The 57,671-nt window shown below is 47.9% G+C and carries 46 protein-coding genes (1 of these 46 running past the window's edge); 26 read left to right on the forward strand and 20 right to left on the reverse strand.

Annotated elements, in window-relative coordinates; genetic code table 11:
• Positions 1 to 148 precede the first annotated feature (148 nt).
• From OXH00_09875 to OXH00_09900, 6 genes are all read left to right on the forward strand, one after another.
• Positions 149 to 1,030 carry a hypothetical protein gene (locus tag OXH00_09875; protein MCY3741314.1) on the forward strand — a complete coding sequence of 294 codons (882 nt, stop codon included), beginning with the start codon at positions 149 to 151 and terminating at the stop codon, positions 1,028 to 1,030.
• 160 nt (positions 1,031 to 1,190) lie between these two features.
• Entirely contained in the window at positions 1,191 to 2,168 is a 978-nt protein-coding gene (locus OXH00_09880; protein ID MCY3741315.1) for a hypothetical protein, read from the forward strand.
• Positions 2,169 to 2,353: 185 nt separating this feature from the next.
• Positions 2,354 to 3,298 (forward strand): ribokinase, encoded by a 945-nt coding sequence (gene rbsK, locus OXH00_09885; protein MCY3741316.1) that lies wholly within the window; start codon positions 2,354 to 2,356, stop codon positions 3,296 to 3,298.
• 243 nt (positions 3,299 to 3,541) lie between these two features.
• Positions 3,542 to 6,529, forward strand: coding sequence for a tetratricopeptide repeat protein (locus OXH00_09890; protein MCY3741317.1), 2,988 nt, complete (start codon positions 3,542 to 3,544; stop codon positions 6,527 to 6,529).
• Between the two features lie 5 nt (positions 6,530 to 6,534).
• Positions 6,535 to 7,191: a biotin--[acetyl-CoA-carboxylase] ligase gene (locus OXH00_09895; GenBank protein MCY3741318.1), complete on the forward strand. Its 657-nt coding sequence runs from the start codon at positions 6,535 to 6,537 to the stop codon at positions 7,189 to 7,191.
• Complete coding sequence (locus tag OXH00_09900; GenBank protein ID MCY3741319.1) at positions 7,188 to 7,625, forward strand: DUF523 domain-containing protein; 438 nt, start codon at positions 7,188 to 7,190, stop codon at positions 7,623 to 7,625. Before OXH00_09895 ends, OXH00_09900 begins: the two co-directional genes overlap by 4 nt.
• Positions 7,626 to 7,807: 182 nt before the next feature.
• On the opposite strand, the gene trpC is transcribed toward OXH00_09900, so the two are convergent.
• From trpC to OXH00_09915, 3 genes are all read right to left on the reverse strand, one after another.
• Positions 7,808 to 8,659 (reverse strand): indole-3-glycerol phosphate synthase TrpC, encoded by an 852-nt coding sequence (gene trpC, locus OXH00_09905; protein ID MCY3741320.1) that lies wholly within the window; start codon positions 8,657 to 8,659, stop codon positions 7,808 to 7,810.
• 43 nt (positions 8,660 to 8,702) lie between these two features.
• The gene (gene trpD, locus OXH00_09910) at positions 8,703 to 9,716 is read right to left on the reverse strand and encodes an anthranilate phosphoribosyltransferase (protein ID MCY3741321.1); all 1,014 of its coding nucleotides are present in this window, start codon (positions 9,714 to 9,716) and stop codon (positions 8,703 to 8,705) included.
• Between the two features lie 251 nt (positions 9,717 to 9,967).
• Positions 9,968 to 11,914: a hypothetical protein gene (locus tag OXH00_09915; protein MCY3741322.1), complete on the reverse strand. Its 1,947-nt coding sequence runs from the start codon at positions 11,912 to 11,914 to the stop codon at positions 9,968 to 9,970.
• Between the two features lie 216 nt (positions 11,915 to 12,130).
• On the opposite strand from OXH00_09915, the gene OXH00_09920 reads away from it, so the two are divergent.
• Positions 12,131 to 12,967: a phytanoyl-CoA dioxygenase family protein gene (locus OXH00_09920; protein MCY3741323.1), complete on the forward strand. Its 837-nt coding sequence runs from the start codon at positions 12,131 to 12,133 to the stop codon at positions 12,965 to 12,967.
• Between the two features lie 39 nt (positions 12,968 to 13,006).
• Here the strand turns inward: OXH00_09920 and OXH00_09925 are convergent, their stop codons facing one another.
• The gene (locus OXH00_09925; protein MCY3741324.1) at positions 13,007 to 13,912 is read right to left on the reverse strand and encodes a hypothetical protein; all 906 of its coding nucleotides are present in this window, start codon (positions 13,910 to 13,912) and stop codon (positions 13,007 to 13,009) included.
• A gap of 183 nt (positions 13,913 to 14,095) precedes the next feature.
• On the opposite strand from OXH00_09925, the gene OXH00_09930 reads away from it, so the two are divergent.
• Both OXH00_09930 and OXH00_09935 read left to right on the forward strand, forming a co-directional pair.
• Positions 14,096 to 14,761, forward strand: a complete 666-nt coding sequence (locus OXH00_09930; GenBank protein MCY3741325.1) for a DUF1080 domain-containing protein — start codon at positions 14,096 to 14,098, stop codon at positions 14,759 to 14,761.
• A gap of 115 nt (positions 14,762 to 14,876) precedes the next feature.
• Positions 14,877 to 15,965, forward strand: a complete 1,089-nt coding sequence (locus tag OXH00_09935; GenBank protein MCY3741326.1) for a Gfo/Idh/MocA family oxidoreductase — start codon at positions 14,877 to 14,879, stop codon at positions 15,963 to 15,965.
• Between the two features lie 105 nt (positions 15,966 to 16,070).
• On the opposite strand, the gene OXH00_09940 is transcribed toward OXH00_09935, so the two are convergent.
• From OXH00_09940 to OXH00_10005, 14 genes are all read right to left on the reverse strand, one after another.
• On the reverse strand, positions 16,071 to 16,520 hold the full coding sequence (locus OXH00_09940; GenBank protein MCY3741327.1) for a DUF5069 domain-containing protein: 450 nt from the start codon (positions 16,518 to 16,520) through the stop codon (positions 16,071 to 16,073).
• A gap of 144 nt (positions 16,521 to 16,664) precedes the next feature.
• On the reverse strand, positions 16,665 to 16,952 hold the full coding sequence (locus OXH00_09945) for a septum formation initiator family protein (GenBank protein ID MCY3741328.1): 288 nt from the start codon (positions 16,950 to 16,952) through the stop codon (positions 16,665 to 16,667).
• 65 nt (positions 16,953 to 17,017) lie between these two features.
• On the reverse strand, positions 17,018 to 18,319 hold the full coding sequence (gene eno / locus OXH00_09950) for a phosphopyruvate hydratase (GenBank protein MCY3741329.1): 1,302 nt from the start codon (positions 18,317 to 18,319) through the stop codon (positions 17,018 to 17,020).
• A gap of 119 nt (positions 18,320 to 18,438) precedes the next feature.
• Positions 18,439 to 19,137, reverse strand: a complete 699-nt coding sequence (locus OXH00_09955; protein MCY3741330.1) for a heme exporter protein CcmB — start codon at positions 19,135 to 19,137, stop codon at positions 18,439 to 18,441.
• 87 nt (positions 19,138 to 19,224) lie between these two features.
• The gene (locus OXH00_09960; GenBank protein ID MCY3741331.1) at positions 19,225 to 19,938 is read right to left on the reverse strand and encodes an ABC transporter ATP-binding protein; all 714 of its coding nucleotides are present in this window, start codon (positions 19,936 to 19,938) and stop codon (positions 19,225 to 19,227) included.
• A gap of 126 nt (positions 19,939 to 20,064) precedes the next feature.
• Entirely contained in the window at positions 20,065 to 20,979 is a 915-nt protein-coding gene (locus OXH00_09965; GenBank protein MCY3741332.1) for a thiamine pyrophosphate-dependent enzyme, read from the reverse strand.
• Between the two features lie 18 nt (positions 20,980 to 20,997).
• Entirely contained in the window at positions 20,998 to 22,782 is a 1,785-nt protein-coding gene (locus tag OXH00_09970) for a 2-oxoacid:acceptor oxidoreductase subunit alpha (protein ID MCY3741333.1), read from the reverse strand.
• Positions 22,783 to 23,185: 403 nt separating this feature from the next.
• Complete coding sequence (locus OXH00_09975; protein MCY3741334.1) at positions 23,186 to 23,800, reverse strand: HEAT repeat domain-containing protein; 615 nt, start codon at positions 23,798 to 23,800, stop codon at positions 23,186 to 23,188.
• On the reverse strand, positions 23,801 to 24,196 hold the full coding sequence (locus OXH00_09980) for a hypothetical protein (protein MCY3741335.1): 396 nt from the start codon (positions 24,194 to 24,196) through the stop codon (positions 23,801 to 23,803). It lies immediately after the preceding gene.
• The gene (locus tag OXH00_09985) at positions 24,189 to 25,595 is read right to left on the reverse strand and encodes a carboxypeptidase-like regulatory domain-containing protein (GenBank protein ID MCY3741336.1); all 1,407 of its coding nucleotides are present in this window, start codon (positions 25,593 to 25,595) and stop codon (positions 24,189 to 24,191) included. Before OXH00_09985 ends, OXH00_09980 begins: the two co-directional genes overlap by 8 nt.
• 1 nt (position 25,596) lies before the next feature.
• Entirely contained in the window at positions 25,597 to 25,947 is a 351-nt protein-coding gene (locus OXH00_09990; protein MCY3741337.1) for a hypothetical protein, read from the reverse strand.
• A 58-nt stretch (positions 25,948 to 26,005) separates the two neighbouring features.
• Positions 26,006 to 26,587 carry a cytochrome c-type biogenesis protein CcmH gene (locus tag OXH00_09995; protein ID MCY3741338.1) on the reverse strand — a complete coding sequence of 194 codons (582 nt, stop codon included), beginning with the start codon at positions 26,585 to 26,587 and terminating at the stop codon, positions 26,006 to 26,008.
• A gap of 15 nt (positions 26,588 to 26,602) precedes the next feature.
• A complete protein-coding gene (locus tag OXH00_10000; GenBank protein ID MCY3741339.1) occupies positions 26,603 to 28,621 on the reverse strand; it encodes a heme lyase CcmF/NrfE family subunit in 2,019 nt (672 codons plus the stop codon).
• Positions 28,622 to 28,682: 61 nt separating this feature from the next.
• On the reverse strand, positions 28,683 to 29,129 hold the full coding sequence (locus OXH00_10005; protein ID MCY3741340.1) for a cytochrome c maturation protein CcmE: 447 nt from the start codon (positions 29,127 to 29,129) through the stop codon (positions 28,683 to 28,685).
• A gap of 244 nt (positions 29,130 to 29,373) precedes the next feature.
• Here OXH00_10005 and OXH00_10010 point away from each other — a divergent pair, with 244 nt between their 5' ends.
• The 8 genes from OXH00_10010 to OXH00_10045 all read left to right on the forward strand — a co-directional run bounded on the left by OXH00_10010 (position 29,374) and on the right by OXH00_10045 (position 39,459).
• The gene (locus OXH00_10010; protein MCY3741341.1) at positions 29,374 to 30,321 is read left to right on the forward strand and encodes a dihydrodipicolinate synthase family protein; all 948 of its coding nucleotides are present in this window, start codon (positions 29,374 to 29,376) and stop codon (positions 30,319 to 30,321) included.
• Positions 30,322 to 30,522: 201 nt separating this feature from the next.
• Positions 30,523 to 31,737 carry a Gfo/Idh/MocA family oxidoreductase gene (locus tag OXH00_10015; GenBank protein MCY3741342.1) on the forward strand — a complete coding sequence of 405 codons (1,215 nt, stop codon included), beginning with the start codon at positions 30,523 to 30,525 and terminating at the stop codon, positions 31,735 to 31,737.
• Between the two features lie 30 nt (positions 31,738 to 31,767).
• Positions 31,768 to 32,739 (forward strand): Gfo/Idh/MocA family oxidoreductase, encoded by a 972-nt coding sequence (locus OXH00_10020; GenBank protein MCY3741343.1) that lies wholly within the window; start codon positions 31,768 to 31,770, stop codon positions 32,737 to 32,739.
• Positions 32,740 to 32,788: 49 nt separating this feature from the next.
• Positions 32,789 to 33,772, forward strand: coding sequence for a Gfo/Idh/MocA family oxidoreductase (locus OXH00_10025; protein MCY3741344.1), 984 nt, complete (start codon positions 32,789 to 32,791; stop codon positions 33,770 to 33,772).
• Between the two features lie 187 nt (positions 33,773 to 33,959).
• Positions 33,960 to 36,359, forward strand: coding sequence for a hypothetical protein (locus tag OXH00_10030; protein ID MCY3741345.1), 2,400 nt, complete (start codon positions 33,960 to 33,962; stop codon positions 36,357 to 36,359).
• 23 nt (positions 36,360 to 36,382) lie between these two features.
• Positions 36,383 to 36,949 carry a Uma2 family endonuclease gene (locus tag OXH00_10035; protein MCY3741346.1) on the forward strand — a complete coding sequence of 189 codons (567 nt, stop codon included), beginning with the start codon at positions 36,383 to 36,385 and terminating at the stop codon, positions 36,947 to 36,949.
• Positions 36,950 to 36,972: 23 nt separating this feature from the next.
• On the forward strand, positions 36,973 to 38,331 hold the full coding sequence (locus OXH00_10040) for a sulfatase (GenBank protein ID MCY3741347.1): 1,359 nt from the start codon (positions 36,973 to 36,975) through the stop codon (positions 38,329 to 38,331).
• 135 nt (positions 38,332 to 38,466) lie between these two features.
• Positions 38,467 to 39,459 (forward strand): AAA family ATPase, encoded by a 993-nt coding sequence (locus tag OXH00_10045; protein ID MCY3741348.1) that lies wholly within the window; start codon positions 38,467 to 38,469, stop codon positions 39,457 to 39,459.
• A 4-nt stretch (positions 39,460 to 39,463) separates the two neighbouring features.
• Here the strand turns inward: OXH00_10045 and argG are convergent, their stop codons facing one another.
• Complete coding sequence (argG, locus tag OXH00_10050; protein MCY3741349.1) at positions 39,464 to 40,702, reverse strand: argininosuccinate synthase; 1,239 nt, start codon at positions 40,700 to 40,702, stop codon at positions 39,464 to 39,466.
• Between the two features lie 464 nt (positions 40,703 to 41,166).
• Between argG and OXH00_10055 the strand changes: the two genes are divergently transcribed.
• The 8 genes from OXH00_10055 to OXH00_10090 all read left to right on the forward strand — a co-directional run bounded on the left by OXH00_10055 (position 41,167) and on the right by OXH00_10090 (position 55,325).
• Positions 41,167 to 44,187 carry a hypothetical protein gene (locus tag OXH00_10055; protein MCY3741350.1) on the forward strand — a complete coding sequence of 1,007 codons (3,021 nt, stop codon included), beginning with the start codon at positions 41,167 to 41,169 and terminating at the stop codon, positions 44,185 to 44,187.
• Between the two features lie 551 nt (positions 44,188 to 44,738).
• The gene (locus tag OXH00_10060; GenBank protein ID MCY3741351.1) at positions 44,739 to 45,371 is read left to right on the forward strand and encodes a hypothetical protein; all 633 of its coding nucleotides are present in this window, start codon (positions 44,739 to 44,741) and stop codon (positions 45,369 to 45,371) included.
• The gene (locus tag OXH00_10065; GenBank protein MCY3741352.1) at positions 45,320 to 46,156 is read left to right on the forward strand and encodes a biotin/lipoate A/B protein ligase family protein; all 837 of its coding nucleotides are present in this window, start codon (positions 45,320 to 45,322) and stop codon (positions 46,154 to 46,156) included. Before OXH00_10060 ends, OXH00_10065 begins: the two co-directional genes overlap by 52 nt.
• Before the next feature lie 156 nt (positions 46,157 to 46,312).
• Complete coding sequence (locus tag OXH00_10070) at positions 46,313 to 47,356, forward strand: formylglycine-generating enzyme family protein (protein ID MCY3741353.1); 1,044 nt, start codon at positions 46,313 to 46,315, stop codon at positions 47,354 to 47,356.
• 150 nt (positions 47,357 to 47,506) lie between these two features.
• Positions 47,507 to 48,355 carry a phytanoyl-CoA dioxygenase family protein gene (locus tag OXH00_10075; GenBank protein ID MCY3741354.1) on the forward strand — a complete coding sequence of 283 codons (849 nt, stop codon included), beginning with the start codon at positions 47,507 to 47,509 and terminating at the stop codon, positions 48,353 to 48,355.
• A 194-nt stretch (positions 48,356 to 48,549) separates the two neighbouring features.
• The gene (locus OXH00_10080) at positions 48,550 to 50,772 is read left to right on the forward strand and encodes a carboxypeptidase-like regulatory domain-containing protein (protein MCY3741355.1); all 2,223 of its coding nucleotides are present in this window, start codon (positions 48,550 to 48,552) and stop codon (positions 50,770 to 50,772) included.
• Between the two features lie 55 nt (positions 50,773 to 50,827).
• Complete coding sequence (locus OXH00_10085) at positions 50,828 to 52,969, forward strand: TonB-dependent receptor plug domain-containing protein (protein ID MCY3741356.1); 2,142 nt, start codon at positions 50,828 to 50,830, stop codon at positions 52,967 to 52,969.
• A 94-nt stretch (positions 52,970 to 53,063) separates the two neighbouring features.
• Positions 53,064 to 55,325, forward strand: a complete 2,262-nt coding sequence (locus OXH00_10090; GenBank protein MCY3741357.1) for a DUF5916 domain-containing protein — start codon at positions 53,064 to 53,066, stop codon at positions 55,323 to 55,325.
• A 307-nt stretch (positions 55,326 to 55,632) separates the two neighbouring features.
• Here OXH00_10090 and OXH00_10095 read toward each other — a convergent pair whose 3' ends face one another.
• Complete coding sequence (locus tag OXH00_10095) at positions 55,633 to 56,844, reverse strand: RNA-guided endonuclease TnpB family protein (GenBank protein ID MCY3741358.1); 1,212 nt, start codon at positions 56,842 to 56,844, stop codon at positions 55,633 to 55,635.
• Between the two features lie 443 nt (positions 56,845 to 57,287).
• Here OXH00_10095 and OXH00_10100 point away from each other — a divergent pair, with 443 nt between their 5' ends.
• Positions 57,288 to 57,671, forward strand: partial view of a TonB family protein gene (locus OXH00_10100; GenBank protein MCY3741359.1) — the start only. 564 nt of this gene lie beyond the right edge of the window; the window shows 384 of its 948 coding nt (coding positions 1–384); its start codon is at positions 57,288 to 57,290; its stop codon lies off the right edge, out of view.

A 57,671-nucleotide genomic window follows, 5' to 3' on the forward strand; every position in this document is an offset into this window, starting at 1 on the left:
TACACATATCAAAACCGTCTCTCGATAAAAATTAACGATTTATGAAACACCCTCATTTAAATAACAACCACCACAGTGTCAAAAGCCTCTCTGTCTGGACGCGGATAGATGCGAGGCACAAGCGAACTACCCTATAGGAGATAGACTCATGAGTCTTTATCGTTTTTTAACCGAGCCCAGGCTGCAATACTCTCATTTCCAATTCTTTATAACGGTTGTCGTCGCTACTGGGGCGACTGCCTTCTTTCTTCACTACATGGATGGTAAAAACGACAGTGCCAGAGAGGCAAGGCTGAGGCAACACATTGCTGATGCCCGCGCCGAAGTTCAGCACCTAAAAGCAGCGGCTGCCAAACGAAACGGTACCGCCCAATCCACCCCTGCGTTGCTAAAGGTCCCCTCCGAGACGGAGACCCAGACACCCGCTGGGCACGCGCCCGATGACAGCGATGTTTCCATATCCGACGACACGGTGGAAGTTGTGCACACAGGGCCTTTCAAAGGGCTGCCGCTGGATGTCGCCAAGGAAATCCATGAAGAATATACCGCTGCGCCTCTGGCGCGTGCGAAGCGGTATGACGAATGGGACCAGCGGAGAAGGGCACTAAAAGAAAAGGACATCGCATTGGCGAAAAAAGAATTAGCCCATGGAGATGCCGTTCTCGCGGATTCAAAGAGACACCGCGAAAATCTCTTAGCGGCTTTTGCGCGTATGTCCCCCGAAGAACTCGAGGCTGCGCGGAAAGAGGCTTTGAAAACGCAGCCTGCCGAGGAGGTCGATCTTTTTTTTAGGCACGTCGCGGAGTACGGCACCGTTAAGTCTCCTGAGGAAATAGAACAGACGGCGCAGGACCTCAAGAAAAACCGAGAAAGTCTGGCGATAGCGAAGCGGGAATTGGTAGCGGAGCGGGGACAATTCACACGCGAGTGGGAAGAACTTCAGCGCACAAAGCCCCTTCCGCCGAATTTAGGTTTGGACGAGTTCTACACAGAATGGAAAAAACGTAATAGCTCAAAGCCCTCACCATAGTGGGCTTTGGACATTAACCTCACAGAAATCAGAACCCATTACAACTTTGGAAAACTGCCCGCTTTTCACTGGGCGAAACCCCGACATTCATTGAACTCGGCGAGTTTCCAATGGAAATGGAAATGCCCAAAAAAATAGACACAGAACCACCGGAGCTCCCATGAAATATCTTCGTCCCTTATGCCTGATCTGCTGCCTCGGGTGCCTCCTGCCCCTGACAACAACGCAGGCTGAGTTCAACGCAGAAGCGATCTTTGTCCCTTATCCCGATGACGAAAAATCGGAAATGTGGATCACCAACGTGCAGAACACACGCCATGCACGAAAAATCTATACACACCCACAAAACATCTATGATCTGGCAGTCCAACCCGATGGCAACTTTATCGTTTTTGTTGCGGAAACCCTAGACCCTTTTTTCGTTTTTGACGCATACATAATAGATAGACGGAGGCTTCGGGAAGGGGCACGAAACTTGACAAAACTCCGTTTTGATGCTATCTGGGATATAGACATCTCAAAAAACGGGGATGTCGTTTTTACAAACTATGACACGGCACTACATCAGGGCATAAAGTATGGTGTCTACCTCATTCGCAGTCATGATTTAAAAAACGCGATACCGAAAGCGGAACTGCTCGTCGAAAGAGAGTCTCTTCACGCAAGATGGTCACCTGATGGCAGATTTATCGCCTTTGAACACATGAACAGAGTTATGATCCACGATGTCAAAACAGGTGCCACCAGCGGCATAGACTTCGGATCTGATCCTGTGTTCGCTCCCGACGGGAATCGCCTCGCTTTTTTTCATGATGTTTGGGGACTGGAAGTCGCAATCTCCATTGTTTCAATACACCCCCGCCGACACGTGAAAACAATCGCACTGGATGATGGAAAACCTATAGGCAATCTGGATTGGACCCCCGATGGGGAGTCGCTTGTTTATACAGTGCATGGTTCTCCTCGTCGCACCTACGTCGTGCCTCTGGACGGTTCGCCGCGTGAGGAAATTCTGATTTTACTCGATGGTATTGTCCAGCATTTTGACTGGACAAGCGCAACATACGCCGTGGAACCCACGAAAAAACTCACCACGCTCTGGGGCGCACTGAAAGTAGACAACACACACAGCAGGTAACGTTTCCGTCGCGAGACAACACATTCCCACACAATCCCCCCAACCGAAAATCATATTAATCATAGAAATCACAGTTCAGATTTCAACACACGGATATAACTGCCAATTCCCATAATCCCTTGACAACGGCATCTTATGTCAACTATAATTATCAAAAATCGTTAATAGAACAGGAGCAAGTCGTGATGAACCGTGCAACACCGAAAGTTACCGTCGTCGGCAGCCTGAACATCGACTTGGTGTGCCACGCATCGCGGCGACCCGATAAAGGCGAAACCATCATCGGCAATGCCTTTGATATATTTACAGGTGGGAAAGGATTCAATCAGGCGACTGCCGCAGCACGGTTAGGTGCCGAAGTCACGCTTATCGGAAGTGTCGGTGCAGATCCTTTCGGAGAGATGCTACTCGCCGCGGCAGAAAACGAACATATTAACAGTAGGTTTGTCACAAGACGTACAGACATCGGCACAGGCGTCGCAACAATCGTGATTGAACCGGATGGCGACAATAGCATTATCGTCGTGCCACGCGCCAATATGGCACTCACGACAGCAGATATAGATGCTGCCGCGGATTGTATCGCAGCAGCGGATGTGCTCCTCCTACAATTGGAAACGCCGATTGCGACATCCGAACACGCAGCAGCAATTGCCAAAAGACACGGCACGACAGTGGTACTAAACCCTGCACCTGCGCAACCGCTGCCGGATAGCCTTTTGAAATACGTCGATATCCTCACCCCGAACCAATCCGAAACGGAATTGTTGTCGGGGATGAAAGTTAGCAGCCAAAAAGAAGCAAGTCGGGCAGCGGAGGTGTTACGCACGCGTATGGTGGATACCACAAACGCCGCCGTTGTGCTAACCCTCGGCGCACAAGGGGCATTGACGTTGACAGGAACGACATCCGAACGTGTCTCCGCCCTGTCTGTTGAACCCATAGATACCACAGGCGCAGGGGATGCGTTTTGTGGCGCGCTCGCAACCGCCTTAGCAAGCGGTGAAACTTTACATCCGGCAGTTGCGTTTGCAAATGCCGCAGGCGCAGCAGCAGTCACCGTCGTTGGCGCGACACCTTCAATGCCGACACGAACGAAAATTGAACATCTGTTAGCATCTGGAAAATAATACTATTTCTAAAAGTTTATGTTCCATTAACCGCACCGTTGACCCAGACCCCGGTAGGTGCAGTTTTGCAGTGTACACACCCCGGGGAATGCCCATAAGGCATTCATACCGTTGATTCATGCGATCTGCATTCCTAACCGCACTGGAATAGATGCTTTTAATAAAAATAATCAATCAGAATTGGTATAACAATATCAAAGTAGAAAAAACGCAACTTACAATCCATCAAGGAAAATTAAAAAAATGAAAAACATACGCCTAAATCCCATACTGATAGTACTAATTATAAACTTAGTATTTACTATATCTTTATCACAAGTTTCCACCGCTGCAGAAAAATGGGAAACGAACATAAGGAAAGACTTCACAAAGGTCCTCCGAGAAAAAAAGAAGCCTGCCGAGAAACACCGCGAATTTATCCTGAAATGGCAAAAACAGGGACGACTCGCCACACTCCTAACGCTCTATGAAACAGCAAAAGATAATTCTCAGAGACAACAGTCCGCTTCTCCTGCAATGAACGCCGCATTTTACTATGGCTTAGGATACGTCCACGCCCTTGGGGCTACGAAAACCGATGAAACCTTTGACACAGCGGTTACCTATCTACAACGCGCCCTCGAAATTGAACCAGATCTGTTTTGGGCACGTTTCAATTTGGGTGGCATCTATCAACAACAAGGCGAAAGCGATGTAGGGCGAAGCTCGCAAGCCTATTTTCAAAAATCACTTGCGGAATTTGAAACTTGCGTCCGTTTAAACCCGAATTATTACCCAGTTTACTATCGTATCGGTGATATCCACTTGAAACAGCAAAATTATATAGAAGCACTTCAAGCCTTTGAGACAGCACGAAAACTAAACCGGAAATGGGAATACCCACAATACGGTATCGGTTTAGTCTACTTGGCACAAGGCGAAACAGATCGCGCTCGCGAAGCGTTTGAAAACATTACACATCAAAAGAAAAAGTTCGTACCCGCTTACATCAAACTCGGACAAGTCCTCGCTACACAAGGTTTTTTCGATGACGCCCTAACAGAATACGCCAAAGCCGCACAGCATCAACCTTACGCCGCGCAAGACCTTTACGAACTCGCGGTTATCTTTAATGAAAAAGGCAATACGGATGGCGCGATTCAGCTCTATCAACGCACAATTGAGACGGAACCAACGCATGCGCAATCACATTTCGCGCTCGGAGAAATCTTCTACACCAGCGGCAATACCGAGACCGCACTACACCATTACCAACAAGCATTATCCGTCATGCCGAGTCTCAAGGATACTTTCTATGAACCGCTGGAACCTTACTTCGCAGGGTTAATGACACCCGATCAAGCGATGCCAATTATAGAGAAAGCGATGTTCGTCCTTCCCAACGATCCGCGTTCCTACTTTTATGCAGGCACTATTGAAGCCGATGCAGGCAACATCGAAAAAGCGATCCAACATTATGAGAAAACAATTGAAATAATTGAAGCCGACGCAAGTTATTTGCAAGTTGAGCTCCCCTTGGGGAGTTTCCTCGATGCTTATTTTAAACTTGGTGAACTCCACCACCAACAAGGGAATATAGATACAGCGATAGGTTACTTCAAACGCGCATTGGAATTGAATCCAGAGTTAGCCGACAGATTCATCGTGCAGGGACAGCGTGCTTTCGATGAAGAAAACTATCAAGATGCCATTGAACCTCTAAATATCCACCTGCTGCTATTTCCCGAAGATGTTAGTGCGACCTATCTTCTTGGGCAAAGCTACGAAGCAAACGGCGATACAGACAGCGCGATTACTTTTTATGAACGCACCCTGACATTAGACCCACAACGACCGGACGTGCTTTTCAAAATGGTGCACATATACCGTGGACGCGAAGCACATCAGCAGGCAGTTGATACCCTAAAGCGACTTATTGAGATCGCGCCTGAAACCACTGAAGCACACTACCTTTTGGCACTGTCCTACCTTTCGCTAAAGCAGCCTAACGATGCGCTACCCGCATTCCTCGAAACGATTCGGTTGCGTCCTGATGATGTCGCAGCACATTACCACACAGCAATTCTGTTTGAAGAAAACGGTGAGATAGACAACGCCATCGTGCATTACGAGAAAACAATCACGCTTGATACGACCTTGATTGAAAACGACATCGGGCGTAGCCTACAAACCCCGATGCAAGGGGTCAAGGCAACGGAAGTTGAACCCTTTTTCCGTCTCGGGGCAATCTATCGCCAACGCAACGATGAGGATAACATTCTTCGTATCTATCAACCCGCGCTGGAAATTGAACCCGAACATCCTGAAATCCATCATCTCCTCGCCGTTATCTTTGAAAAACGAGACGAACGTGAGAACGCAATCAGATACTACGGATTGGCGAACCATTACAACCCCGACAACTTCGATTGGCACTACAGTTACGCACGTCTACTCGACCGGCACGCTGAAACGCTCGGAGAGGACTATCACAAACACGCCGAGATGGCTGTTAACGAATACACCACAACTATTGCCCTGAATCCCGACTACGTGGATGCTTACTTCTACCGCGGAATGCTCACACTTCGCTATCGGCAGATTGGTAAAACGCTCTACCGCTACAGCCAAATTTTAGAGGATTTCAAACAAGTAGCACTCTTTCAACCCAAAAACCGCGAGGCAAACTATAACATCGGCGTTATCTATCTCGAAATTGACCGACACCGCCCCGCGAGAGAGGCTTTTGAACGCATGCTCTCTTACGCGCCAAAATATAGGGGAATCCACCTACATCTCGGAAAAATCGCAGAATGGGAGCAGGCATGGAAGGCGGCAATCAAACACTACGAAGCCGAAGCAGCACTGATTCAACAACCCGCTGAAAAAGGGGACGATATTGCCGCTAAGACGTATCAACGCCTCGGAGAGCTTTACTACGCCCACGCTTTGGATTATAACGCCGCGAAAGAGACTTTAGAGAAGGCACTCGCTTTAGACGACACGCATGTACCGACACTGCTGAATTACGCGAATAACTTCTTCAGTATGGATTTACTCGGTTCAGCAGCGGAACAGTTTGAACGCGTAATACAACTGGCACCGGACAATTTGACAGCGAACTATAACCTCGCATTAATGTATGAATACACAGAAAAAAGCAAGCAAGCAAAAGCACAATGGAAACGCTTCCTTGAACTCAACCCACCCGAGCAGTGGAAAATTGAGGCAGAAAAACACCTACGCCAGTAGTACCTATGGACATTAAGGACTTTGGCGCGACACTTCAGACTTCATTTATCGGACGCCAGATTGAGCATCACTCGCAAGTTGGCTCCACCAACGATATTGCAATCGCACGTGGCAAAGCAGGCGCGGCAGAGGGAACACTCGTCATCGCGGAACATCAAACCGCTGGACGTGGGAGATATGGCAGAAAATGGGAAGCACCACCGGGCAAATGCCTTCTTGTGTCAGTTATCCTGAGACACCGGCTGCTGCGTGACCAAGTCGCACTCCCGAATCTTGTGGGGGCAATCGCGATTGCACGCGCACTCCAGACAACACATGGACTTGAAGCGCAGATTAAACCGCCTAACGATGTCCGTATTAGACAAAAAAAGGTGGCGGGTGTGCTAACAGAACTCGCTTATGACGCGCAGCAGCACCCGTTTTTTGTCTTAGGTTTCGGCGTGAATGTCAATATCGGTTTGGAGGATTTTCCACCGGAATTGCGCGAAACCGCAACTTCTGTGCGGATAGCGTGTGAGCATTCTGAAGATCAGAACACCGAGGTCTGTCGTGCTTCGCTGCTACATGCGACACTCCGCCAGTTAGAAGATACCTATTTGCAGCTGAAAGCCGGTGAGACTGACTTAATCATGAAGCAGTTTGAGGAATTGCAGGAAAAATGAAAGTAGTGATTAGTGCCTGTCTTTTAGGCGTTCGCTGCCGATACGACGGTGGCGACAGCCGAAACGAATCAGCAATAAAACAGAAAGAGACGGACGATCTGATCCCCGTCTGTCCGGAAGAGGCGGGTGGGTTGCCGACACCGCGCCCGCCCGCAGAAATAGTCGGTGGCGATGGGGATGATGTCCTAAACGGTAAAGCAAAAGTCATGACTGTTGATGGGACAGACGTGACTGCGGCATATTTGAAGGGCGCACACTACGCCTTACACATTGCGCAATCACACAGCGCAACGCAAGTGATACTCAAAGCAAAGAGTCCGTCCTGCGGGTGCGGCGACATCTACGACGGCACTTTCTCAGGCACACTCACAACCGGCGACGGCGTAACCACTGCCCTCCTGAAACGCCACGGTATTACCGTTACTTCCATGTAGTTAGGACTTACGCATTCCCTCTTAAAGTCCCCCTGATAAGGGGCGGGGAATGCCCATAAGGCATTCATACCCGGGGAAGCCCACACGGGCTTCATACCGTTGATTCTGATTCTTTAGGGGGTTAAAAATACGGAAATTGCCACTTTTTGCTCAATTTGCGTAAGTCTTGGTAGTTTCTAATTTTAAGAGATTAAACGACGAACCTGTTCTCCTATGTCAGGACTCCGCATCAACGACTCACCGACAAGCATCGCATGAATACCGGCTTCTTGCAGCTTCACTACGTCTTCACGCGAATAGATACCGCTTTCACTCACCACAACCCTATCCGCTGGGATCGCTTCATGTAACTGAAATGTTGTCGCAATATCTGTGTGAAATGTACGCAAATCACGGTTGTTGATACCGATAATCTGCGCCTCTACCTCCAACGCAATCGCCAATTCTTCACGTGTATGCACCTCCACCAGACATGCCAGTGACAACGACGCTGCGACATCCATGAATGTCCGTAACTGTGCGGCTGTCAATGCTGCTACAATTAGTAAGACCGCATCCGCGCCCGCGACACGCGCTTGGTAGATATGATATGGATCAATCGTGAAATCTTTCCTTAACAGTGGCACATCAACAGTGTCGCGAATTGCGCGCAGATAGTCGAGTTCCCCCGCAAAAAAATGTTTATCTGTGAGTACGGAAACAGCAGCTGCCCCGTTTTCGACGTAGGTTTCGGCAATCGACACCGGATGGAAATCCTCACGGATAATGCCTTTACTGGGCGACTTTTTTTTCACTTCTGCGATAAGTTTGACCGCCCCGCTCCCTGTGATAGCATCCCGAAAATCCCGCGTTGGCGGAAGATTCGTAATCGCCGCTTCCAACCTCGCAAGTGGTATTTGTGCCTGTTCAGCTGCTAATTCTTTCTGTTTATGTGCAATGATTGTGTCTAATATCAATTTCTTAATTTTCCTTGCGGAGTAACGAAGGACGTTTGAACTGCCGTGTGCGTTCCATCTATCCGTCCTCCATTTCATTACGGACTACGAACTTCGTTTCTATTTAACGCTTCGCGAATAATCAAAAATTGTTTGAAACGCGCTTGAGTCCTTCTAATTTCGCGAGTGCCGCACCCGAATCAATAGATTCCGACGCAAGTTCAATGCCAGCATCAAGATTATCCGCTTTCCCACCCGCAACAATCGCGGCACCAGCGTTTAGCACAACAATATCGCGTTTGGGGCCTTTTTCACCGCTCAAAATATTAACTGTAATCTCAGCGTTTTCTTCAGGGCTACCCCCCAAGAGCGCAGCAGATTCTGCATTCGGAATTCCGAATGCCGTTGCATCAAGCGTGTAAGTCTTGACAGTACCGTTCCGTAGTTCAGAGACACGCGTTGTTGTCGTCGTCGTGATCTCATCCAACCCGTCATCTCCGTGCACGACAAAGGCGCGTCTACATCCAAGGTTGTTCAAGACATTGGCGTGCGTTTCAGTGAGTTCTGGCGCGTAAACGCCAAGCACCTGTGCCTGCGCACCTGCCGGATTCGTCAGCGGACCTAACGCATTGAAAATGGTTCGGATGCCAATCTCTCGGCGCGGTCCGATAGCATATTTCATCGCACCGTGCAATGCCGGGGCAAACAGAAACCCGATACCGCCTTCATCGATGCATTGCCCAACGTGTTCAGGACTAATCTCAATATTCACACCCAACGCCATTAGCACATTCGCACTGCCACTCTGCCGTGTTACGCCTCGGTTTCCATGCTTCGCGACCGGCACACCTGCTCCTGCAACGACGAAAGCGGAAGTTGTCGAGATATTGAAAAGGCTCAGACCTGTGCCACCCGTGCTACACGTGTCAACAACCAATGAGTGCTTCGTCGGAACAGGCGTAGCTTTATCACGCATGACGCGCGCAGCACCCGTAATCTCCTCTATTGTCTCACCTTTGAGCCGTAGCGCCGTAAGAAAACAGGCGATCTGCGCGTCTGTTGTCTTACCTTCCATGATCTCATTCATCGTCTCAATCATCTCTGCTTCGGTTAAGTCATTTCCTGCCATAACCTGCTGAATCGCTTCTCGAATCATGTAATTTCCTCCTGGTGTTATTTCAATGTCGCGTTTGTGATGCGGGTATCGCGAGCACAGCTCGCTCCTACAAGAAGATGCGACCTGCGCTAAATCTTTTCCCTCACAATTTAAAATAGTGAATGGCTATCAGCAGTCAGCACTTGGCTATCAATTAATATCGTTTGGCATTCAATTTTCTTGTAGCCCCCACAGGAACTTTGCTACTACAACAAAGTAACTGAAAACCGATAACTGAAAACTGAAAACTATTAAAATAAAAACCGGTACATCGGTTGGTTCGTCGTAACCCCTATGATGCTCCATACACTGCCAACGATAAATTCGCCTAAAATCAGACCGAGAAAGAACGGAATAAGTTTTCGGTGTGCGCTCACACCACCGTGCCGAAGAATAATCCATTTGATGACGGAACTCACCAAGATCGAGAACCAAAACACGTTCATCGACCAGCTGCTGGAGATTGCAAATCCAGCCGGATGAAAGGGCCACCAAAAGAGTCGCATCCGCATTACCATCAAGAAACCGGTAATGAGGAAGCCGACACACATTGCAACAATTGCTGGCACATCTGGTGCTCTCGGCGAAGTTAACCAACTTTGGAGCCGGTTGAAAGGTCGTCCCGCGAACCAATCACGTGCGCCTTCAATGTAAGAGATATGATAGAACGCCCAGAATGAGGCGAATGTACCGATAACAATCGCAATGCACATCGCGATTAACAAGCGTCTATTAGAAATTCCGGTACGTTCCGCTAATTTGAATCCCTCCAAAATGTGTGGCATCGGGTGCCCACGGTAAGCACGATTGAAAAAGAAGAGATACGCCATTATCGTCAAATTGTGTGGACCGAGTAGTCGTGTTCCAAAGATACGGGGCATCATCTCATCAGGACCAATAAAGTGCAGGTCATGTACCGGCGAACCGAGTTCCGCACGCATTCGGGTTACCGCGGTAGAAATCGCATAATAGATGCCAAAAAACACGAGGATCGCCCAGACAGACATACCCGCTGTTTTACAGAACCCGACGATAAAGATAAGACTTGCGAGAAGCCCTAACACCGTGACTCGATAAGACATCGGTTCATCTGAATCGTCAACACGCGGGTCGTTTCTAAATAACTTACGTCCAACTTGTGCAAGATGCTTTCGCGTCGCTACAATAGCAATAACAAACAAGCCGAGATATGCCCCGAAAGATTGCTCATCCGTGAAAGGAAAATTCGGCATGCCCCGCACGCCTAAGGCATCTCCAAAGACGCGCTCTACCTTCCAAAAGAGATAGAAAAACCAGCATGAAAACGACAGGTCAAGCGGGATAAAAAAAGCGATGCCCACCGCGAACGGAAAAACAGCAATAGGGGTCCAACCCACTGCACTCCACGGTTTCTGTGTAAAGAACGGACGTAAATCGTAGAGCCTACCCCCCAAACTCGGCACACTCGGATAAAGATAGTGAAGCCCATTAAGAATGTCAATTGCCCCAGCAATCCCGAACCCAAGCCACATCATCTTATTTGTCAACAAGTTCGTTCTACCACCGCTTGTCAACTCAAGCGGCAATTGGATAATGGGGTAACTCAGTTTCTCGTGTTCCGTCCACTGCTTCCGCACGAGGCTGTTGATACACACCATCAGGAATACCATCACGCATAGGAAACCGCCCCAAGCGACTGTTGTCGTCAGCCAACCTTGGACAGTTTCCCATTCGTAGAGCGTTGTCTCACCGCGATAATACTCCGTTAAAAAAAGCCTCTCCTTAACAGCCATCCAATCGGGGATATACCGATGAAACAGGTCTGCCCAGTCATTTTCCGGCGTTGCGTACCAGAATGCATACGGAATCATCGGAATCAGGACGCGAAGTACATCGTGGCCCGCCAGCGAAGACGCAATCGCCAGCATGACGTAAACCGTCAGCAATTCGCCCTGTTGCATAGCGATCCCAGGGGCTACCCGTATCAAGACGAGGTTAACACCCGTGATAACAAAAACGCAGAAAATGACGTTAAAATAGAGAGAAATAGTCGTCGGATACCCTTGCCCGGCAGAGTCCAGAATCCAGTACATGTTCGGGATGATAAGGAGCGTACCGAGTAGAATCGCTCGCCATGAGGCACCAAACTTAATGTTTCGACTATTTTGTTCGGAAGGTTCTCTGAATCTATAAGATTCTGAAGTCAATTCGCTCTTCAAATCGCGGGGTGCTTTCTCTTTCTCATACGTTCGTCTGCCCGTAGATGCATTTAATGGCGCGTAAGATTACGCACATCCTGAAAGTCAAACGTCACATGCTCAAAAAATAAAATTGCTTTGATTTTTTTCGGGGCATCCTATATAATGTATAGCATGATTAGGATCCTGATTCGCAGATCGAGGCCACTTTCTCAATATCATTAAAGGATAAATCTTATGGATACTATAACTGACGCTGCCGAAACAGCCATCTTTACACCACAGCACAAGGAATTTGTCGAAAATAACGGGTATCTGTTGATTAAGAATGCCTTGCCCGCTGATGTCGTCGCGGAAATTGATACCGCTGTCGACGAGGTTTACGCCAAAGAAGAAGCCGCAGGGAATCTTGAAGCAGGCGGTAAATTGAATCTCCGTAACTGCATCACACACCACGAAGCATTCCTTCAACTCCTTGATTGGCAGAAAACCGTGCCACTCGCCTACGGCGTGCTGAATTGGAACGTACAGATGATTACATCCCATCTGATTGTACTGCCTTCAAAAGAGGAACCACCACCTAAAGTAAAAAACCGTATTGGCTTGCACCGTGACGGTGGGACATCACATGCCGAAATGCAGGAACCCCACCCTCGAATCATGCTTAAGATTGCTTACGCTATCAGCGACCAATCCGATCCCGCCTCTGGCGCGACTGTGCTGGTACCCGGAAGTAACCGATTGACAGGCAAACCCCCAACCGATCCAGAGACGGGCTGGGCACGCGGTGCTATTTCTATGAATGTCAATGCCGGAGATGCTTTCCTCTTTGAACAACGCACATGGCACGGTATCGGACACAACTGGTCGGGTATGCCGCGCAAAACCATTTTCATGGGATACGCCTATCGCTGGGTCAAACCGATGGATTATATCACGATGCCTGACGAACTCGTTGCCAAATGCAACTCGATCCAGAAGCAATTAATCGGGGTCGTCAGCGATCCGATGAGTTATTATATACCGCAAGACCAAGATGTACCGCTGCGCGCTACGCTCAATTCGGAAGCGTAATAACGCATAAACGCGTAAAGTGCGGATGTGCACCGCTCACTATTCAAGCTTGCTCTTGAGCGAAAGGCTATAATCAAGAAGTGCATTGGCATACGGCATATTGTGAAGCCCATACCCGCTATCGCCTTTAACCATGTCGTAGTTCAGTTTTGCGTCCAGATAGTCTTGTGAAGTTTTGTCAGGCGCAGCGTCAAGCATCGTTTTGACGGCTTGCATCTTCGCCTCTATCTCAGCACGATATTGTGGTAACTTCGTCTCCATGCTATTATCCGCACTATCGTGACACCCCGCAGTACTGCATACCGATAGGTCAGCGATAAATGTATGTCCCCCGTGTTTCGCAACCGCCTTAGGGTCCTCTTTCGCCATGTGGCATTGCACACACCGCTTTTTCATCACGCGGACGTGCGGCGACGGCATCCGTTTCACACCGGCGCCCTCGCGTCCGAGGAACATTTCCGATTGGGATTGGTGAACGATGCCAGCACCCGCACAACCGCAGTCCATTTTATGACAGCTGACACATAACTTTTTCGCGGGTTGCACCAGTAAATGTTCCGATTTGCTCGCGTGGGAATGGCACGTAGAACAAGAAACAGCATTCACCGCTGTCTCTATATTATAGGTATGCCCCGAATAGACCCGCTCACTAAAGACTTCGTAACCAGCGGAGTGACAGCTCAGGCAGGATGTCTGCACCTCATACGGACCTTCAATCAGGTTGACAAGAGCGTGTGAGTGTCCCGCGTGTTGCCACTCTTGATAGGCGGGTTCGGTCCCGTGACACTTGTTGCAACCTTCAGCAAACGGCGTTTTTGTGTTAGATGCATCATTCTCTATAGGTGCCGCGTAGAGTGTCCCGATCTTATCGTAGCCACAGAGTGCGAAAAGGGCAATCGTTCCCATCAGTAGGGCTAATCCTAAAAATAAGAAAACCTGTTTCATGAATTTTTATTGTCCTTGTACAATTTTTTAAGTCGCTTGACTATGTTGCTTACTAAATAGTCTCTGATAGTTAAATATCATACCTGATTTGGCGAAATATGTCAAAACTTTTTAAATGCACCCAACCTGCTCATTGTGCCTTTAACGCTTCGCCAAACGCATGGAAAAGTGGGAGGGATTTTTATGTCTCAAGCCGAAAATGGAATAGATCTTTTCAATGGTAAAAACATGGACGGTTGGCTTGCACGAGGTGGCGCGCCACAACATGAATGGGATGCTGCTGGCAGCGTCGCTCTTAACCCTGACGACGCAAAACTGCTCACAACGACAACCGGTGAAGGAATCTTTTTTTTTTTTAATGATACGGCGACCACCGAGATCTACACCGAAGCAGAATACGGTGATTGTGAACTCCACGTGGAGTTTATGGTACCACAAGGCTCTAACTCCGGCGTTTATCTCATGGGTAGATACGAAATCCAAATACTGGACAGTTGGGGTGAGACAGAACTGCGCTACGGCTCCTGTGGCGGCGTATATTGTCGCTGGATCGATAATCAGCCAGTAGACGGCGTACCGCCACGTGTGAACGCAAGCAAACCCCCAGGCGAGTGGCAAACGTACGACATCACCTTCCGCGCACCAAAATTTGATGCCGATGGCAATAAGACTGCAAATGCTACCTTTGTCAAAATCGTCTGGAATGGACAGATCGCCCATGAAGATGTTGAGGTCGTAGGCTGCACGCGCGGGGCAATGATAGAACATGAAGCCACCGCCGGTCCATTGATGTTACAAGGCGACCACGGGCCTGTTGCCTTCCGCAATGTTGTGCTCAAACCGGCTTAAAACTATTGGGTGTAAATCACAAACTACCTTGCTTACAGACTACCAGTTTCTGGTAGAACGAGCTCGCGATCTTTATACTTGGCTCCAACAGTAGCGTAGAAGGAAAATTAAAAAAATGCAAAAATTCAAACTTGGTGTCATCGGTGCAGGCGGTATCGTCTGCCGGATGCATCTTCCGGATCTCGCACAAGGCACTGATTTTGAAATTAGTGTCATCGGCGGTAGACGCGAACACCGTCTCAAACATCAATGTCAAGAGTTCGACATACCCCGCTGGACACAGGATTACGACGCAATCATCGCTGATGATGCGCTTGATGCAATACTGGTCGGCACGCCACATCCTTTGCACGTTTCGTGGGGTGTCAAAGCGTTGGAGGCAGGCAAGCATGTGCTCATGCAGAAACCGCTCTGCGGCGAGATGGATGAAGCAAATCAATTTGTCGAAGCCGCCGAAGCCAGCGGTAAAACGGTGATGTGCCTCCCGCATTTCAACGCCGCTATCTATAAAATTCGCCAATTAATCGCCGAGAACGCAATCGGGCGCGTATCCGGGGCGAGAATGCGAAGTAGCCACGGCGGACCTGAGATCTATTACGCAGAAATCCGCGACATCTTCGGGGAAACAGGCGACGATCTATGGTTTTTCGACGCGAAACAGGCAAGTGTCGGCGCACTTTTTGACATGGGCGTTTACGCCGTTTCCAGTCTTGTCGCTATGCTTGGTACCTTCAGACGGGTGACCGGCTTCGTTTCTACGTTCGACAAACCGACCGAATTAGAGGATGTCGCGACGCTCGTGCTCGAAATGCAATCAGGCGGAATTGTTACTGCCGAGACGAGCTGGTGCGATCCAGCACGCACGGGTGAGGGGAGTGTACACGGCACGGCAGGAAAACTCACGATGCCAGGTAAAGATGGCGCAGCACTTAGTCAATTGACCCCCACCTCTTACACGCGTGAACATGCACCCGTTGATGTTAAAGCGATTGATTGTTCAGACGCTGCACCGAGCGGGATGCACGCACATTTCGCCGAACATATCCGTGAAGGGACGCAGCCGCCACTCTCAAATGTTTACACGGCGCGGCACGTCACTGAAATTCTGCTTGCCGGACTTGAATCTTCCGCAACGGGTAAAGCAATCGAACTGACGACAGAAGCAGAAAATTGTGGAAATTGTTCGTCTCCGGACTGTTGTTGATACGAGAATTGAACTAACGAGAAAAGAGAAAAAATAATTAGGAAGGAAACAGAGAGGTGTTCATGTAGGCGCGCTTTCCGCGCCTACATGAAATTTCTAAACGCTTTAATCCAAATTGGCGTGAAGTTCATACCAGTCATCAAGGTTATTGAGATTAACAGCGTCTAAGATAGAGCCGTCGTCGTTAATACCGCTTGCACCAAGAATGCTGCCGCGGGTATCATCGTCGTGATTGTAGCCCGTAATCGCGGCGTTCAGTTCATCGACTGCCGCTTGGTCAAGGCTTCCGCCACTCTGTTCCAAGACCCACGCTTCAAACTGTGGATAAGAGGGCAAATTGTCGCTAATGTATGCCAGTGTAGCATCCTTATCCAGTCCGAGTCCATCTAACACCATCTGATCGAAGCCCGCGCCGCATGCGGGATAATCTTCATGGAGGACACCTTTGGCATCCATTAGCACTTTCGACCAGAAGCGTGGGAGATGCAACACCCCAAGCGGTCCCGCAACCCCGGAACTAATCGTTGGAATTTGTTTTTTCTTTCTTCCGAACATTCTGTTTCTCCTCCCTTACTTTGAACGTTGAGTAATAGGTCGGTACCATCGACACAACAGGTGTCGTTGCCTGTTATGCGAAATTCTACGCTATTATAGCAGCGCACAGAAAAAAAACAAGTAAAATTTAAAGGGAGTTACAAATCACTTAACAGCGTCAGGTTTAACCACTTTAAACTTGCGTTCACCCGCCCGAATATAGCCAAGTCGTTTTCTGGCGAGCCGTTCCTTTGTTAACTCGTCATTCTTCAACATCTCAACACGTTGCTTTAGCCGATCGCGCTTAGCCTCCAATCCCCGTATCTCGGAGCGATAGGCTTCCTCAGCGAGCTGCGCTCGTTGCCAGTCGTTATAACCATTCATGAATTGTCTGACGCTGACCACAAGCAAAGCAAGGGCAATCAGAAATAGGATAGGACGAAAAATGCGCATAAAGTGTCCTTTGAAAAGCATAATTTCGGACAACACAGCGGCTGTCGCTATACGAATGCAAGCATTTAACGGAGATCCGCCAAATTATAGAAGACTTTCTCCCCAGCAAAGATAGCACTATCTCCAAGCTCTTCTTCAATGCGGAGGAGTTGGTTATATTTACAGACCCGATCGGTACGGGAAAGCGATCCTGTTTTTATCTGTCCTGAGTTCGTTGCAACAACGAGATCAGAAATAGTCGTATCCTCGGTTTCGCCCGATCGGTGTGAAACAACAGCTGTGTAGTTGAAACGCCGTGCGAGTTCAATGGCATCAAGTGTCTCTGTCAACGTACCGATTTGATTGACTTTAATCAGGATAGAATTGCCGATCTGCTCTTCGATGCCTCGCGCCAAGCGAGTCGTATTGGTAACAAACAGGTCATCACCAACAAGTTGAACCTTATCGCCGATCGCCTCGGTCAAATGTTTCCAACCTTCCCAATCGTTTTCATCCATACCATCTTCAATCGAGATGATTGGGTATTTCTCACAGAGTCCCGTGTAAAAGGCAACCATATCTTCAGGCGATTTAGTTGGCTGTACCTCCGCTTTTAATTCATAAGTACCAGCATCTCGATTGTAAAATTCACTTGAGGCAGCATCCAATGCTAAAAGCACATCGTCACCGGGTACATAACCCGCACGTTCAACGGCTTCAATGATCACCGCGATGGCTTCCTCATTAGATCCTAAATCTGGCGCGAACCCACCTTCGTCGCCGACAGCGGTATTACAATTTCGTGCCTGTAAGACCGCTTTGAGACTGTGAAAGATTTCGGCACCCATGCGGAGTGCCTCAGCGAAACTCTCTGCTCCCGCTGGCATCACCATAAACTCTTGGATGTCAACGTTGTTATCAGCGTGAGAACCACCATTCAGGATATTCATCATCGGCAAGGGAAGCTCTTTCGCATTTGACCCGCCAATGTAGCGATAGAGCGGGAGTGCCACTTCATCTGCCGCCGCTTTCGCGACAGCCAAAGAAACACCTAAAATCGCGTTCGCGCCGAGACGACTTTTGTTCTCTGTACCGTCAAGTTCACACATAGCGGTGTCAATCTCGTTCTGAGCAAAGACATCTTCCCCCGCAAGGGCAGCAGCGATCACAGTGTTGACGTTTTCAACGGCTTTCTGAACGCCTTTTCCCAAATAACGGTTGGCATCCTTATCGCGCAGCTCAACCGCTTCGTGTTCGCCTGTAGACGCACCAGAAGGGACAGCAGCACGTCCGAATGCGCCTGATGCTAAATTAACGTCAACCTCAACCGTTGGGTTACCACGCGAGTCTAATATCTCGCGTGCATGGATATGGATAATTTCTGACAAAGCATTTCTCCTTATGAAGGTAAAAGTTGGTTTCTGAGTCTAAATTTCACTGCGTCTAACACAGTCAAGCCGCTCTTAACTCTCACTGCGAGGCAAACTGATAACTGATAACTGACACACTATTCCTCAATAACAGCATCCGCAAGTAGGTACGCGGATGCTAAAAAGACTAAACTACACCCGATGAGCAAATTCAGCCAAAACCGCTCGTTCAACCCACCGGTCACCAAAAGCGAAACGGTACATTTTGCACCGCCCATAATGATTGGAATAACAAGGGGGAGTAAAATGACGGAGAGTAGGCTTTCGCCGCCGTTTGTACTTGTGGACATGCCCGCTAATAGCACACCAACGGCACAAAACCCAAGCGTACCGATACTTAGTACGCCGAGCAGCTTCAGTAATATGCCCATCGTCACCACATCAAGCAAATCTAAGAATTGAAGCGCGATGGGGGTAATAACAATTTCCAATAGAAATAGAAAAACGACGTTGCTGATAACTTTGGAAAGGTACAGGTTACTCGCATCAACACCCGTAAGCCGAATGCCGTGCAGAGCCCCGTGAGAACGTTCCACTGCAAATGAACGATTCAAGGTAATAATTCCTGCAAAAACAAACGCTGTCCAGAGAACACTTGCGGCTAATTTGCCACGTTCTACCTTTTCAGGGAAAATCGGACCAAACGCAAAAGCAAAAATGAGAACAACTAACACACTGAAAACGAAAATCAATACCAGCGTCTCTTTTGAACGGAATTGAAGTCCAAGGTCCTTGCGAATCAACGCACCAATCTGACGGAGTGTTTTTTTTATCATGGCGGTTTTCGCTCCGTTTCGTCCTGCTTCGCAGTGAGAACCGAAACGGGTTTTCGAGGAATTTGTGCCGGTTATTTCCTCAATAGTTCAGACAGAAAGACTTGATTGCATTTTCTCTTCGTACATAAGCAATAACGCCTCTGCCGTAATTTCGTCTTTCTGTGCGATCTCTTCCAGTTCCCCGTTTATCATAAAGAAAAATCGTGTACCTACGAGATACCCCAACTCTGTATTATGTGTCGTGATCACGATACCTTTGCCGTTTTGCTTTTCCTGAGCAATACGCTCTAAAACAAACTGCTTGGCAGAAGCATCTAATCCAGAGAAAGGCTCGTCGAGTAATAGCACTGAAGGATGATGCAGGAGAGCTCTGGCAATCATAAAACGCTGCGTCATACCGCGTGAGAAGATATGCAGGGGTTCGTGGGCAAAGCGTTGCAAACCGACTTCGGTAAGCAGCGTCATACAGCGGTGTTCTAACTGCTTAACGCCGTACATATTTCCAAAAAACTTGAGGTTCTCATAGGGACTGAATGTCGGGTAAGCGAGCATCTCATGGATAACAACACCCAGCATGCTCCGCACATCTGAGTATCCCGCAATTGCGTCCGTGCCTTCAATCTCAAGTTTCCCAGAGGTTGGTTTCAGGAGGGTTGCGAGAATTTTGATGAACGTCGTTTTACCGGCACCGTTGGGTCCGAAAATCGTAACCACCTCTCCGGGGTTAACCGAAAGCGTGGCGTTTTTGACAATCGAGCGATGTCCGAAGTCCTTGGTGAGTTGGGAAGCACGAAGACGCATGGTGTGTGAACGCCCCTGTAGTAGGCAATAAAAAAAGGCAGTGGGCGGGAGACAACCCGCCCCGACAGCCAATATCATAAATCAAACGGATAGACAAGCACAATGACCCATCGCCTCCGTTCATCTTTACATCATTCTCTGGACAATCGCGTCACCCTGTTCTTGGGTAATACTCAGCGGTTGATGCGCTATAGGTCCGTTTTTTAAAACGGGTTCCATTTCATCCAATGATTGGCGGCTTGTATCATGGTAGAACAACCCAAGCTGCGTTTCATGACCCGTCTTGACCGCTTGTTCAATTGCAGCGGCCCTGTCACTTGTGTCATGATCTTCAAGGTATTGGACCCGCTCTTTCCAATGATCGAAAATTACCTGCGCCCCTCCCTTCCAGGTCACACAAGGACTGATAACATCAATGAATGCAAACCCTTTGTGCTGCATCCCGTTATACATCAATTCCGCGAGTTGTTTTGCGTCAGAACTAAAGGCTCTTGCGACATAAGTCGCACCCGCGACAATTGCCATCGCAACCGGATTCAGAGGTGTCTCTAAATTACCGAACGGCGTGCTTTTCGTCTGTTCTCCTACCATAGTCGTCGGTGAGGCTTGTCCGACTGTCAACCCGTACGTCTCGTTATTCATGACGATGTAGAGGAGATCAATATTTTTTCGCATCGTATGAATGAAGTGATTTCCGCCGATGCCGTAACCATCACCGTCACCACCCGTGACGACAACATTCAACTCGTGATTGGCAAATTTAGCACCCGTTGCGACTGCTAAAGCCCGACCGTGTAGCGTATGCATCCCATACGTTTTGACATAACCAGGAAGGTTAGAGGAACACCCAATCCCACTGACTGTCAAGTGATCATGATTGCCACGCCCGAGTTTCGCATAAGCATTTTGTAACGCATTCAGTACACCGAAATCACCACAAGCGGGACACCAATCTGGGTTAACATCACCTTTAAAATCTCGCGCCGTCGGCGCGCCTTGAACAGGTCTTTCTCTTCTCGATCTTCTCGCGCTTCTTGCCATCTGATTCATCCTCCTTTGTTACACAACGATCTCTTGATACGGGACATAAAGATCCGTTTTACTGTTCAGAAGTTCACGGGCTCCATCAGCAACGTGGTGCGGCATAAACGGTTCACCGTCGTATTTGCGGATGTGACTGTCTGCCTTAAAGCCAGTCTCACCCCGTAAGAAACGGGCGAATTGCCCGGTGTAGTTGCACTCAACGATAATCGAATACGCAGATTTCGCAAGCACTTCGTTGACGGCATCTTCATCCATCGGATAGAGCCACTTAAAGTGGATATGGTTGGTAGCAATGCCTGCTTCGGCCAACTGTTGTGCCGCTTCACTAATCACACCATGCGTGGATCCCCACCCAATCAGGGTGACTTCGGCATCTTCGGGGCCCTCAAGCGTCGGAGGCGGGAGAAGTTCAACGATGCCTTCCATCTTCCGTTGCCGTTTCTCCATAATGTCACGACGTTTGTGAGGATTCGTGAATTCATCGCTAATCAGACCCCCATCTTCATCATGATCGTCGGTAGCCACAACGTGCATGTGCCCAGGCGTGCCGGGGATAGCACGGGGCGAAATCCCGCTGTCTGTGATTTGGTAACGCAGATATTCACCATCTGGCTGCCCTTGGTCGGTGATTAATTCCCCGCGGTCAATTTCCGGCTGCCAGTTGATAGAATCCGGCACGAATGTCGCGTGACCTTCCGCCAGCGACAAATCCGTGAGTACCATGCCGGGGCACTGAAACTTGTCAACGAGGTTAAAGAGTTCAGGTATCGTATTAAACCCGTCCATAATACTGGTAGGTGAAACAACAATTTTCGGAAAATCACCTTGGCTCGCGCCGAGAACTTGCCATAAATCGCCCTGCTCGGTTTTGGTCGGTAAACCTGTGGAGGGACCGCCGCGTTGAACATTAACAACAACAATCGGAATTTCCATCATGCCCGCACTGCCAATCGCTTCCGACATGAGTGCGAAACCGCCACCCGACGTCGCACACATTGCGCGTGCCCCGGTGTGTGCAGCACCGATGACCATGTTGATAACGCTGATTTCATCTTCACATTGACGGACGATAATACCGAGATCGCGAGCATTCGGGGCCATCCAGTGGAGAATACCTGTTGACGGACTCATCGGATAGGCAGCGTAAAATTTGACACCTGCGGCTGCACCGCCCATTGCCATCAACATATTACCACTACCGAACGCCAATGGCGGATCCTGTTTCTCAAATTGGACATCAAACGGTGTAAAGTGTTCAGCGGCGTAATTGTAACTCGCCCGCGCAGCAGCAACGTTCGCATCCACTACGGCTTGCCCCTTGCGTTTGAGGAACGCGCGGATAATGATATCCTCAAGCAGGCTTAAATCCACACCGACTAACTGCAAAGCGACACTGGATGCACAAACATTCAGCATTAACCTTTTTCTATCAGGATCGTTCGTCAATTCTTTATAGGAAATAGGGCACAACTGGATGTCATCACGTTCCGGTTCTTGTTTGACATCATCGCTGTTATAGATAAGTGCACCACCGGGTGAAACGTGCGGCAAATGCTTCTCTAAACTGTCCCGGTCTAAGGCAACAATCAAGTCAATTTTGTCGCCATGGTTGGCGATTGGTTCAGAACTGACTCGGATAGTCAGGAAGGAGTGACCGCCACGGATGAGGGATTGATAGGCGGTGTAAGTAAAAACGTTCAGCCCATACCGGGCAAAGATTTGGCTGATGCTTTTACCAGCAGTTTCGATACCTTGCCCGGGTGCCCCTCCTACGGCGATTGCAAAATCGTACTTTGCCATCTTGGCTCCCTTCTAATAATTTTTCGTATTCCATTCTGATGTAGCACAATTTACTGAAGATACACCGCAGTTCAGTAAACCCAACAACACCAGAGTGGTGGACAAATAAGCAAATTGATTCGTTTATTAGTTACATTGCGATATTTGCACCTTATTTTTAATCTTCATACAACACATATAACATTCTACTTTTTTTAATTATACCATATCTGAGCGATTTTTTCAAGTTTTTTAACTCTCAACGGAATGCATTATACAGCAAATTTTACAAACCTGCACCTCCTATCAGAGTGTGTCTATTTAGGTTGTCGAAAGCGGTCCTTTAGAAAATTCTCCAACCATTGACGAACATCAGGGTACAGGTCTATAGCGCGCTTTGGAAAAACTCTTTTGTTGTTCTCCATTACGCTTGGCTGAACGCTTCAAGTGCCTGTTTCGCTTCCGGGGTTCCAATTTTTTCTAAGGCAAAAGCCGCATGGTTTTGGACTTCTTCGGATTCATCAGCAAGTGCCTTGATAAGCGCAGGCACCGCAGCCGCTGCCGCACCCTCCAGCTTAGCAAACGTGTATGCAGCATAAGACCGAATATCATCCGACGGATCGTTCAAAGCCTGAATAAGTGCAGGCATCGCACCAATTGCCGAAACCCCCATCAGATTGAGCGCACGAGCTGCATATTCGCGGAACTCTTCATTGAGTTTATCAGATAACGCTTCAACCAAAACCGGTACCGCTGGTTCACCTATACGACTCAGCGTATCACCGAGAGCGAGCGCGTGGTACCGCTCAGCGACCGCCATCTCCTCAATAAGCGCAGGTATTGCCGGTTCACCAATCGCAGCCAAGACATCAGTGGCTTGTTCAACCACATCGCCAAGATTATCAGCGAGTGCCTCAACGAGCTGCGGAATCGCAGGTTCACCTATAGCAACTAACTCTTCCTTTGCAGCCTCACGGATATCGTCATCCAACTCTGACAAATCATAGATTAAATCGGCTACAATGTGTTCCGTCTCCATTTACTCGCCTTTCTTAACATACGCCAACATCGTGATAAGACGGTCCGTCTGTTCGGGTCGTAAGTACTTGTAAAACCATTCCGAGAACTCGCGTTCGGCTCTGGTGAGTTCCGCCGTCAGTGCCGGGACAGTGGACTCTCCGATTTCTGCCAAAATCTCCGAAGCGTTATTCGCCATCTGTTCCATGTAAACCGGAATAGCAGACTCTTCGATATGGGTGTAGAACTCAGCACCATACCCGGATATATGCCAGCACTCTTGGGTAAGAACATCGATGAGCTGCGGAATAGCCGGTTTACCTATGGCAATCAATTCTGCCTTCGCGGTGTCCCGAACGTTTTCGTCTAAATGACCCAACATGACTATCAAATCAGCGATGTGGTGTTTGCTATGCATTGTTTCCCCTTTTTTGTTGTTCTAAGAGTGTGGTGAGGCGTTCTGTTTGCTCTCGGCGCAAGCGTTTATAGACACGCTCCGAGATCTCTTGCCTCTCGTACTTATCATCAAGATGCGTTATAAATTCAAGCCTTGCGACGCGCACATGTTCGCGATCGTCAGGGCTTAGTTTAAGAAGCCAACCTGCATCCGGAGGTGCTGACGCATCATCCGTATCAGGTTCTGTCGTATTGTTGGCTGCACGGAGTTTGAAAAGTGCTGCCACGAAAAATCCACCGGTTAACGCCGCAGCAACAGCGATAAGAATTAACTGTCCCAAATTGGATGTCTGCTCCGGTAAAGCACCACGAGCAACACCCATATTTATATTAAGTGCTAAGTCAATCTTTTTACCCGCTGCGAACGTCTGATCCGCATTGCTCTCATATATTAGATATACGCTACCATGGATTTGTTCGCGTCTCGGTGTCCCGAAAAACTTGGCACGCGGCACCAAACCAATACCTTCTGGAATAAAGACGTAAAACCGCATCGTGTTAAAATTCAAGCGACGGGATAGGTCCAATCCGGTTTTTCCAACGTGAGAAATATAGTTGTAGCCTAAGTGCGATTCTCCAGGCGGTAATGGGGTTTTGAGAATAACCTGATTGGTGGCAGCGTCTATCGTGAGTTCTACTGGCGGATGTGGTTCAAACCCTTCAGTGTCTTGCGGGAGTGTTAAATGTATCCCAACTTTTTGCGTACCATGTGTTGTTCTAAAAGGTAAATCACTTAGGTTTTCAATCCCTATTGCCTCAGCGACTGTGACAGCACCGTCCGGAGCGTGGTCTGCAGGCGGAGGTCCAATGATAAAAGTATACGACTTGACAAGGATTTGCGTATTATCATCCGCAAACGCCCCAATCCCAAAGTTAATCTTGATATTCGGAACCCAAGTTGACAGAACCAAATCCTTCTCGGTGTAGTCAGTATCATCATGAACAGTTGAAACCGTGTAGTGGATATTCGGATCAAGCGGTAACTCCGCGAAGCGGTAGTTCCCGTTTTCATCTGTGGTTGTCTCTTTGGTCTCAACGGTATCAGCTTTATGAATCGTGAGGATTATACGATGCGCAACAAGCGGTTTTTCGAGTTTACTGTCAATAACTGTGCCTTGGATGTCACCGAGTTCTGCCGTTTGGGCATATAGCGCAGAGAGCGAAGAGAAAAAAATTAGGACAATCGCTAACAGACGACTCGGACACCGGACGGTGATAGCGCCAAATTGCGAGTTGCCCCTCTTAATAAGTACGGTTTCCAACCGCATATCAGTTGCCCCGCTTGGTAGGTGCGGTTTTGCGGCGTACTCGCCCAAATGCGACCTGCATTTCAACCGCATATAAGATGCGTTTTTGTACATGTTATGTTCCGGGTTGTTGTTGCTGTTTAAATCGTTCAATCTCTGCTTCTACATCCGACAAAGATTCATTTTCGAGTTGTGTGATGACGCGTGCAGTCTCTTGTAAAAGCTCCTCGCGTAGCTCCTGATAATCGGCTTCTGAGAGTTTCCCTGTTTCATAATCTTCATCGAGATCCGCCAACGCTGCGTAGCTGCTTTCACGTTCCTGAAAAAGCACCCGCCGCCGTTCTTCAATAGCCTCTTCGGACGTTACAGCATGTTGTCCACCCGTTTTTGAGAAAATTGGAAACCCCAAATAAACGAGAAGCAGGATTCCAAAGATTACCATCCATAAAAGCAGAAGAAAAGACATAAAAGACCTCTCTGAAAACCACGCGTGAATGCTATTGTACACGAAAAAATTGCTGAGTTTAACTTTCCCGCCTATACCTTTCCAGTTCAGCTTCAACCTGCTGTACGGTTTCATCAGAAACTTGTGACGCTGACGCCTCACGCGCGCCTGCCGCCGCTGTTTTCTGCCTTGATCCGGTTGATCTCCGCAGCACAACAAAGACAACCCCTCCAATAAGGATAAGTATGATAACCGGCATAGCATAGGCAAGGAGGTTAATACCTTCTACGGGCATGACCGCATAATATTGCGGTCCGTAAGTGTCAAGATAATCCGTGCGAATCTGCTCAACGGTCTCGCCAGCAAGTAGCCGATCGCGAAAATTGTTCTCAATATTCATTGCCGTGCCGCACGTACACACTTCAATTGTCTCCCTTACACACCCGCAGTAACAATAGACTGTAGTGAGCAGTTCCTCTAAATCGGACGCAACTGTGGCATCCTCCACGCCCTTCGGTTCTGCGACCTGAGACTCCCCAGTCTGTGCGTACCCAGTGACAATAAAACTACAAACGATGAGAAGCACAACAATCGAAATAAAATTAAGAATTAAAAATTCATTAGACGTTATAATGCGCTCAAATCTTCCAGTTTTCACCATCTTATGCCTCGTTTATCACGAGTCTCTACTGCGTTCAGATTTCTCGGCTATCGCAACAATTCCACCCAACACCATCACAGCAACACCAATCCAGACGACGCCAATCAGAGGGTTGTAATACGCCTGAACGTTCACAACACCTCCTGTCTTGATATCTCGTGGAACGTTGGCAAGGGCAACATAGAGGTCATTCATACCGACGTGATGGATCGCTGATTCCTTGGTAGGTTCCTCATCCGGCTTCGCCCTGTAGTAGGCGTGGAGCGCGGGTTCCATTGTTCCTATTCGTTTTCCGTTCTTGGCAACATCAAAAATAACACCACTCCGAAGATAGTTCGCGTGTTCTTTCTCAAACGAGTCTATCATTGTCAGTTTATACTTGCCTACTTCCATTGACTCACCGAGTGTCATACTTTTGGATTCCAGCAGAAAATAGCCTTTCGATCCCATAATGCCGATATAGAGGATAACGATGCCGATATGGATGATGTAACCGCCGTATCGTCTCTTGTTACGCTGGATAAGGAGATTCAAGCCGTTGACGAAGGAGGTCTCTTGTCGTTTCGCGCGGAGTTTCGCACCCCGATAAAATTCTGCAAAGATTGCGGCAAGCACAAAAACGGCTGCAAAACTACAGAGCACTGAGTACAGCGGAAAAGTATATCCTATTAATGCAAGGAATCCCCATGTCAGAGCACCGCCAATTAAACCGATAACAAGCGGCAATAAAAACATGCGTCGGAAGTTGTTCGCAGTAATTTTCTTCCATGAGATGATTGGACCAGCACCCGTCAAGAACAGAAGCAGCAACCCCGGAATAATCACAACTTTATTGAAAAACGCTTCAGGAACAGAAGATTTTTCACCATTAATCGCTTCGGAGATGATCGGCCACAACGTACCCCAGAGGATAATTAGGGTTAACCCGACAAGGAGCCAGTTATTCAGAAGAAAGGCACTCTCACGGGAGAGAAGGGACTCTAAACGATTCGCACTCTTAAGCCGGTTCCAACGATAGACGATGAGTCCGATAACCCCGGCTGTTGAAGCTAAAATGAAACTCAGGAAATACCCACCAATACCCGATCCACCGAAAGCATGCACCGATGTGATAATTCCGCTACGCGTAATGAAAGTCCCCAAGAGTGTAAATTGGAAGGCAAGGGTAATCAGGAGGATATTCCAAAGTTTGAGCATATTCCGCTTCTCTTGGATCATCACAGAGTGTAGATACGCGGTCCCGAGGAGCCACGGCATAAAAGAGGCGTTTTCGACGGGATCCCATGCCCAATAACCGCCCCAACCGAGTTCTTGATACGCCCAATTGCCACCAAGCGTGATACCGATAGTCAGTATGATCCATGAAAATAGCATCCATCTGCGCGAACGGAGTATCCAACCGCTGCCGATTCTACCAGATGCAAGCGCACCAACTGCGAACGCAAACGGGATCGTCAGGCTAATCCAACCGATATATAACGTCGGTGGATGGATCGCCATGAGCGGCGTCTGGAGAAGCGTGTTCATTCCTTGACCATCGGCAGCGACTTGCCCATTGGGGAACCGAGCGAGTGGATTGTAAATGCCGTCTACTAAACCTGTGACAAGGATGGTGAAGAAAAGCTGAACAAGAGCGATCGGAATCAGGGAGTAGTCTGCTAAGGTATCCTGCGTCTGTTTGTTACGCTGGTAGTTCTGATAGACAACAATAGCACCGCCGACTGTAAGCAGCCAGAGCCAGAACAAGAGCGAACCGGACATGGCACCCCAGAGTGCGGTGATTTTATAGAGTAACGGTTGTGCCGCGCTTGATACCTCAAATACATAGCGCATTGAGAAATCATCGGTCAGAAAACCGTAGATTAATGCACCCGTCGCGATACTGATAAGGATGAAGGTGGCAACAACGGCGTTTCTACCGCTCTGGATGGCACGGGCATTTCGTATCCACAGCCCGAAACTCAGGAAACCGATTGCCCACAAACATGAAAGCACAGAGAGGTATATAGCGGCTTGTCCGATTTCCGCAGTCATGCGTTTCTGTGCCTCCTCAAAAAGGTATTGTTGAACATACTGCTAAAGTATTATGCATTTCTTAGTCTGAAGCATACGAAGTTTCATCTGTAGGCACGGCACTTTCTGCCCCTTCATATTTTGAGGCGCATTTCGTCATGAGTTTAGTCGCAACAACGAGGTTCTGTGTTGCGTCGTATCTACCTTCAACGAAAACGCTACCGCCATCCTTAAAGTTATCCGGTTTAAGCCGATCCTCGTAAATCACGTTGACTGTCGCCTCAGTCTCGCGGTCCTGGACAGCAAAGGTGAGTTTAAAATTGACGGTATCCCATTGGGAACTTCCGTCTGCGATGAGACCATCAACTTGGACCAGTTGATCGTTTGCGCTGCTCGCATCTGCCACAAGCGCAGCGGGTGTGAAATGCCGCATACTCTTTTCTTTTGTCATAGTCAACACTAAAATCACAAAACCACTTAGCAAAATAACACTCGCAGCGACCACTTTGAGTCTTTTCTGTTTTTGCACCTGAGCATCCTCCATTAATACGAATCAGTAGGCGCGACTTTTAACCGTACTGATGAGATAAAACCTTCTCTTTAAAATAATACTTGATTTTACATGCAAAATCAAGTTAAAATAGTATTAAATCAAAAAATCGTGTGGAATCCCACGTAGCAATACGCCTTGTGAAATCTGAAAGCAGATTACCAACGAAAGGGAAGAAAAGAATTGTGGAAACTTTCGATTTCCACAACTGTCTTCGTAAAATATGAAACTCAATTGGCAGCACCATCCATGGGCGGGTGTATTCCCGGCAACGCTCTGTCCCTTTCATGAAGATGAATCAATCAACGAAGCCGGATTGCAGCAATACATGCAAGAACTCGCAAGTGTTCCTGGCATAAAAGGGGTCGTCTGCAATGGACACACCGGCGAGATCATGTCTCTCCGCCTTCATGAAAGACAACAAGTTACACGGATTACCGCCGAAGCCGTCGGTGACCGGGTTAAAGTCGTCTCAGGCGTTAGTGCCGAAGGGAGTTTGCCAGCGATTGATGATGCACTCGCAGCGAAGGAAGCCGGCGCGGATGCTATCCTTTTAATGCCCGCACATCACTGGTTACGTTTCGGTAGGACACCTGAAACCGCAGTCGGTTACTTCCAAGATGTTGCCGAAGGCGCGGATATACCGATTATTGTTCACCAATATCCTGCATGGACAAAGGCAGGGTATAGTCTTGAAGAGATGCTGGAGATGGTGAAAATCCCACAAGTTATCTGCATCAAAATGGGGACCCGCGACATGGCGCGCTGGCGATGGGACTACGAACAACTTAGAGAGGCTGCATCAGATGTTCCTATCTTGACCTGCCACGATGAATATCTGCTCGCTTCGCTGCTTGAAGGGAGTGACGGCGCACTCATCGGATTTGCTGGATTTGTACCAGAACTTATGGTGGATGTTGTCCACGCCGCGCTAAATGACGATCTCATCGGGGCACGCAAAGCACGCAGTCAAGTGGATTCATTGGCACGGATCGTCTACAACTTCGGTGAACCCAGCAGCGACGCACACCAGCGAATGAAATGCGCACGCTGGTTGATGGGCAGATTCCCATCAATGACAATGCGCCGACCGCTCCGTCAATTGTCCACAGCCGAAGTAGATAAAATCCGAGCAAGCCTTGAAGCAACTGGCTATCAGTGCGTTCACTAAATCTTCGGTGTAGTTTGCAAACCGAAAACTTGCTGTTAAAAGTTTGAACGCGTTCACCACTCAGTACGAATTAGCACTTACGCAGCTGCTTTGTAAGTCCTTTGATAAGGCGATTTAGGGGTTAAAAATCGAAAACCTCGCGCCGTGTGCTAAATTTGCGTAAGTCCTGCGAATATTATATGATAGAGTTGGAGGGTCGGAATGTCAGGTCTAAAATACGCTCTGATCGGACACGGCAGACGTGGTGCCGCGCATCTATCAACAGCCGCGACATTAAAGAATACCTTTGACATCGTTGCTGTATGCGACGCACACCAGGAATCAGCAGAAATCGGTGCAGCGAAAGTTGGCACTAAAGCCTATACAGATCTCAGGAAAATGGTTGATGAAACCTCGCCAGATGTCTGTGATGTCGTCGTGCCTGCGCCGCTACATCATATCGTCTCCTGTTACCTCTCTCGATGTGGTATTTCACACAACGTGGAGACTGGACTCGCACCGACACTCGGTTTGATGGACATGATGATCGCCGACGCTGCCGAAAATGGCGTGAAACTCCAGACATCAGAGAACTTTCCGTTTGTCCCGGTAGAACAGTTCGTCTGTAAACTCATTAAGGAAGGGGTCATCGGAAACATTCATAAGTGCCATCGACTCTTTTCTACAACAGGCTACCATGGACTCGCCGCAATACGGTGTCGTATGAATGCCAACCCGAAAGCAGTCAGCAGTATCGGACATACGATGCCTGTCACCCCTTACGTCGACCGGGCAAAACGAGATTTTAATCGCGAAAACCTTGAGTTTTACGCCATAGATTTCGATAACGGTGGACTCGGCATCGCCATGGTAGGGAACAAGAATGGATGTCTCGGACGAAATAAACTCGTCGGTTTTGAGACGTGTGGTGAGCGCGGTACGATCATCACTAACGGGAACCAAGGTGCTACTGGCGGTGAAACAGTCAATGTCTGCACAGACGAAGACCTTACCCAAAACGCCGGCAGAGCGCAAACATACGAATTTCAGAGAGAATATAATGCAGACAAAACACTGCACCGTATCTTTGTAGAACTCCCGGCATCATTAGGGGGTACTGTTGAGTGGGTAAATTCTTATCAGCATACGAGCATTTCAGAGACAGGTATCTCGTTGGCAACAATGCTTGACGGTATTGCCCGCGCAGTTCGAGAAGATACACAACCGATTTGGACAGGAGAGATGGGTAGAGCCGATCAGGAAATGGTGATTGCTGCGCACCGATCCATCCAGACAAATCGACAACCTATCCAGCTTCCACTTGAACCTGATCCTATTGAAGAGGACGCGTTTGATCGCAATTTTGAAACTCAGTTTGGTGTCCACCCGCGCGCGGACATCGAAAAAGCGTTACAGGTTAATTTCAAGGCGCGTTAGTTGAAGCAAAGATTGCTTATAAAGGAAAAAATGAAAGAAGTTAAAATCGGATTTATCGGATGCGGCGGTAATGCCAATGGACACATGAACCAACTGTCGGGCATTGAAGGCGCAAGAATTGTCGCCGTGTGCGACGTTCAGGCTGAACGCGCGCAAAGTGCAGCCGAGAAGCATAATGCGGATCCCTACACCGCTCACCAAGACCTACTTGAACGTGATGACTTGGAGGCAGTCTATCTCAGTCTCCCTGTTTTCGTTCATGGACAACCAGAACTCGACGTTATTGCGCGTGGCTTACCGTTTCTCGTTGAAAAGCCTGTTGCCATTAATATTGATATTGCACGTGAAATCGAAGCGGCGGTGAAAAAAGCCGGACTCATAACATGCGTAGGTTACCAACTCCGTTATCTCGGTTCGACGCGAATAACGCAGCAAATTCTAACGGATAAAACGATTAACATGGTGGTCGGCAAGTATTGGTGTGGAAGTGGTCTCGGTAGCCCAGATGGATGGCTACGACAAATGAACAAATCCGGCGGTCAGTTGGTCGAACAAGCAACACACACAATTGACATGATGCGCAATCTTGCCGGTGAAGTGGAATCGGTCTACGCGATGCAAGCAAATCGAGTGCTAAAAGAAATCGATTGCCCAGACAGTAATAGTGTCGGACTTCAATTCAGCAACGGTGCCATCGGTTCACTGACAGCCGCTTGGGCGTATGCACGCGACTGGTCAAATGCCAATGTCTTGGATATCCTATATGAACAAGAATTATTGAATTGGAATCCGTCAAGAGTCTCAGTACATGAAGATGGTGAATGGGTGGATAAAACAGAGCCGGGACCGACAATCGACGAAGTTTTTGTAGAGGCTGTCCGTAGTGGCGACGCGTCTCCGATTTTGAGTCCGTACAGCGATGCCGTCAAAACACTTGAAATATCGCTTGCGGCAAATCTCTCAGCACAAGAGAAACGGTTAGTAGAAATTTCTTCACTATAGTAGAAGGGGTTTGTAACCCCGAATCCACTGACAATTCCAAGGTAAAATTATGTCAAAAAAATATCGGGTCGCAATTGTTGGGTGTGGTGGTATATCTAATGCACACGGCAACGCGTGGCGAAATTTGCCGGAGATTGAAATTGTAGGCGCGTGCGATGAGAAGTTTGAATCGCTTGAGCGTTTTGCTACCGAATATAACGTTCAGAACACTTACAACGACCTCCGACAGATGTTAGAGAAACAGGAGCCAGATGTTCTGGTAGTCGCCACGTGGCCCTCACGCCATCTCAAAAATGTGCTTGAGGCAGTGCGGTGTAATGTCAAAGGTATTCTTGTTGAAAAGCCAATTGCCGTTAACACCACGCAGTTGGAGCAGATGATTCAAGTTACAGAAAACGCCAATATCTTACTGATGGAAGCGTTCATGTACCGGCATCACCCGTTGACGCTCGCCGTGAAACAGAAGATTGAGGAGGGCGCGATTGGGGAAGTACGCTACGCGCGCTCCACTTTTTCGACAGGACTCACGGATCGACAGAATTGGCGATTGAGAGGTGATCTCGGTGGCGGTGCTGTCATGGATTTAGGATGTTATTGTATTAACATCATCCGTTATCTCGTCGGACGAGAACCGCAGTCCGTCTGGGCAACAGGCAAATTTGAACCAATTAACAACGTCTGGGAAACACTGATCGGAACCTTAGATTTTGGCGATGGTATTACCGGGCAATTGGATTGCAGTTTCGGTTGGACGTGGCGTGAATCCTATGAAGTCGCTGGCACGGAGGGTATGCTCTTTGTTCAGAGCGCATGGGGCAATTCGGAGGGTGAGGCACATTTCATCGTGAATGGTGAAACTTTTAGCGTTAGCGGCGTGAATCCTTACGCCGCTGAAATCTTGGACCTCTGCCAAGCAGTAGAAAACGGCATGCCGACCCGATTACCGATATCAGACGCGCTCGGAAATATGCGAACCATCGATGCATTGCACGAATCCGCAGGCACAGGTCAGTGCATCAAGATCTCTGTGTAAAGACTTCAGAATAGTTAGCAGCAATCGAGGGATTAATCATTAACCATCGACGGTCTCACTCGGTAAAAGGGTGTTGTGTTCATCTTGGCGTGTTAAAAAGCCTGCGCGACTTGAAGAATGTACAGAATTAACAGAAAACCTGCGCGGAATGTAGTGGAGCGCAGCCCAGGAGGCCATAAATTAAAAAATGTTTGAACAAATAATGAAGTATCCCATTGACGTTTTTCGAGAGGGAGATTTCTCGTTTGGGGTACCGCTACCAGGGCTTCTAATTGCCGTTCTACTTATCGCGCTTGTTGCCGCTACTATTTGGGCATATCGGAGTACACAAGGACGTATCAGACGCGGGTTCCGCGGGTTTCTTATCTTTCTTCGCGCCATCGTGCTCTGTCTAATCGCCTTTTGTCTACTCAAACCGTTTCTAACAATTTACCAGTCAAACCCTGATGATTCCTACCTATTGGTAATGGTTGATCGTTCCAAGAGTATGCAGATTACCGACGCTACCGATTCAGCACCACGCCTGCATCGGGTCAACGATCTACTCTTTGCCGAGAATGAAGGACTCCTTGAAAAACTGAACGCCAAATTCAAAGTACGCCTTTTTGCATTTGACACTACAGCAAAACGTATTCCTGACGGAGCATTGACGAGCGCGAACGGAGAAAGCACAGACATTCCCCAAGCATTAAACGAAGCACTTGATGACCTACAAGGAATCCCTCTCTCTGGTGCCGTCCTTTTAACCGATGGCGTAGATAGAAGTGGCACTGACATCACCAAGTTTGCGATGCAAATTCGAGAGCGAAAACTGCCTATCCACACTATCGGTGTCGGGGCAGAAGAAGGCAATCCAGACCTTGAGATCGTCAAATTGGATGTGCCCCGCACCGCAGAAGAAGATTTTCCCGTCGAAATATGGGCTACCGTAAAACGGAAGGGATTTAGCGGCAAAAAGGTTAATCTCCAATTAACAAGCGAGGGACGAATACTGAAAACAGAATCCGTTGACTTAGACGAAGGGCCCTCTTGGATACCGCAAATCGGTGGAACAGACGCTGCTTCGGACGAAAAAACAAAACGCGTGGGGCTTAAGTTTACACCGCGCCAAGCCGGAACCCAAAAATTTGAGGTGCATGCAGCCTTGGGAGAAACGGAAGCGGTACCACAGAACAACACAAAAACATTTTTACTAAAGGTTGCCCCGACCAAACGTGTGAAAATCCTGTTTGTCGATGGTAAGCCGCGCGCTGAATTTGGGTTCATAAAACGGACGCTGAAAAAGGATCCCAACGTCCAATTAACCGACCGGATCTTGACAAAACTCTCAGCTGATGGCAGCAGAAATTATCTCGGCACTCGCACCACAACATCGCACGATTTTGATTTTTATCCAGATGATAAAGAGACACTTTTCGACTTTGATGCTATCATCTTAGGCAACGTGGATGCCTCCCAATTTACACCCGCGCAACTTGAAAATACACTTGAGTTTGTACGCACCCGCGGCGGTGGATTGCTAATGTTAGGCGGTTCAAGCTCTTTGGGAAACCACGAACTCGCTGGATCCTATATCAATACACCTATCGCACAGTGCATCCCCGTAGAAATAGAACTCGGATCCCCGCCAGCACTAACAACACCAAGACGACGGACCAGATTAACCACAGGTTCACGGTTCTCTGCGAAAAACGAAGGATATAAATTGCAACTGACACCAGACGGGAAAGTCGAAAATTTGATGGCGTTGGCGGATACCCCTACCGAAAATATGGAACGTTGGGCGAATCTCAAACCGCTTGTAGGCTATAGTAAAGTCAAACGTGCCAAGGCAGGTGCGCTCGTTTTGGCGGAACATCCAACTGACCGGAATGAATTTGGAAATCGAATTCTCATCGCAACCCATAATTACAACGCCGGACGCGTGATGGTTTTTACGCCACATACTTCATGGCGATGGCAAATGCTCAAAGACTCCCCTGAAGATGATAGCCATGAACGCTTCTGGAGACAGACCGCCAGATGGTTGACAACCGCACCAAAAGAACACATTAAACTTGATATCGCAAAAACAGCCTACACATTGAAAGAACCTGTCGTGATTGAGGTTACCGCTACCGATAAACAATTCCAACTGACTAACAACGCAAAAATTCGAGCTATTGTTGTTGACGAAGCAGGCAAGCGCAAAGAATTAAAACTTGAGCAGGTCCTTGGTAGAGATGGACTTTACACAGCACGCTTTATTCCGAATCAATACGGTGAATACACTGTCACTGCTACCGGTACCCTTGCTGGTGAAAACCTCGGTGAACAACAGACCCTTTTTGAGGTAAAAGCATCTTACGCCGAATTTAGTAATGCTGAACTCAACATTGCGCTCCTCAAAACGCTTGCTGAAGGGAGTGGTGGGAAGTACTATGCGACGGAGGAGGCAGCCCAACTCGTGAATCAGATTCCACTCGTCGAAAGCGCAACCTCAAAAATTACGGATGTTGACATCTGGAATATCCCGCTTATTTTTGGTGCTGTGATCGCACTCCTCGGATTTGAATGGTTCTTAAGAAAACGGAGCGGTTTGGTATAAAACATCAAAAAAGGAATGAAAGCATGACACAACAAGAACTTCACGAAATCACGCAGGGCATTCGTTCACCGGAACAGGTCTCCATGACGTTGGCAGAATTTCTTGAGAACGATATAGACGGATATGAATACGTTAAAGGAGAATTAGTGCCGATGTCCCCACCAACGAGGATACATAGTAAGATTAGTGTTAACGTTATCCGGTATTTGGATCAGCATGTGCGTGAGAATCAGTTAGGGGAGGTCCATGTAGAGGCAACTTTTCAGGTGGGTGCACGCGGGCTGAAGCCAGATGTTGCGTTTGTGTCAACTTCCGGGTTGGATGGAGACGAAAACACAGGTTTCCTGATACCGCCCGATTTGGCGATTGAGGTGGTTTCACCGACAGACGTTCAGTGGCGTGTTGTAGACAAAGCGTTTGCCTATCTGAACGCCGGAACCCGCCTTGTCTGGGTTCTGGATCCGCGTTCTAAAACGGTGACGGTCTATCGCTCTGAAAACGACATGGCACTGCTCATGCGCGAAGACACACTCACCGGTGAGGGTGTCGTGCCGGGGTTTACCTGTCAAGTTTCTCAACTCTTTGAATAATTGTGCCCTAAATAAGGAAAACCATGAACAATTCTTACAAAAACGTGATGTTTGTCATCGCTGACGATTGGAGCCGTATCGCAAAGTGCTACGGAAATGACGTTATCCGAACACCAAACATTGATGCATTTGCGGAACGCGGTGTCGTGTTCGACCATGCATTCTGTACAAGTCCCTCGTGCGCCGTGAGCCGTGCATGTATTCTCACCGGCCAACATAGCCACACACATGGACAATACGGACACTGCCACGGAATACACGGATTTCGCACGCATGAATATATGCAATCCGTCCCAAAGATCCTGAAAACACACGGATTCGCTACGGCATGTATCGGAAAGAAACACGTAGAACCAGAGAGCGTTTACCCCTTCGATTTTGAACCAAAAGTTAACGCCCGAAGCCCTGCGGACATGGCAACAAAGGTCACACAATTTCTCAACGAGAATACAGATACGCCTTTCTATCTCCATATCGGCAGTACGCATCCGCACCGCGCAGGCAAAGGATTCGGAAACGATCAGACACCCGCAGGTATTGAACCCAGTTCCTATACACCCGATGAGATCATTGTCCCAAATTTCTTGCCAGACGTACCGGCTGTCCGTGAAGACCTCGCAGACTATTACGAAAGCGTCTCGCGATGGGATGCTGTCGTAGGTGCAGTTTTAGATGCACTTGATGCTTCTGGCCGTGCAGACGAAACCCTCGTTTTTGTAACAACCGATCACGCGATGCCATTTCCCGGTGCGAAGGCATCAAGCTTCGATAGTGGACACCACTGCCCACTGCTGATTTCCAGTCCTACGCAACAGAAACGCGACTTCCACAATCAAGCACTCGTCAACTGGGTAGATTTCTGCCCGACGATGTTAGATTGGTGTGGTGTTACGCACCCCGATGGAGAAAACGCACTTCCGGGTAGGTCAATTCTCCCTATTCTTGAAGATGACAGCGCACAACCGGGCAACGGTGAATGGGAAGAAACCTACTTCTCACACTGTTTTCACGAAGTGACGAACTACTACCCGTATCGCGTCTTACGCGGCAGACGGTATAAATACGTCCGTAATCTGGCGTACCAACTGGAGACACCACTCCCAAGTGATCTGTTCCGCTCGATTTCATGGACAGCTGTACGTGATGACAATGTCCAGCAACTCGGAGAACGCCAGCGTACTGATTTTCTACAACAGAGCCGCGAGGCGTTGTTTGATATCCAGAACGATCCCGCAGAGTCGCGGAACCTCATTGATGTACCAGCGTTACAAGACATCGCCAACGAGATGCGCCGAAAAGTCATCGAATTTAGGCAGAAAACTGAGGATCCGTGGCTTGAGCAATCCTTCCAAGAAGGCGAAACACAACCGTTTTTCACCTAATAGCCGTCAGCCATCAGCCATCGGCTGTCAGAGGGAATGATTGTCAGTCGTCGGTGTGTAACCTCGCTTCTCACGTGGATACCACAAAACTCTCTTGCTGAAGGCTGATAGCCGACAGCCGATAGCCATTAACACATGCAAAACTACGACTTAGAAGCAATGAACGCCCGCATCCAAGCCGATAGCGGGTTAGTTCAGCAGATACTCACAGAAACAGGGAAAATTATCGTCGGGCAAACCGCGTTATTAGAGGGACTAATTATCGGGCTGCTTTGTAACGGGCACATTCTACTCGAAGGCGTACCCGGACTCGCCAAGACAACCGCTGTCAGCGCACTTGCGCAGACCATTGACGCTTCCTTCAATCGTCTTCAGTTTACTCCTGATCTACTGCCAGCAGACCTCGTCGGCACACTCATCTACGATCAGCAGAAAGGCGATTTTTACACGAAAAAGGGACCCATTTTCGCCAACGTTATCCTCGCAGATGAGATCAACCGCGCACCCGCTAAAGTGCAAAGCGCGCTCCTTGAAGCGATGCAAGAACGGCAGGTAACGATTGGTGGTACGACGTATCCACTTGATGACCCGTTTCTCGTTTTGGCAACCCAAAATCCGATTGAGCATGAAGGCACCTATCCACTACCAGAAGCACAAGTGGACAGATTTATGCTAAAGATTAAAGTTGATTACCCCTCACATTCAGAGGAATTACAAATCCTTCGCCGGATGACAACTGAAGAAATCGCTACAATTCAACCGGTGATTTCTCCGGAAGATATTATTAGGTTCCGAGAGGTTGTCCGAAACATCTATATGGCGGAACAATTGGAGAATTATATCGTCGATTTGGTGTGCGCAACGCGCGCCCCAGAAGCGTATCAGTTAGACGAACTCAGGACACTCATTGAATACGGTGCCTCGCCACGCGCGACGATCTTTCTCGCCTTTGCGGCAAGAGCAAGAGCGTTCCTTTCCGAGCGCGGTTATGTCACGCCAGAAGATATTCACGCCGTCGGTATGGATGTACTAAGGCATCGAGTCATCATCAGTTATGAGGCGGAGGCGGATGGACGTGATGTTGAAAGTATTATCACACAGGTGTTCGCAAAACTTGAGGTGCCATAAACGTCTACTCCTGCGTCTGTCCAGCAACAGCCGATGCCCGCGCGCCTACACCCAACACTGCTAAAAACCCTTCCGAATCTGCATGATCAAAGTCACCGATATCTTCCATAGAGGCTGTCTCCTCGGAATAGAGTGAATGCGGTGCGCCCCCTGCAGCATAGAATGCGACATTTCCCTTGTAGAGCGCCACTGTGATAGTCCCACTCGCCAAGTCAGTCAGCGGTTGAATCGAAGATAGCAATGCCTGCGTCGCAGCATCAAACCAGTAACCTTGATAAATCTGTTCAGCGATTGTCGGTGCAACGTTATCGAAGTGTCGGCGCGCACGTCTGTCTAAAATCAGCTGGAGCAGATACTCATAACACTTTCCAAGCAATTCCATCCCTGGCGATTCGTAAACGCCGCGGCTCTTAATTCCAACAAACCGATTTTCAACGGTATGAATACCGATACCAACCCCATTTCGTCCACCGATACGATTCGCCTCTGTCAGACTCTGAAGTGCTGTGACAGGGCTTCCGTTGACTTCAACAGGTGTCCCACGCGCAAAGGTAACTGTAAAGTGCTCGACATCATCAGGGGCATCTTTCGGATGGACTCCCATACCCGGACTGATAAAACCTGCCGGAGTCTTCAGCGATTCGAGCTGCCCGGCTTCATGCGTAAGTCCGAGGAGGTTGGCGTCGGTTGAGTAGGGCTTCTCGTGTGTCGCAGTAATCGGTAGGTTGTGTGCTTGGCAGAAGTCTATCATCTCTTTTCTACCGCCGAACTTTTTCAGGAATTCAGCATCTCGCCACGGGGCATAAACCTCGAAATGCGGATTAAGCATATTCGTAGCGAGTTGAAACCGAACCTGATCGTTGCCTCTACCCGTTGCGCCGTGCGTTAAGATAGAAACACCGCGTTTCTCCATCTCCGGCAGCAGTGCTTTCACTGTGACATGTCGCGCGATACCTGTCGTATTCCAGTAACCACCTTCATACATTGCTTGGCACTGGATAAGACGGATACCATCTTCCGCAAGGGCATCTTTCGCGTCTATAATAACAGCCTCTTCAGCACCACACGCCAACATTCGTTCCTTGATTTCAGAAACGTCTCGTTCGTCAGGTTGTCCGAGGTCAGCCGTAAAGCAGACAACGTTGACTCCGTTATCAACCAACCATTTGGTGATGGTGCAACTATCCAAGCCACCCGAAACAGCAGCTCCAACTGTTTTCCCTTTCAATATATCAATATTCAAAAGCAAACTCCAAGATATTGTATTTTAAGTTATACCATTCCTAATTGAATACCTTTCAATGTACATGTAGCATGAGGCACGTCGCATCTGGGGTGTTTCTTCAAGTACACCGCAAAACTGTTAGTTTGTGCAACCGCGACCGTTTCAGAAAAGTTGGGCATGCAATATCTACTTCGAGAAATAGTATTATGTCGGAATTATATCACTTTTTTCAGGAGCTTGCAAACCAATATTGAAATATTCAACAAAGATATATTGATAATTTATCTCGTTTATAGTATGATATTTTTAATAGTGTGACGGCACTTGCCTATCTGGAGCAACCAATCTGAGAGCGGAAGGTAGCGAGACTTTTCTCACCGTCCTTCACAAATGGCGTTAGGTTCGCAATCTCCACACGACGCTTTCAAGCCGTTCTTTAAGGTTCGTAAAGACCCAAAGCACGTATATTTTGGAGATTTCTCATGGAATCTGTGAAAGATATTATCCAACAGTGCCATGAACGGCGACAAAAGGAGCTGCAGCAGCGGGAAACCATTGTCTCCCCCACGTTGCACGGTGAGTACCCTTACCACTATATTGTTTATTGTGCGCGTCAGCATCCGTTGCTTTTGCATGACCTTGAACAGGCAGCTATCTCGTTTACGCCGATCGGACAGGCTCCCTTTGATCAGGGGCCAGCGTATCGTGGTGGTACGCGTCTCTTAAGACGACAAGGCACACTCAACTGGAGCTCGAGACGATGGTTCTCGTCGTGGGGGATTCAGGTCTATACAGGAACGCCATCCGCCCGCGAGGGTGCTAACTGGCACGACATCGAGTTTACTTACAGAGCGATCCAAGACGCCCCTGATGCCGTTGTTGCATGTGTGGACGCACTCGTCAATGCTGTTATGAACCCGCTACTCACTTTACTCAAAGGTGGAGGCTTGCGGTTTTCGTGTCGAGTACCGGACTATCTCCATCCGAACACAACGGACGCAAAGGAGTATATCCATAAGCATCTACCTGACATAGACCACCGCGATCGTGATATCTACGTTAAGATTATTGGCGATAAAGGCTACACACGCTGGGATGCCCGCTACGAGATCCTTAAGGGCAGCCTATTAGACCCACCCATCATTTCTAAAGATGTGCTTTTTGCGTTTCTCGATGTTTTGCGAGAGCTGCTTCATGAACCCGCTCCAGCATCCGAATTAGACTTAATAGATGAAGCACTCGTGGATACACAGGATTTCGACGATTTCGATGTCATAGAATCGTTAGAAACAGAACAAGTTGTGAATGAAAGTCTCCTTGCAGTGCAACGCGGTGAACTTTCTCCGATTGGAATCAAACGACCCAGACCGCTCCTTAAAAAAGTGAAACACACTGCGGTGGAAGATGAGAGGAAGTTCTCTGAACCGGAAGCCCGCATTCTTGGGATTATCACGGGTTCAATGAGCACTGAAAAGAAAAGTGAAATCGAAGCCACATTCCTTGATACCACACCTATATGGATCAACGCTAATACCGCACACGATGCTGAAGACGCAGAACGGTATTATGAAGAACAAGGTGTTTCAGTAGGACGTTGGAAACCGAGAAACTATCGCTGGAAACAGACGGAGTGGACACCCATTGCTGAACGGATGCAGAATCCTTTCGCGCGGGGAAACGTCTGCGAAGATGCCAAGAGATGTGATGCCTTAGCGCAGAAGGGCGGTGATCCGAATAGGAGTATCTGCCCAAGTTGTCCGGTTTATGACGCGTGTCAGGCGCGCGGGTATCTCTCTCAATTCGAGATGCTCAAGGAAAAGCAGGTCATCGTATCCAATATTCCAAACCTCTTTCTGGATCGGCGGTACGCCGGACTTGTTGATGCGTTGATTGTTTCTGATCGGATCTGTATTATAAACGATTCTGAATCCCAACTCACGAAACTCTTTTCAGAGCATCATCTGTCAACCGAAATTCTTGAAGACTGGCTCATTAATTGGAGTAGTGCAGCGTTGGGGCAATTCGCAAAAACAGTGCTGAACGCTATTCGGATTACAGACAGTCAACACGGCGATATCGCGAAGCGAATTCGCACAGTTATTCAGGCGTTTGAAGGATTAGAAAATAGCATTGTTCAACAGATGTGTCAGATAAATTGTAGAGATAAAGCGGGGAACTGGGTTGCAGTAGATACTGATAGTGCGATCCAGCTCGAAATTTTGGATATATCGACCTCAGAAAACATAGAGAAACTCCCAAATGTGTATCGCGACTCGAAGTGGACGCTATGGCATCAGTTGAAAACATTTTTCGCGTATTACACCCGGGATATGGATGCGCCGATGTTTGTCGATGACGGGATTTTGCGGTTCTGGTTACCACCAAGAATTCATCAAGAGATTCAGAAACTTGTGTTCATATCACCAGCGTTCTCGGAAGATGGCTTTAAAAAAGTGTTTCCTGAAGAAACTGTTTCGGTGAGACGGGTTGAATCGCAAGAAACATCACTTTCAGGGAATAAGGTTTTTCAGCTACGGAGCGCACCGCATATTTCCTATGCAATCGCAAACTACGAGGTTAAGTGGGATGTGTTCAGCCTTTCTGAAATTGCGAGCCGCTTTTTTCGCAGTATCTATCAAGAAATGAAGCAACACCCAAATCGCAATCATGTCGTTATCTCAAGCACAAGTACGAGGGTGATGTTGAAAAATGTTTTTGATAAGATTATCAGCTACCACGATCTTATCAAAGACACCCCAGCACATCCTGAGGACTTGCGATCCACTTTTGAAGCGACTGACCTTTACTACGACCGCATCAATGTTCTACAATCTATCTTTAAGACTGCTGATGTTGTCTGGATCGTTGGTACACCTTATTGGCCCCCAAAATTCATCTGGGAAGAAGCGAAAATTCTGTTCGGAAATCAAGTGGAACCGTTAAATTACAACCTGACAATGAATCCTTATCAATTTGAAGATGAACGGATACAGGAACTCTACGAACAGAACGCTATCGGTGCACTGACACAGATCGTCCGTATCGCTGGATCCAATGAGGCATCAGGCAAAACGCTGGTTCTCAATACGGCTTTGCGGCTACCCTCTGTCACCGATGCCCCAGAGACACAGTTATTCGATTGGGAAGACTTTGAGATCGCTGGCGGGTTGGATGAACTTTCAGAGACAATTCGGATACGCGAGGGATACGAGGCAGAATACGCGAATATGGACGCCTCTTGGAACCGAAAACGTGTTGAATATCTGCTTGGTGTTTCTAAGGCACAAGCGAACCGTATCTTGATGAGATTACGGGGCGGTAAAATCGAGCGGACCCCATTTCATGTGCAGATTTTCAGTCTACTTTCGGATGGAGAGAAAACAACATCTGAGATCCTCGAAGCAATTGACGGGAATCCGGGCTCCATTAAAAACGAACTCACCCATCTTGTGGAAACAGGTGAGATTGTCAGAATCCGGCGCGGTGTCTATGCACTTGCGTAGGCAGATACTTATCCTCTCAAATCCTTTCAAAGCGCATTTTTATCCTTTCAAAGCGCATTTTTTGCGAAAAATCCATCAAAATAAGATTTTTTTATACAAAAATTGTATTTTTTCTTGCAAAACTGAATTAATTGATGTATAATTTATTTAGTATGACCAAAGCCCACAAATTATACATAAGTCGTTATGATTTCAGTCATACGGAATTCAAACTGAAATCCATTCATACTTCACATTCATATATCATACATCATGATTTCAGTTATACAGAATTCAAAAGGAGATTTTGGCAGAGCACAGAGAGGAACTTCCAGAAGCGCGCCCCTCTGCTGCTCGCCAACTCCTTTTTCAAGCCACTCCAGTAAATATACTCTCTTACGCCTGACAGATTAGAAAGATTCGTTGAACCCATATTATACAGGACCCACACAATACGAAATGAGTTGCGCGACTACAAACCCATAGCAAGCAGTCTAAAAAATTCTTGACATCCTTCCCAAAACTGCATACAATAAAACCTCAATACAATATATCGTATACGGAGGTTTCACATGCCCACAATCGAAAAAGTTTTTGACTCCCCAGGTCCACAACCCAACGGAATGCAAGCCACAGAAGACGGACTCTGGATCCTCGACCAACAGACCAATGAGGTTCACCTCGTCTCCTACGATGGCGATGTGAAAAAGACCCTCGCCACTGGTTCCGACAGGGGCAGCGGTATTACAGATACAGGAGACACACTCTGGCTTGCGTCTACCTACAGTTGTGAAATCCTATCAACCGATCCAGAAAGCGGTGAGACGCTCGCCTCTTTTGAAACACCCGGCGCAGGTCAGACCGGTGCACACGGCTTGGAATGGCGCGACAATAAACTCTGGTTAGCGGTGCCACCTTCTGCCACCGTTTATCAGGTAGATGTTGAAGACGGTTTCAAGGTAATACACACACTCCCTGCTCCCGGCGACCGACCGCACGGTATCGCATGGGTCGGTGACGATCTCTGGTGTGTCGAAACGAACCATCGCGCGATCTTCCATCTCGATCCAGAAGATGGCAGCCATATCAACAAAATTGAGATACCCGAACCCCACCCGGAACCACACGGAATGACGTACTGGGACGGGTATTTTTGGTACTGCGATGCGCATACGACAGCGGTGTGCCGCGTCCCACTATCTTAATGGAAACCATCGGCAGACTGCTGAATATGGGAAAAAATAGTGCGGCGATGAACATGGCAATCGACGAAGCAATCCTCGCTGCACAGAAGGAACAGCCGAATCCAACACTACGGTTTTACGGTTGGACGCAACCCGCATTCAGTTTCGGCTACTTCCAAGATATTGCCGCAGAAGTCGACGTGGATACGTGCCGTGCAGATGGCATCGAACTAGTGAAACGAATGACCGGTGGCGGCACCGTTGTGCATGGATGGGAATTGACTTATACACTGATCCTCCCAAGGAGTGCTGGAGAATTAAGTGTTTCCGACGCTTATCAACGCATCGGACAATCCCTCATCAAAGCGTTCCAGAAACTCGGCATCCCCGCGCAGTGCTACGCTGCATGTCCTGATGCCTCCCAAACAGCACAAAATATCTGCCTGACCAATCCCGCTGAACACGATGTGATGTCGGATAACAAGAAATTGGCAGGCGTTTCTGTCAGGCGCAGTCGAAATGGGATCATGTTTCAAGGCTACATCTCCTTGGATATGCCGCCCCTCTCTATCCTCGCACGCGTCTCAAAAGACCCTGAGGTCCAAGAGATGCTGCGTGAAAAATCAACTGCTATCAATATAGACGGACGTTCGATAACCCGAAGCGCACTCATCCAAGCAATATCTGAAACATTTAACCTCGGAATTGCGTTTCATTCAAGTGAATTGTCACCAACAGAACAGACACAAGCAGAAATCTTGGTTGACACCAAGTATGCTACAACAGCGTGGAATTTTTCGGCGTAGCTCGCAGGTTTCCGAAAACTTGCTATACAAAAAACGGCGTAGCTCGCAGGTTTCCGAAAAATTGCTATACAAAAGACGGCGCAACTCACAGGTTTCCGAAAAATTGGTATAAAAAATCGGATGAATCAAGACTAAAAACCCACCAACGTCGTTCTTATTCCGCAGGGTGCGTTTATCATGGGCACCGATATTGAACCCTTCTATGGGACCGCATTAGTCAACTCAGAACACGCGAAACTTGATGAGGCACCGATGCACGTTCGCTTTCTGGATGCATTTCTCATTGAACAATATCCTGTGACGAATGCCGAATACGCAGCTTTTGTAGCAGCAACGGATCATCCGCCGCCGGTACATTGGAAAAACGGTAACTTTACGCCTGAGGACGCGAACCTCCCGGTTGTCCACGTCAGTTGGCACGATAGCAATGCGTATGCCCAATGGGCAGGCAAGCGGCTCCCCACAGAAGCAGAATGGGAAAAAGCGTGTCGGGGTCCCGATGGCAGGATTTATCCATGGGGCAATATCTTCATTCCCGATGAATCCGAGTCCACAGAAACTCCGCCTGAAACTTTACAGATCTTGACAGCGTCCCTTACGTCCGTAGGCACCCGACCTGTCACAGCAAGTCCTTACGGGGTCGGCGAAGCTGCTGGGAACGTGTGGGAATGGACTGCTGACTGGTATCAACCATATCCTAATCCAAAACACGAAAAAACAGAACAGGCAACTCCTGAAAAACAGAAAGCCTTACGCGGTGGTTCATGGTTGGAAGTGCGCGATAGCACAGCAGAACGCTACTTTCGATGCGCCAACCGTTTACATGCACCACCAAACTATAGTGCCGGAAATATCGGATTTCGCTGTGTCGGAGAGGTGCTACCCGGACAAGCCGAGTCGGTGCATGTTCCCGTAGAGCCACTTATTGACTATATCAAAAAAAAGAAACTCGCCAATCTACAACTCCTTCAGAAACGGGCACAAAGAAACAGTTTTAAAGATGCCCTGATTGCCTTCGTTCTCATCGGAGGCGCAATTTATAGCGTCGCGGTAAATCCTGACTTGATGTTAGGCGGTACGATCGTCGGCATGATTGGTGTAGGGTTCCTTTTTACTGCAAGCGTGAATTTTTGGCGGAGATGGCGCGCCGCCCAGCGAGCGAAGCAGGTGGCGTCCGAAAATTTTCTAATTTCTCATTAACGCCGTTGCTGACTGCTGATAGCTAACAACTAATGGTTTCCACTTTGTCCTAACAACCGATAACTGATTACATATATTTTTCACGTTGACGAAATTTCAAAATCAGTATAAACTTTTCGCAAACCAAAGCATCTTTCATGGGGGAACACAATGAATCCGCTATGTTTAGAACACTGTTTGACCGAAACAGAAAAACAGCATTTTGAGGAAAACGGCTTTTTGGTCGTTGAAGATGCCATCCCGCAAGAGATGGTTGAGAAGTTAATTGCCGCTGTTGATCGCGTCGGTGCTGAGTACTTGGGCAAAGACGAACTCCCACCCGACGCACGTTTCAACCTCCTTGACTTCGTGGGTAGAGATGAGAGTTTTATCGAGTTGCTGGATTGGCACACAACGTTCCCAAAAGTGTGGGGAATTTTAGGATGGAACATCAAACTCTACCATTCACATCTAATCGTGCTACCACCGCTGCCATCCGAAGAACATGATAAACAGAAACGACTCGGATGGCACCAAGACAGTGGAAGACTCAACATTGAATTGGAAGGTAACCCGCGCCCGCGTGTATCGCTGAAAGTCGCCTACTTCTTGACGGATACATCCGTACCGGGACGGGGTAATTTCTCCGCAATACCGGGCAGCCACCGACTAAACAAGGTAGAAATGCCAGAAGACAGCACCGCGGACCCTGAGAACGCCACACCTATATTCGCGAAACCAGGAACCGCTGTCTTTTTCGATCGGAGACTCTGGCACGCAGCAGGACGTAATACCTCCGACACCATGCGCAAGGTACTTTTCTACGGCTATAGTTACCGCTGGCTCCAACCTCGCGATGATATGACAGTGGAACACGTCATGGAGCACTCCGATCCAATTCGACAGCAGATTTTGGGTAAAAGCACGGGCGGTATGGGGTATACCTCTCCGGGGGAAAAAGATGTCCCACTCCGAACATGGATTCAGGAAAACCTCGGTTCCGAAGCGGTCGTACACTAACAGAGAAACACACCGGACGGGCAACCCTGCCCGTCCTTACCCATCAATGTAAACCAATCATTAAGCGATCCGACATCTGAAAGTTGAAAGGCACTACATTTTTTTTGGCAATCCAAGCAGGAAAATTGTATACTTTTATTAAATAAAACACATACAATTTCCTAACATATACAGAATAGAGGTTGCCAATTCTAATGAAAAGTTTGTTTTGCCTGATGATGACTCTTATAGTTCCTGTAGTTGCCTTTTCACAAACGGGAACAATTGAAGGCACCGTCTACAACAACGACACGAAAACACCATTGGCAGGCGCAGAGGTCCGGATCCTTCAAACCGATGAACGTCAAAAAACTGATGAAAATGGAAAATTCGTATTCAGTACTGTTCCTGAAGGCACTTATACATTAGTTACCACGGTGCCTGAGACGCAACTGATACAACAAACCTCGGTGGTCGTCGCAGCAGCGGAAAGTCAAAAAACCGAAATCTATGTCGCAACAGAACAGGTTCGTCTTGAAAGTGTAGAGGTAACCGGCAAACGCGTCCCCAAGACTGTCAACAAAAAAAGCATTCAAGCATCAGAAATTACGCGCCTGCCCGGCACCGCTGGCGACGCGCTCCGCGCCCTGCCTGCCATTCCGGGCATCGGGGTCGCAAATGATTTCAGTGGCGCACTCTACATCCGTGGCGGCTCCGATGAGGATAACCTCTATTACTTCGACCGAGTACCCGTCGGCTATCCCTACCATTTCGGCGGACTCGTCTCTTCTTTGAGTTCCGAAATTATTGACGACATTGATGTCTACGCCGGCGGATATGGCGTCGAATATGGTGTCGATTCACAAGCAGTGATTGACATCTCCTCACAAAACAGCAGTCCAACAAACTTCGGTGGAAAATTTAATCTTAACCTCCTCTACTCAGAAGGACTACTCCAAGGCAAAATCGGCGAAAAAGGGTTCTGGTACGCAGCTGGACGCAGAAGCTATATCGACCTTTTCATCGGCTCATTCTCGTTTGACACGGGGTCAATCACTGCCTTTCCTCGCTTTTGGGATTACCAAATTAAAGCAGGCTACGATCTTAGCGAAAAACATCAACTCTTTTTTAATCTCTTCGCCTCTGGGGACCGATTCGCCCTAAAGTTGGACGGTGATAGTGTAGACCAAGACTTTAGAGGGAATACCAGTTTTGAAAGTGGTTTTGAGGGCGCGGGGATCCACCTCCGCTCATTCCTGACGGAACGGTTCACCTCCTACCTATCGCTAACCCGTTCAAAGTTTCTATTTGATGTCAATTTTGGTCCTGAGCTTTCTCTTAATATTGATGCCCCGAGTTACACCCTCCGCGAAGATCTCACTTATGAACTCAACCCGAGACATCGTTTAGAATTTGGATTAATTCTCGGACTTGAGCCCGGTCAGGTTACCGGCACTTTCACACGAATACCGGATGAAGGTGAGATTGACTACGACATCCGATTCGAGGAAAAGATCGCCTTAGACGAATATATCCGTGGACAACGCATTGAAGGCTATCTGCAGGATAGGTATACGCTGCTACCTTTTCTATCCGTGGCCTTTGGACTCCGTTTCGATTATTTTAACCGTACCGATGAACTCTCTATTCAACCACGTGGCAGCCTGCTTGTAGAACTCCCCAATAACTCGGAACTGCAATTCTCGTATGGCGTTTACAACCAAGCTCCAATACCAGCACTCCTTTCTCCTACTATCGGTAACCCCGCTTTAAAGCCAAGTCGCGCCAGTCATTACATCCTCGAACTCAAACGGCAGCTTTCACAAGCGACAGAAATCAAAATGTCAGCCTATTATAAAGATCTCGCAGACTTGGCGACAGTTGATGAAGAAGCCGCTTATCTCAATCAAGGGACCGGCTATGCACAAGGCACTGAAATCTTTCTCAGACATCAGCGCGGAGATCGGTTTTTTGGCTGGATTTCTTACGCATATGCACTCTCCAAACGCCGAGACCGCATCGGCGAACCGTATCGTTTCTATTCGTTTGACCAGACGCACGTCGCAACACTCGCCGCCAGCTACAATCTGACACCCACATGGGAATTCGGCGCGAAATGGCAATATCGTACGGGTAATCCCTATACACCGGTTGAAGACGCGAGAATCCAGTTCGATCCAAGGAACGGAAGACCTATCTATATTCCTATTTATGCTGAAACGAATTCTGACCGGTTACCGGCTTATCACAGGTTGGATTTGCGCGTCAGTAAAATTTTCCAATTTGGCGGATGGAAACTCGGGTTCTTCTTGGAACTCCTGAATACCTATAACCGAAAAAATTTGCTCGATTACAATTACAGCGACGATTACCAAACACGGGATGATATCAACCAGCTGCCTTTCCTTCCTTATTTAGGAATTACAGCGGAATTTTAACCCGACCTCCTTTTTTTAAAAGAATCTGTCTGCTAACCCTTTCAGGAGACAAGCCTTGAAAAAGATACTGATCCTTTTAATTTGCCTGGTCCCGTTTAGTGCTATCGCTCAAACTAATGAAACGCCCCAGTCAAGCTCAGCAGAAAACGAAACAGCTCCTCCTGTTGTTAAGTTAGACCCTGTAACAGTTGAAGGAGAGCGAATCGAAAGAAAACCGCGACATACTTTGGATGACAGTTTTATCAGGCGTGCCACAGGAAGCGCAGGAGACCCGCTTCGAGTATTAAATCACCTTCCCAGCATCGGTGTGCTGAACGATTTCGTCGGCATCCTCTCTGTGCGAGGCGGTGGACCTGAGGATAACCTCTACTATTTCGATCGACTGCCGTTAGGATACCCGTACCATCTCCACGGAATCGTCTCCACTGTCAATGCTGATGTGATTGAAAATATTGAGGTGTATCCGGGTGGATACGGCGCAGAGTTCGGTGCGGACTCACAGGCTGTGATTGACATCCACTCGCGTACGAAGACTGATACTCGGTTAGGCGGAACAGCCAACGCCAATCCCGTGTATGCTCAAGCCTTCCTTGAAGGAAATATAGGCGAACAAGGGTACTGGTACGCCTTTGGACGGCGGAGTTATATGGGGCCTCTTTTTGAATTGTTACCACGGTTGTTAGAAATTGAGGATGATCGGGTGACCGAGGTGCCAAGTTTTTGGAGTTATCAGGGTAAAGCGGTCTACCAATTAAATAACACACACAGGTTGGTAGTCAACACCATTGGAGCAGACGATTCCGGCGAATTGAACTTTACTTCAGATGAAGTGTCTGATAGCGACCTGCCAGGTCCACTGAGCTCAAATAACCCCTTCGATTCACAAGGGATTCATCTCTATTCCGAAAAACAGGACGTATTCACATCAATTGTGTCACTCACGCGTTCATTCTCCCGGACGGAACTTAAGTTCGGTGAAGGTTACTTCTATCGGAGCGCACAAAGCGTCTACGCACTGCGAAGTGACCTCAAGTACTGGATCAAGCATCCGAAAACGCTGCTGGAATCTGGATTTGTACTTTCAAATCTCCCTATATCACTGATGAGTGTCGGTGCGCGTCCTTTTGAAGAAGGGGATCCAGACTATGATTTCAGGCTTAAGCAAGATGGAGAAAAAATCCTTACCAATATATCCAAGAGCCTGCATCGTCTCGAAGGGTACCTGCAAGCAACACAGGACTTACCTTCGCCTCGCTACACTGACCTCTATGCCACTATCGGGATGCGTGCAAGCTATTTTAATCTGATAGACAACTTTTCACTCCAACCGCGTGGGCTCCTCGGCGTGAGGCTCGGACCAGATTTTGAGAATACCGAAGAACCACATCTTTTTCCCATAGATCTCCGTTTCATGTACGGCAGTTATGTTCAGAACCCGCAGTTTTATCAAGTCGTCCTTGGGAAAGAGAATCCAGAGATTGCCCCAAGTCTGGCAAGGCATTATGTCGTTGCATTGGAAAAAATGTTAACCTCAAAACCGAAGGAAATAGGTTCAACTGTACCTACAAAGAAGAGACCGTTACCCAATCAGACAAAGATTGAAATCGCTGGCTATTACAAAGACCTTCGCGATATGATTACTTATAACACATCCGAAAGACGTTATCAGAACCAGCGAACCGGATATGTGAAAGGTGTTGAGGTCTCATTGGAGCATCAAATAGGCGACGCGCTGCGGGGTTGGCTCTCTTACGCTTATACTATCTCTAAACGCCAAGATTCTCCAAGGGATGACGAGCGCTTTTATATGTATAATACGCCACATGTTGTAACGATCGGCATGAATTATCAATCAGACAGATGGGAATTTGGCGCAAATTGGCAATACAAGAGTGGCGCGCTATATTCGCCGTTGGTTGATCGGGAACGGTATACCAATCCGTTTACTAAAAACAAAACGTGGCTACCAATTTACGGCGATCCGGAGCGCACAGCAGCATATCATCGCTTGGATTTACGGTTCCACTTATCTTTCTTAAATATCGGCAGATGGAAGGGAGGGTTTACCGCAGAACTCTGGAACGCTTACAACCGCACCAACATCCTTCAAGTTCGCTACAACAAAAATTATACAAAACAAGTACCGGTCGCCCAATTGCCTATAATCCCCTTCCTGGCACTGACGTTGGAATTTTGATAATCCTGCCCAATTGAATTTTATATAGCCTAATTCGCCTCCTTTTTCGTCTATACATTAATCAGAATCTCGTTCCCCAAAGGAGGCAACGTTTTTGGACGAGTATCTATTTTCTTCCCTCAAATTCCAAAAGTTCATAACTTTCTTGTGCGTCGTCACGCTATTGCCCACTATTATCGCCAACGGACATGCCGAGACACATAACAACCAGATTAAAGCATACCGTACCTACGAGAGCGTCGAAATTGACGGTGATTTAACAGAAGCGGATTGGCAGCGTGCGGAACCGATGGATCGGTTTGTACAGGTCGAGCCAAATGTAGGCGAAAACATGTCGGAACCAATGGAACTTCGGATCCTCTACGACGATGAGAATATTTACTTCGGTTTTACCTGTTTCGACTCAGAGATGTCCAAACTCATCGCAAACGAAATGCGCAGGGATGCCCGGGACCTACACGAAAACGACAACGTTTTTGTGCTATTGGATACATATAACGACAAACGGAGCGGTTTTTTCTTTCGGATGAACCCGCTTGGCGCGATACAGGACAGAGCCATTACGAACAGTGGCGATTCGATGAACACCGATTGGGACGCCGTTGTCGCATGCAAGTCAAAAATTAACGATTCCTACTGGACAGCGGAACTCAGCATTCCGTTTAGTCAACTCCGTTTTGAACAGAACGATCCGATGACATGGGGCATCAATGCTGGACGCGGCATTGCTCGCCAGCGAGAAGAGGGTATATGGATGCCTGTTCCATCCTCTTATGGCGGTCGGGCAAAATACCGAACAGCACATGTCGGGAACCTTGTCGGACTCGAAGGAATTGCACCCTCTCGAAACCTTGAATTTCTGCCGTATTTTCTGCCCGGTATCACCCAAGTTAAAGATGATAACGGCACACTCCAAACGACACGTGAATTCAAACTCGGGTTCGATGCAAAATACGGTATCACCTCAAATCTCACCGCTGACATCACTTATAACACCGACTTCGCACAAGTTGAAGCAGATGAGGAACAGGTAAATCTTACCCGATTCAGTCTCTTTTTTCCTGAGAAACGACCCTTCTTTCTCGAAGGCGCAGGGCTTTTCGATTTTGGTATTCCACGGACGAGTTCCCGTCGACCGCCACCGATGCTCCTTTTTTATAGCCGACGGATTGGTCTCGCACAAGGGAACGCTATTCCGATTATCTTTGGTGGAAAAGCGAGTGGCAAGGTAGGTTCTTACGGTGTAGGATTTCTCAATGTTCTGACAAACGAATTCTATGAGGCTGGTACAGACGACGATGATCCAATCGACATCCCGCGCACTAACTTTTCCGTGATGCGGATTACGAAAGATATTGCCGCAGGTTCGCGGATCGGGGTGATGGCAGTTAATAAAGACGACTTCGGAGATTACAACCGCGCAGGCGGTTTCGACTTTGAATATCGACCCAACGATCGTCTAAATGTTCGAGGCATGTGGTCCCGAACTTTTGAACCCGGTATGTCTGGTCAGAATAACGCTTGGTACCTCGGTTCTCGATGGCAGAATAATCGCTTCCGTCTGGAGGGGGCGTATACCGACATTGATGATGATTTCAATCCCGCTGTCGGATATGTGCGACGTACCGGCATCCGAAATCTTCGTGGCGAGGCACGCTGGATTCCAAACCCCCAAAAATTTGGTATCCGACAAGTTTGGACGGGGCCAGAGGTGAACTATCTTCTCAACCACAACAACGAATTAGAAGAATGGAACATTTCCTATATCAATTGGTTTGAATTCGACACCGGAGACTATATCTTTTTCAGCGGTAGACGCAATTTTGAGCAATTGAACGAGGTTTTCGATTTTCGGGATGGTATAGAAATTCCGATAGGCGACTACCAATCCAACGCATTTAATATCCGCATGTCCAGTAATGACAGCCGACCAATTGGTGCCACCCTCGGCGGCGGCATTGAGGATTTCTACAACGGCACAGTTCGTAGAGCATACCTACAAACCACTCTTAAACCGAATGGGCATATAAGTGTGAGCGCACAATACCAATTTAATCAGGTAGTGAACCTACCAGAAGCGTATTTCACCGATGGGCAACCCCGTCCTGTTTACGTCAATCTGTTCAGAGGCAGACTTGACTATTCCTTTTCTACAGGGCTTTTTGCAAAACTCTTTGCTCAATGGAATGCTGACACAAACGTTGTGTCTACCAACTTCCTTATCAACTATATCTATCGCCCAGGAAGCGATTTCTATTTCGTTTTCAATCAGACGTATGATACGAATGGCACGACTAAATCCCGCCTATTGGATTCAACAGTGGTTGCAAAAATGACCTATTGGTGGAATCCGTAATGTCAAGCACGAAGCCGTTTCAATATGAGGCTATTTAGTCAAGTCACCTCCGAACACACACTATAATGGTTTCCCTACTACAAGCAACCCCGTTTGTAGTAGGGCGATTCTGCGGCGTACTCGCCCAAATGCGATGTGCATTATCGCCCGCCAATTTCCTAAGTTGTTTCCAATTTTTTTCTCAACCCATCTATCGTATGCGGCTAACAACCGATTGCTCACTACTGAAAATTGAACGGTTCCACTGTTTGGCAGCAAAAAATTGACACGTGATAGACCCCGCCCTAAAGGGCGGGCTTCCGCAAAGTTATGCGAAAGCATTTGTGGATTTCAGAAACCGACTGGACGCTTCAACGGAGCAGCCTACTATCTTGCCAAGCAAAACAATAGGTCTTACTTCTCCTAACCCAAAGGAAGCTACCCCTTCCTTGAGAATGTTTAGAGCAGCGTTATGGTCTCTGTCAAGGGACGTTCCACAACTTCGACAGTCCCATTCACGGACTGCTAACGTCAGGTTTGCATTTTTGTAACCGCAAACAGAACAGCATCTACTGGTCGGTGTCCACCGTCCAATCTTTAGAACGGTTTTTACCCGTTTCTTCGATTGGTGGTGGAGTTTCTGTAAGAACTCACCGAAAGCAAGATCAGAGACCTGTTTGCCAAATAGGGCTTTCATACCGCGAAGGTTCAGATCTTCAAAGAACATTATATCAAACTTCCGACACAACTCTATCGCAAGTTTCCAATGGTGGTCTGTTCGCTGGTTCGCAGTTTTCTTATGAATGCGGAACACTCGCTTGCGACAGCGTTCTTGATTCTTAGAACCTCTAACCTTGCGGGAATATGCTTTTTGTGCCTTCACTAAATCATTCGCATTCTGTTTATAGAACATCGGCGAAGTATATCCATGTCCGTCACTGCCAGTCAGGAAGTCTTTGAGACCCATATCGAACCCTTCGGCTTTACCCGTCTTGGGTTCGGGTTTGACTTCACTACATTCTTCTGTGAGGGTGATATACACATCTCCGAGTGCGTCTCGCGTAACTTGAACTTGTCTGATTTTGCCTGCTATGCTTCTATGCAAAGAGAAACGATACCAACGTCCATTGAGACGGATTTGATATGTCGCACAACTCCGCTCGTGTTTCTGCTTTGGAAGTAAATACTCTAACTTGATTTGGTTGCCACGAAACGTCATGCCTTTGTGTTTCTTACAGGACTTGAATTGTGGGTGTCCTCTATCGAGTGTCCGCATCTCTTTGAAACTTTGTGCCAAACGCTTCAGCACATTTTGCAACGCCCACGAGTAAGGGATATTCCAATGTCTATACTTCTCAAGTTTCTTGAGTTTCGTTAAATGGGCAGACATTTTGGAATACGAAAGTCCCTTACCATATCTGCGGTAATAACGCATACACAACGCAATGAAATGATTACGCACAATACCGCAAATATTCAAATCATTGTGCAAATACTTCAAAGTCTTATCGAAAAAGAGTTGATGTTTCGTGTTTCGCATGGTATATCAAGTATCAAGTCTTTAACCCTTGTTCAGCAGATAGGCAGACACACAATCAAGCGATTGTGCTGAACATGTCTGCCAACTTGATACATATATGAAACCACTATTTTAGGTAAAAGTCAAGTTTTTTGACGCAACAAAAGGATCCGTCGCTACTACATCCCCGCCTTGAAAGGCGAGGTTTTGTAGCGGAAGATTTGATAAAAAATTGACACATAAGTAAAAATATGCTATAATTAAGTATATTTATGCTATAATTGAGGGCGTTTACTACATTTCGTGAGTCATATTAAACATTTTGGTCGTACTTGACGTTAAAATAAGTACTTACGAATAGTTTTAAAAAAGTATTTTTGCAACGCCGGTTTCGGTCAACTACACACAATAACAGTGCCCTGTGACCGAAACTATCCCTCTTCTGTTTATAGGAGGAAAAGCGAATGAGTAGCAGAACTTCCGGTATGCTCAGTCAAATGCGAGAGCGTCGCGTTGAACGTAAGAAACCGAAGCGTTTTGTCGCATTGAAGAAGGTTTCGCTAGATCCGAGCCAGCAGAGCGACATCTCCAACGCACAGGCAAACCTGCCGAAACACCCCATCACGCAGAAACACATTAAACAGAGTTCCACAGCGTTTTCAGTCGCAATAGCGTTTCATGTCCTCATCGCTATATTTATTGGGACTTACGTTATCGTCGATCAGATTGAACAAGAAAGTGAGACTTTTGATGTCAGTATCGTCTCAGAAGAGTCAAAAGCGAAACGCCGGTTCATACGCCGAGAAGCACCGAAATTCAACGAGGCACGACAGACTCAACAAAAAGTC

The organism is Candidatus Poribacteria bacterium, assembly GCA_026706025.1.
GTDB lineage: Bacteria > Poribacteria > WGA-4E > WGA-4E > WGA-3G > WGA-3G.

Coding starts and splice junctions, on each gene's coding strand:
- OXH00_09955 (MCY3741330.1), bottom strand. CDS start 19,137: ATGATAAAAAAAACACTCCGTCAGATTGGTGCGTTGATTCGCAAGGAC.
- OXH00_09900 (MCY3741319.1), top strand. CDS start 7,188: ATGAAAGTAGTGATTAGTGCCTGTCTTTTAGGCGTTCGCTGCCGATAC.
- OXH00_10010 (MCY3741341.1), top strand. CDS start 29,374: ATGAAACTCAATTGGCAGCACCATCCATGGGCGGGTGTATTCCCGGCA.
- OXH00_09995 (MCY3741338.1), bottom strand. CDS start 26,587: ATGGTGAAAACTGGAAGATTTGAGCGCATTATAACGTCTAATGAATTT.
- OXH00_09945 (MCY3741328.1), bottom strand. CDS start 16,952: ATGCGCATTTTTCGTCCTATCCTATTTCTGATTGCCCTTGCTTTGCTT.
- OXH00_09935 (MCY3741326.1), top strand. CDS start 14,877: ATGCAAAAATTCAAACTTGGTGTCATCGGTGCAGGCGGTATCGTCTGC.
- OXH00_09880 (MCY3741315.1), top strand. CDS start 1,191: ATGAAATATCTTCGTCCCTTATGCCTGATCTGCTGCCTCGGGTGCCTC.
- OXH00_09990 (MCY3741337.1), bottom strand. CDS start 25,947: ATGTCTTTTCTTCTGCTTTTATGGATGGTAATCTTTGGAATCCTGCTT.
- OXH00_09965 (MCY3741332.1), bottom strand. CDS start 20,979: ATGGCAAGAAGCGCGAGAAGATCGAGAAGAGAAAGACCTGTTCAAGGC.
- OXH00_10055 (MCY3741350.1), top strand. CDS start 41,167: ATGGAATCTGTGAAAGATATTATCCAACAGTGCCATGAACGGCGACAA.
- rbsK (MCY3741316.1), top strand. CDS start 2,354: ATGAACCGTGCAACACCGAAAGTTACCGTCGTCGGCAGCCTGAACATC.
- OXH00_10095 (MCY3741358.1), bottom strand. CDS start 56,844: ATGCGAAACACGAAACATCAACTCTTTTTCGATAAGACTTTGAAGTAT.
- OXH00_10080 (MCY3741355.1), top strand. CDS start 48,550: ATGAAAAGTTTGTTTTGCCTGATGATGACTCTTATAGTTCCTGTAGTT.
- OXH00_10020 (MCY3741343.1), top strand. CDS start 31,768: ATGAAAGAAGTTAAAATCGGATTTATCGGATGCGGCGGTAATGCCAAT.
- OXH00_10000 (MCY3741339.1), bottom strand. CDS start 28,621: ATGACTGCGGAAATCGGACAAGCCGCTATATACCTCTCTGTGCTTTCA.
- OXH00_09985 (MCY3741336.1), bottom strand. CDS start 25,595: ATGTACAAAAACGCATCTTATATGCGGTTGAAATGCAGGTCGCATTTG.
- OXH00_09975 (MCY3741334.1), bottom strand. CDS start 23,800: ATGGAGACGGAACACATTGTAGCCGATTTAATCTATGATTTGTCAGAG.
- OXH00_10045 (MCY3741348.1), top strand. CDS start 38,467: ATGCAAAACTACGACTTAGAAGCAATGAACGCCCGCATCCAAGCCGAT.
- trpD (MCY3741321.1), bottom strand. CDS start 9,716: ATGATTCGAGAAGCGATTCAGCAGGTTATGGCAGGAAATGACTTAACC.
- OXH00_09890 (MCY3741317.1), top strand. CDS start 3,542: ATGAAAAACATACGCCTAAATCCCATACTGATAGTACTAATTATAAAC.
- OXH00_09970 (MCY3741333.1), bottom strand. CDS start 22,782: ATGGCAAAGTACGATTTTGCAATCGCCGTAGGAGGGGCACCCGGGCAA.
- OXH00_10035 (MCY3741346.1), top strand. CDS start 36,383: ATGACACAACAAGAACTTCACGAAATCACGCAGGGCATTCGTTCACCG.
- OXH00_09940 (MCY3741327.1), bottom strand. CDS start 16,520: ATGTTCGGAAGAAAGAAAAAACAAATTCCAACGATTAGTTCCGGGGTT.
- OXH00_10040 (MCY3741347.1), top strand. CDS start 36,973: ATGAACAATTCTTACAAAAACGTGATGTTTGTCATCGCTGACGATTGG.
- OXH00_10030 (MCY3741345.1), top strand. CDS start 33,960: ATGTTTGAACAAATAATGAAGTATCCCATTGACGTTTTTCGAGAGGGA.
- OXH00_10025 (MCY3741344.1), top strand. CDS start 32,789: ATGTCAAAAAAATATCGGGTCGCAATTGTTGGGTGTGGTGGTATATCT.
- OXH00_09920 (MCY3741323.1), top strand. CDS start 12,131: ATGGATACTATAACTGACGCTGCCGAAACAGCCATCTTTACACCACAG.
- OXH00_09960 (MCY3741331.1), bottom strand. CDS start 19,938: ATGCGTCTTCGTGCTTCCCAACTCACCAAGGACTTCGGACATCGCTCG.
- OXH00_10075 (MCY3741354.1), top strand. CDS start 47,507: ATGAATCCGCTATGTTTAGAACACTGTTTGACCGAAACAGAAAAACAG.
- OXH00_09980 (MCY3741335.1), bottom strand. CDS start 24,196: ATGCATAGCAAACACCACATCGCTGATTTGATAGTCATGTTGGGTCAT.
- trpC (MCY3741320.1), bottom strand. CDS start 8,659: ATGAAATGGAGGACGGATAGATGGAACGCACACGGCAGTTCAAACGTC.
- OXH00_10060 (MCY3741351.1), top strand. CDS start 44,739: ATGCCCACAATCGAAAAAGTTTTTGACTCCCCAGGTCCACAACCCAAC.
- OXH00_09875 (MCY3741314.1), top strand. CDS start 149: ATGAGTCTTTATCGTTTTTTAACCGAGCCCAGGCTGCAATACTCTCAT.
- OXH00_09930 (MCY3741325.1), top strand. CDS start 14,096: ATGTCTCAAGCCGAAAATGGAATAGATCTTTTCAATGGTAAAAACATG.
- OXH00_09895 (MCY3741318.1), top strand. CDS start 6,535: ATGGACATTAAGGACTTTGGCGCGACACTTCAGACTTCATTTATCGGA.
- OXH00_10015 (MCY3741342.1), top strand. CDS start 30,523: ATGTCAGGTCTAAAATACGCTCTGATCGGACACGGCAGACGTGGTGCC.
- OXH00_09925 (MCY3741324.1), bottom strand. CDS start 13,912: ATGAAACAGGTTTTCTTATTTTTAGGATTAGCCCTACTGATGGGAACG.